Below are 54,513 nucleotides of genomic sequence, written 5' to 3'. Positions count from 1 at the left end.
GTATAGTTCATCTACTTGTAATTTAATAACTGAAAATATGATATATGGTTTTGCAAGTGCATTTTGCGATTATTATTTTGACTTAGCTAATTGAGGTTTAGTATGAAAAAAGTATTGGTAGTTGTCGGCATTATTATTTCTGCAGTAATTATTTCAGGCATTATTGTTGGTTTGGGTAAGAATGAAAAAACACTGTTTAATGAAAAAATTGAAACTGATAATAATGTTTTAATTTCAATCAAAGTTATTGAAAGCAATAAAGGTTGGCAACCTGATAAAACTATGATTATATCCGATGAAAATGAGCATTTGATTAGATATGCCATTGGATTTGAGGACTATACCAATTATCTGCCAAGTTATTATTTTTGCTATGATATAAATCCCAATGAATATTTGGTATGGGTTTATCAGCAAAATGGTAATGAATTTATTTACTATTTCAATACCAATACACAAGAAAAATATATGCTGGATTATAATAACATTGGCAACAGGACGGAAACTTTTTATGTTGCTGTCGATAAAGTTATAAAGTCAAATTTTTTATCTAAAATAGATTCTAAAATCAGTAATATGAATAAATGGAATAGCTATTTGTCAAACACTTAGGAGAAATCAGATAGCACAGCGATTGTTTTTCAGATGTTGAGGAAATGTCCGGATTACTTGTTGATTCAGGCTACAATCCCATTAAACCCAATTATATGAAAGCTGACACGGATGATGACGGCCTTGATGACAATGAAGAAGTCGATGTTGAGTTTACGAAGGTTGAAGTACCTGGAAAGCAGGGCAATCCTTCAACTTCAAATATGTGTTATGAAAAAATGATTTTTTGGTATAAAGGAGATCAATTAATTAATATGCGCTATGCATATTAACTAATGTGGGGGTGTTGATATGTTTGCACCAAGATGTCCATGGTGTGGAGAAATAATTCCAATAAACTTCAAAAGAAGAGAACTTCGTTTTATGACGGATTTTTGTTCAAAGTGCGGACACGAGATCAAACTAAAAAAAGACAGCAGGCAATTCTGGTTAAATGCCTTATGCAATGCATCTTTGGTCGCACTGCCAGCTATTAAATATGAAAATACAGTTTCTTCACATATAGGTATCCGTACTATAAGAAGTTTCGACCACCCATATGTTAAAGTCAGCAAGCATTATGTTCCCGAAAAAAGAGCAAAATATAAAATAGTATGGGATCAGAAGAATGTCAAACACCCTAATTTTTGGATCATAGAAGATACTGTCATAATACTGTGTTTTGTAGATAAAAATGATATCGCAATTTCGCCGATGATAGCCGCAGCTTTATACACTATCGAAAAGGTCGATAAATGCACCTCGAAAGGGATACTTTCTTTTGTAAAGTATGGACTGCTTGACAAGGACTATGCTGCGGGGACAAATTTTCTTGTATACTGTGAAAATAAAGTTGTCGGCAGAGGTGTTCTTGAAGATGATATACATTATCCGTCATTTTGATTCCCTCTGGAACTGAAATTGAAACAGGAATTGTAAATGCATTGTTTGGCGGTGATTCGGGAGCGCAACAGTATAACCTTTTGGGTCAAGAGAAAGCTGAATGGTTTTACAATAAAAGAAAAATATAAGGAGATGTTTTTTTGAAAGTATCCATTATGAATAACATTCTCACATATAACGATAAGTCGGTAACTATGAAAAGAAAAATAATAGATTATATCGTTATGTCAGAGTATCTGATTATACTTGAGGACTTCACAGGCGACGACTATAACTTAGTTTATTGCTTTGATAATGAACTTCACAAGTTGTGGAAAATCAAAAAGCCTGACAGCAAATTTATTGGTCAAAAACAGCTTCCGTATGTGGGCATCACAATAACCAAAGGGTTGACAGTCGTTGATACTTTAGGAAGATACTTGATAATAGATATGGATACAGGGGAAATCACAGATATGTTTTGCAATAGATTTTAAGCGTAAGTTGAGTTACTGTAATTTTATGAAAAAATATAATGTGCTCACTAAGATAAATACATTTTTACTGATTTTCATTCTGTTGTTGCTATTTGTAAACAGGTATTACGAGCTATTCAGCGACCATATCAGCGTATTGCTTTTATGCACTTATCTGTCGTACCTTGTGATAGCATTGACGATCGTAAAGCTAATAAAATACCAAAAAGGTGCCCTGTCAAAGATCGAAATATTCGGCTTATTGATAATTGCGGTAATAATCAGTTTTGTTGGTAGAGATATGTTTTCTGACTGGAAAAATCATATCATATATTCATCTGATGATATATCAGTAATTGCCCGTGTGAACAGAACAATGTTCGGAAACAGGTGTGATATATGTATTTGCAGGAACGGAGCAGTAATGAAAAAAGTTGATGAGCCATTGGCTTTGCAAAGTGACTATGATCCGATTGAAAAACACTATTATGAAGTCCTAGAAGATGAACAAGAGCTGACTATTAGAGTTAAATGTTCCGAAGATAGTAGTAGATATGAAGAAGTGACGATAAAGATTTAATAGAAGTTTGTTACTTATATTAAACATGGAAGATTATCTTTACACTCGTACAAATTGATGACAATATCTCAAACTTAATAATGTTCCTAAAGACAGCCGTACTCATAAAATGAAAGTCAAGGGCGGGGATTTTTTAGTCAAGCACACCAAATCTGGTGGGCTTCTCTCGCGGTGGATCGTCACGATGCTGTCACCTCCCTACCATAGTCCTATGCTGTCGAACAAATGCCGTTGTGAGGTGTTTTCGGCAACTCTTATCATTACTTTGTCATAGTCTGACATAAAGCTGTCCACATCTTCTATGGCGGTGAAGCCGCTGTTGTTCAGGGCTTCTGTGAGCTTTTGTTTATCCTTGGCATAGGCTATATAGGCAGTTTGCAAGGACCTGTTATTTTGCACCGTGATAAGCTGTGAATATGGTATCTTGCTGTTTTGCAACTGCTTTTCTACGGCTTCACTCTCGCCCGAAAAGACTTTGAGGGGCTTCCCTTTTGCGGCTGTGATAAGATAGCCTTGGCAGGTGAACTTTTTCTGAGCAGACTTTATGTGAGATATCACAAAGCTTGCGTCTGTGCGGTATGAGCGTTCAAATATCTGCACGGTTTTGTTGTACCATTCTTCGTTGTTCTTTTCAACTGATTTTGATGTTACCATGGTATCGCCCCTTTCACTGATATTATAATATCACAACCTATGTGTGCAATTTTGGACATAGGAAACGGTATTATCATATTGAGGTGAATAATATGATATACAAGGGAATATTCTGGCTTATCGAGGGTGAATTATATACAAAGAAGTTAGAGTGCGACAAATCGGGAAATGTTATTGGTGACGGCAGTGGACTTAACTCAAAGTCGGGGGATAATTTCAATCACAGGCTGACCTGGGAGGGACTGCCGAAAAACGTAACACATGGGAAAGAGTACAATTATTATCCTCGGGGCAGAGTGGAGATAAAGGGCGGCAAGGCTGTGATATATCTTAATCCTGCGCTGAACAGTGAGGAGATGTTGGCGGAGCTTACAAGGCTGTTCGGGCTTGATGAGCTTGATTTTGTGAGGGTCAAAAATGACGGAAGCAGGCACTACAGAGCGTATGCTCCATAGTGCCTGCGCTTTATTTTATCTCATAGATATCGTCATAGAGAAATCTCACGTTGCCCACAGTACGATCTAAATGGAAATGTCCGCAGAGCCACATTTCATAGACAAGCTTATTTCTTATTTTGGAAAGAAACTTTTCGTTATCATAATGCCGTTTGAAGCACTTGGCGGTGTTCAGGTCAGGGATATAGCGGTCTGTTGGTCTATACTCATATCTTTATCTGTTAAAGCCTATATGCTTTGGCTCTTCTTCGAGGGTATCGTCCTCGGTGAGGTCAAAGTCACGGGCTTTTAGGGTCACGATATCGTCCATTGTCATGGTACTGAAATTCTGTCTTGTGAGCCTGAGTGCCTGACCAAACAGTGCTCCCTCTATAAGATTTCTTGCAAATCTGCCGTTGCCGAAATTCGGCTTCTTGCAGACCCTTTCAAGAAAAGGCAGGAGCGTTTCATCAACGTCGTCGGCAAGCTTATGTTCATTGTTTTTAGCCATAAGATGGACGATACTAAGAAGCTCCTCGGCGGTATAGTCCTCAAAATTGACATGGAACGCTATCCTTGACCTCAGGCCAGGGTTGCGGTCGAGGAAGTCGTTCATTTCCTTTGGATAGCCTGCGAAAATGACTACCATATCGTCACGGTTGTTCTCCATTTCCTGCACGATAGTGTTTATGGCTTCGTCGCCATAAGAGCCAGAGCGATCATCGCAGAGGGAATATGCTTCGTCGATAAAAAGCACTGAGCCTTTAGCTTTCTTGAACATATTCTTCACCTGAACGGCTGTCCAGCCAACATATTTTCCAACAAGGTCGGAACGTCCGCACTCGATAAGGTCGCCTTTGGAAAGCACGCCATTTTCTTTTAGTATTTTTGCAAACAGCCTTGCAACTGTGGTCTTTGCTGTGCCGGGGTTGCCTGTGAACACCATATGCATGGCTGTTCGGCTTTCTTTCATGCCCTTATCGGCAAAAATTTTCTGCGCCTTTGAATATGTTATCGCCTTTTCGATAACGCTCTTGGCGGACTCAAGTCCGATAAGCTCCTGAAGTTCGCTGTAGGCAGAGCCTTTTATCTCCTTGGCTTCTTCCCTGTCATAAAGCTTTTTGAAGTTTGAATACTGGGGATAGATTTTTGTTTTCAGGACATTTGAATACCAAGTATCGTACATACCCATAAGCTCGCTTGCTCTATATGGTGTATCCTTTGCGCACAGGGAAAGGAGGTCTTTATCGCAGGAGGTATTCTCTTCTCTGCAAAGCTTTCTGAGATATTTATGTGCATCTTCGTTTTCTACAGTATCGTCCGCAAGTTTCACGAATGTGATAGCGCCGAGCTTTTCTTCCACAGCGTCAGGGAGAGAAGGTCCGTCATTTGAAAAGGTAAAAATAAACTGTATCTCGTTTTTGTAGGCATTGATGAGTTCAAAGAGGATATCGGGGATAGTTTCATCGGCTGTACAATTATCGCTGTTCGTACACTTTAAACCACAACAATTCATTATGATAGTAGAGCCGCTGCAGACACGGAACAGTTCACGGATATCTGAGCTCCGGGCTGATAATTGATAAAGGTCGAGGACGGTATATCTTGCACAGCCTAGTCTGTTATTTGAATACAGGGAGCTTACAAGGGTATCGGCAAGCCTATGGGCATTATCGCTTTGGACCAAATAATGTATCGGTATGCCTTTTGTCACACCGACGCTGTTCTTTCTGAATATTCTTTTAAGCTCAGGTTCAAAGGTTTCTGAGCAGAGATATTTTTTTGCTACGGCGAGAGCGTCTTTTTTATCAATGGACTTTGTGATATTTTCGCTTATGTACGATCTTCTATAGTTACTGAACAGGTCGTCCAGTTCATAATCATTCAGCAGGTCTTCATCGAACTTGAAATTATCATGATAGCCGTTTGGGATCATTCTTTTGAACGTTTCCACTGTTATTTCCTCGAAGCTTATATCCACGCACTCAAGCTTTATAAATGAAAAGAAGTTCTTTACATAGGCTTTCACGTCGGCTTCAATGTCTGTCATCATTACCCCTATGGTCGCCTGATCTTTTACGGCGCTTGATATAAAGGCACAGTTTCTGTTGGGCATGGTGCGTGCCATTTCATTGAACTCGTTTATAAGCTGGTTTTTCTCATCAAAGAATGCATTGTACTCTTCTTCATTATCTCTTGTTCTTCTGATAATAGACTCTTCAAGTATACATCTTGCTCTGTAACAACGCATAAAAATCCGCCTCCGTGGTCTTTTCTCATTCTTGTTTTTCGTCTGTATCTGCATTATAGCACCTGGAATGTTCAAAAATGTGGACATAGCGGAAGTTTTTAATATCCGAAATTTTACCCATGGTGGGTGGTATGATAAGAGCAACACAAAAAGAAAGGACTTGATACAATGGATAAGAGCAAGATATACACCGCAGAAATGGCGGCGAGGAAAATATGCTGACGGCGGATTTCGGGCACAGGCTGCCTGTTAGGGTGCTAAAGCAGGTGGTGTATCCTTTTATGATACAAAAACTTAGCGGCACACAATTGACAAAATAAAGCAAAAGTGATATATTGAAAGAAAGATATCACAGAACAGGAGGGCAAAAATGTCATATACAAAAACAGATATGCTTTCGCACAAGATCATTGAGATACTCAAAGAACACAGTGATGAAAAGCACCCCCTTACTCAGCAGCAGATCTGCGGTTATCTTGAGGAAAAGCTTGGCATAAAGCCTAACCGCAAGACGGTGGCTCAGCATTTAAAGAGCATAATAGGCGATGAAAGCTGCAATGTTTTCATCGCAGACAATGACAACGATGATGATGATAAAAGCGATAAAAAATACATCACAGATATTTACTACGCCTCTGACATCACCGCTGAGGAATATGAGTTTCTGGCAGACAGCATCATATACTCACCAATGCTCCCTGCGGACTATGTGAGGGATCTGATAAAAAAGATAAACATCTTATCTACGGGTAACACAAAGAGCAAGGAAGCCAATCTCAGAGAGACCTTTCACTATGGCAACAAGAGCATTTTCTTGGTGATAGAAAATATCAAAGAGGCTATGAACACCAACAGGAAGCTTGATGTTACCATAAGCGATTATGACAAGAACGGCAAGCTTCTCACTAAGAGCGACCCACAGAGCGGTATAAAGCTTCAACGTGTTATGCTCAGCCCTTATGGCATCGTTATGGTAGACGGCTTTTACTATCTCCTTGCAAGTGATGTTCGTTACAATGATCTTCGTCATTTCAGGATAGACAAGATCCTAAAGGCGAGTATCTGCGAAGAGGACGGCTCTATGAGAGATGTAAAGACGCTTAGCAATGTTCCGAGGGATCTGAAGCCTGTGCAATACAAAAATCTTAACAGGTATATGCTTGACGGAACTGTGGAGCGTGTACATATCAACATAAAAAAGAAAGACATAAGTCTTGTGCTTGATACATTCGGGAATGAGTTCACCTGCAATAAGGTCATAGGTAATGACGATATCTATGACGTGACGTTCAGGGCAAATATCCAGACGGCTGTACGCTGGGCGATAGCTAACAGAAAAGCTGTGAAGCTGACCTCGCCAAAGAGGGCTGTGGATATTGTAAAAGAAGAGATCTCGGCATTGTCTGAGATGTATGGAAATCAAGAGAGGTGACTAAAATGAATGTAAATACAGTTAATTTCGGAGATATCATAAAAGAGATAAGCCATGGACTTATGGCGGAGAGCTACATTTCGGACAATGAGTTTACTAAGCCATGCGAATATCTAAGGCTTGTGGACATTGACGACGGCGTTATTGCGGAAAACTGCATTGAGATAGTTTATGACAGCAAGCGTTTTGAGAAATATGCCATAAAGGACGGAGATGTGATACTTTCTACCACGGACAAGAATTTCAAGGTGGTATGTGCAGGCGATATGGGGGACAGAAAGCTTCTTGTTTCACCCACGCTGATAAGGATAGGACTTGACAAGGAGAAGGCTGACCCTTACTATATTGCGGCTTATCTTTCATCGGCAGAGGGAAAGGCTATGCTTGACGGCTGTCGCAGCGGAAAGGTAGTAAGGATATTGCACACAAAGGGGTTGAAAGAGTGTGAGATACCTTTGCCGACTTTGGAGGAGCAGAGAGAGATCGGCGAAAAATACCGACATCGTCTTCATGAGATAAGACGGCTTAAAGCTGATATAGAGGGGCTTTATGAGGATATAGAGATGATGAGATAGAAACATAAGCGCATAACGTTGCAGTGTGTACGTTATGCGCTTTTTCATGTCCAATTTTATACCCACTGATATTTGTATAATGTGATAAGAATAAAAGGAAAGGTCTGATCACATTGAAAAGCAGAGAGTGGGAATACATATTTACAAAGAATGGAACGATAAAGCTTATGAAATATCATGGTGCGGAGACTGACGTTTCACTGCCTGCGTTCATCAACGGCACGGCGGTGACGGATATAAGCGTAAACACATTCGGTGACAGAAAGCTGAGGAGCCTGTATATTTCGGAAAACATTCAGTTTATAGAAAAGGGCTTTTTCAAATACAACTATATTTCAAAAGAAATAACGGCTTCAGCGAAAAGTGACAGATATTATTCTGCTGACGGAGTTCTTTACAACAGAGAACGCACTGTTCTTATAAGCTGTCCTAAAGAACGGGAGCAGGTCGAGATACTACCCATAACGCTGAAGATAGCCGACTATGCTTTTTACAAATGCCGTAGGCTAGAAAATGTTGTTATGCCAAGATGCCTGTGCGAGATAGGAGAATACGCATTTTATGAGAATGTGTCATTAATATCAGTAACGCTCCCTTGGGGCTTGACTTTTATGGGAGAGGGGTGTTTTTGCGGCTGTGAGAAGCTTGAAAGTATCGTTCTGCCTGCAAATGTGGAAGTGATAAATGACTATACTTTTGAAAACTGCGAAAGCCTTGTAAACGTTCAATTACCTGAAAGACTAAAGATCATTGGAAGCCATGCTTTTCATCAGTGTAAATGTCTTACGGATATGATCTTGCCACCTAGTCTTAGAGAAATAAGGGACTGTGCTTTTTACGATTGTCACAAGCTGAAAGAGATAGCTGTTCCAAACGAATGTATAAAGATAAGCGCAAATGCGTTTTTCTTCTGTGCAGAGCTGACAGTGTATTATCCTGAGAAAAGCAATTATTACATCATTGAAGCTGCAAGAGTGAGCTGTTCAAAAGAAAAATGCAGAAAGCTTTATCCAAAAAGAAAGTTCACCAAAAAGGAAGAAAAAGAAGCTTTCGTAAACGTTGACCCTAACCCTAGCTTTCAGCTTGCATACGATGTCAGCGACCAATACATCTACATTACGGACGTTTATGATAGTGACAAAGAGGTAAAAAAGCACATCAGAAAAAAGCTGTTTGGCAAAAGTGTGTTTATCAGCACAGAAGATATGGAAGAATAGGACAGCAATAGTTTATCTCCACTTGAAAATTTCATAAATACGCTATATAATAAGGATATATCTAAAAAGGGGTGGGGATATGACCTTACAGCAGCTTAAATATGTGGTGACTACGGCGGAGAAAGGTACTGTCAGCGAGGCGGCACAGTCGCTTTTTATTTCTCAGCCTAGTCTTACTAACGCTATCCGTGAGCTTGAAAAGGAAATGAATATCACTATATTCATACGCACAAACAAGGGCATAACGGTATCAAAAGAGGGTGAAGTCTTTTTGGGCTATGCAAGACAGGTGCTTGAACAGGCGAGCCTTCTTGAAGAAAAATACTGCGGAAAACAACACGGCAAAAGGCAGTTTTGCATATCCACTCAGCATTACTCCTTTGCGGTGAACGCTTTTGTTGACCTTATAAAAGAGTTTGGCGGAGATGAATATGATTTCAGCATTCGTGAGACGCAGACCCACGAGATAATCGAGGACGTGGCGAGAATGAAAAGCGAGCTTGGCATACTCTATCTCAACGATTTCAACGAGCCTGTGCTTTCAAAGGAAATAAAGTCCAAAGAGCTTAAATTCACGGAGCTTTTTTCGGCAAAGCCACACGTTTTTGTAGGATCTGCAAATCCGCTGGCGAAGAAAAAGTCTGTGACCCTTGACGACCTGCTCCCCTACCCTTATTTATCCTTTGAGCAGGGGGAATACAACTCTTTCTACTACTCGGAGGAGATACTAAGCACCATAAAGCGACCAAAGAATATCCGTGTCCGTGACCGTGCGACCCTTTTTAATCTTCTTATCGGTCTTAACGGCTACACCATTTGCAGCGGTGTTATTGACGAAAAGCTCAACGGCAGTGATATTGTAGCTGTTCCCCTTGAAGCGGAGGGGTCGATGCGCATTGGCATAGTTACTCACAAAAAGGTACTTTCTAATCCACTGACGGAATTTTATATCAATGCACTGAAAAAATATATAGGCGAGGAAACAAGGTTGACAACATGAGAAATATGTGATATTATAAAAGCATACAAAGCCTATAGGAATTATGTACAAAGGAGAATTTTCATGACAGAGCTTATAAAGCTTGAACAGAATATAACCGATACTATAAAAGAGTCGCAGATAAAGCTTGGGTTTACCCCTAATGCGGTGACGCTTTTTTATCCTCTTGACTCCCTCAACGCCATAACAGGGGGCGAGCTTACGGCTGAGGAAATGATAAAAGCCATAGACGAATACAAAAGCGAGATACTTTCATGCAAGGCTTCGCTTGCTCAGGACGGCAGGATAGCTGTTACGGTATCAGAGGAGAGCGTGAGGGCTATCCACGAAAAGGTGGAGGCAAGCCCGTTTCTTGTGGAGTTTATCGGAGCGGTAAAAGAGGGGTGTTCTCTTGAAAGAGCGGCTGAGATATTCAGAAAGTACAATAAGAACGCTGTTATAACTGCTGCACCTGACGATGAATTTGACCTGCTTGCATACTTTCCAGACGGAGAGCCTGACGGCTGTAGATACTGTTTGCAGGACGACTTGGGCGGCATAACATATCACAGATTCACCAAGCTTGACTATGACGCACTTTATCCCGAAAAGTCAGGAGATAACACAGAAAAATGAAAAATTTCACCTGCATAAGCGTAAATCACAAGCTTTGCGGACAAGCCTTTCGCAGCCTTTTCACATTTGACAGCGCTCAGTGTGAAAAGCTGCTTTTTGACGTAAAGGACCTTTCACCTGTGCTTATTTGCACCTGCAACAGGACGGAGCTTTACTTTTGCGGAACACCTGAGGAGGGCATAAGGCTTCTTTGCGAACAAAGCGGAGTGGAGATTGCAAAGCTCAAACGCAAGGTCATGATATTCACAGACAAGACGGCGGTAAAAAGGCTTTACAGCGTATCATGCGGTATAGAATCGGTGGTCATAGGCGAGGACGAGATACTTGGACAGGTTCGCCGTGCATATGATCTTTCAAGGGAGCGCATTGGGCTTTCCTCTGAGGTGAACATGATCTTTCAGGGGGCTATCGCTTGTGCGAAGAAAATAAAGACGGAAACGGAGCTTTCAAAGACTTCCGTTTCCACGGCTACTCTTGCGGCTAAGGAAGCGGCACATTATAAGGATAATGTCAGGGTGATGCTTCTTGGAGCTAGCGGAGAGATAGGCTCGCTGGTGCTTAAAAATCTTCTTTCATACAAGAACGTAACTGTGCTTGCAACGGCACGTTCCCACAGAAATGCACTGGAATATATTTCAGACGATCCTAAGCTTGAGCTTATACCATACGAAAAGAGATATGAGCGCATTGGCGAATGTGACTGCATAATTTCGGCGACTTCAAGCCCCCACTACACTGTTACGGCGGATATGCTCAGTGATAATGAAAACAAGCTTTTTATAGACCTTGCAGTGCCGAGAGATATTGACCCTGCAGTGGAAAAGCTTGCAGGAGCTAGGCTTATAGACATGGACTTTTTCACGGAGCTTGCCAAAGAAAACAATCTCAAAAAGCTTGACAGTGTGGAGAGGTCGAAGCTTATCATTGACGAGGAAACTGACGAGCTTGAAAAGCAACTTATGTTCCATGATTTTCTTCCGCATTTTGAGGGGCTTGACAGAAGACTTTGCGAGGTTTCGGCGAAAGAGCTGTTTTTCAAGCTAAAATCGGAGCTTGATTCACAGACTTTCGGCAAGGTTATAGAAGTAATAAAAGAATACGGAGAATGACAATGCCATACTTTCCTTTTTTTGCGAATATTGAGAATATGCCATGCCTTGTGGTGGGCGGCGGACAGGTAGCTTTGAGAAAGATCGAAAAGCTTCTTGACTTTTCGCCTATAATAAAGGTGGTGGCATCAAAAGCTTGCGGTGAGATAAGAGAACTTGCAGACGGGGGCATGATAACACTTTTTGAGCGTGCTTTTAAGGACAGCGACATAGCCGGCAGTACATTTGTGATAACTGCCACAGGGGACAGCGGTGTAAACAGGCACATTTCACAGCTTTGCAGGCAAAGGCACATTCCATGCAACGCAGTTGATGACCCTGAGAGCTGTACGTTCTTCTTCCCTGCCATTGTTACAGAGGGGGACGTGTGCATTGGCATTTCAACAGGCGGAAAAAGCCCTACCCTTGCTTCTCACCTGAGGAAGTCTATACAGTCCCAAACTGAGGGCAGGCTTGGGGATATATGCAATGTCATGGGAAAAGCCCGTGACTATGCCCTTGAAAATATATCCACGGAGCAGGCTAGGAAAAAGGCTATGGCAGAGGCATTGAAAATATGCCTTGAAAGTGACGTGCTTCCAACAGAGGAACAGCTTATAGAGATGATAAAGGAGCGAAAATGAAACTGAGAGCAGGCACAAGAAAAAGTCCACTTGCAATGGCGCAGACTTATATGGTACTTGACATGATAAAGGCGGCTTTTCCTGAGTGTGATACCGAGATAGTCACCTTCACCACAAAGGGCGACAGACAGCTTGACAGACCTCTTGACAAGATAGGCGGCAAAGGTGTGTTCGTCACGGAGATAGAACAGGCTTTGCAAAGCGGTGAAATAGACTTTGCAGTACACAGTGCAAAGGACTTGCCTGTTACGCTGGGCGAGGGTCTGGAGATATCGGGAGTTTGCCCTCGTGGGAACTATCGTGATATGCTTGTGACCAAAAAAGGCGTTGCATTTAACGATTCTGATGTTTTCACTGTTGGCACAGGAAGTCAGCGCAGACGTGGGGGCTTTGCAAGGCTTTATCCTAACGCAAAGTTTGCTGATATAAGAGGCAATGTTGGTACACGCCTAAAAAAACTTTCTGATGGGCTTTATGACGGCATAATACTTTGTGCGGCAGGAACGGAGCGTTTGGGACTTTCCCTTTCGGAATACGAGGTAAAAGAGTTTGAACCTTGGGAGCTTTTGCCTGCACCTTGTCAGGCTATAATTGCAGTGGAATGTGCAAAGGAGAGCAAGGCGGCTGAGATAATTTCGCAGGTATCACACAAGGAAACTATGCTCAGGTTTGAAACCGAGCGTGAGGTGATAAGACTTCTGGGTGCGGACTGCACTGTGCCTGTGGGAGCATACAGCGAGATAAATGGGGAAAAGATATCTCTCACTGTTTCAGACGGCAAGGGGCATTTTGCTCAGGGCGAAAAAAAGATAGAAAAAAGATTTGAACTTGTTAAGGAGCTGACTGATAAGCTATGAGCGGCAGAGTTATAATAGCAGGGGCAGGCTGTGGAGATTATGACCTTATCACAATGAGAGGTTATGAGGCTCTGAAAAGCTGTGACGTGGTGATATATGACAGCCTTATAGACAGCCGTTTGCTTGACTTTTGCAAGGACGGTGCGGAGAAAATATGCGTTGGAAAGCGTGCAGGCAGACACAGCTCCACGCAGGAGGAGATAAACACGCTTCTTGTGGAAAAAGCCGCAGAGGGCGGTGTTGTTCTCAGGCTCAAGGGCGGCGACCCTTTTGTGTTCGGCAGAGGGGGCGAGGAGATAACTGCACTCAAAGCCGCAGGCATACCATACAGCCTTATACCGGGGGTGACTTCCTCGGTGGCAGTGCCTGAGCTTGCAGGTATACCGGTGAGCCACAGGGGACTTTCAAGGAGCTTTCATGTTATAACAGGTCACACTGCGAACGACCTGCTCCCTGAGCATTTTGAAAGCTATGCAAAATGCGGCGGAACGCTTATTTTTCTTATGGGGCTTAGAAATCTCCCTGAGATAGCAGGCAGGCTCATTGAAAACGGCATGGGCGAAAATACTCCTGCGGCGGTGATATCAAAGGGGGCTACCCCTGAGCAGAGGGCTGTAAAGGGCTGTCTTGGCGACATTGCTGAAAAGGTGAAGAGAGAGGATCTGCCTGCGCCTGCTGTGATAATAGTTGGAGAAACCGCCGGGCTTGATCTTTCGCCTACCTACCTGCCTCCATTGTATGGAGTTTCTGTAGCCGTCACTGCCACAAAGGGGCTTTCAAGGCGGCTTATAAAGTCGCTCAATGCCCTTGGGGCGTATGCTCACCGCTGTGGCGGATTTGAGCTTAGGGAGCTGAACGATGAGGTCACGGAAAAAGCTTTTTCACGGCTTTCAGAGGGCTTTTACAGCCACGTTGCTCTTACAAGTCCAAATGGTGCGGAGATATTTTTGAAAAGGCTTAGAGAAAGCCGTATTGACATAAGAAAGCTAAGCGGAGTGAAGATAGCTGTCATAGGCAAAGGCACCGGGGCGAAGCTTGAAAAGGCTGGGCTTTATGCAGACATAATGCCTGAAAAATTCAACAGCGTGGCTCTTGGAAATATGCTCTCGGACACTCTTACTTGTGAGGACAGGCTTCTTATAGTACGCTCTTCGGAGGGGTCAGCGGAGCTTGTTAAGCCATTGGCTGAAAAAGGGCTGAACTTTGATGATGTTCATATTTACGAGCCTGTTTACAGCACAGGCGAGAAGATAGATGATGACTACGCTGTGTTTGCCAGTGCAGGCGGAGTGAGGAGCTTTTTCCATGGTGGAGGAAGCTTATCAGAGAATACAAAGTGTATCTCCATAGGCGAAGTGACGGCGGCAGAGCTTAAAAAATACGGTATAAATGGCCCTCTGCTTCCAACGGAAAGCACGGCAGAGGGAATAATACAAAAGATACTTTCAGATAAGTGAGAGGAAGATAAAAATGCGAAGATTCAGAAGATTAAGGGCAAACCCAGCAATGAGAAGAATGGTTTGCGAAACAAGATTAAATGCGGCAGACTTTATCTACCCGATTTTTGTGGCAGAGGGCAATAACATCATGAAGCCTGTTGACTCTATGCCAACAGTTTATCAGTATTCTATCGACAATCTGGAGCAGATATTGCCGCAGATAGCAGACAGCGGTATATCGGGCTTGCTTATTTTCGGCATACCAGAGAAAAAGGACGAGCTTGCAACGGAGGCTTACAATGACAAGGGCGTTACACAGCAGGCAATAAGATACATCAAAGAGCATTATCCTGACCTACTTATTATTGCGGACGTTTGTCTTTGCGAATATACGAGCCATGGACACTGCGGAGTTGTAAAGGGCGACAAGATACTCAATGACAAGACGCTGCCGCTGCTTTGCAAAATGGCGGTGAGCCTTGCAAAGGCAGGTGCAGACATTATCGCACCTTCCGACATGATGGACGGCAGAGTTGCGGCGATAAGGGCTGCACTTGATGAAAACGCTCTCAGTGATATCCCAATAATGTCATACAGTGCGAAATTTGCGTCGGGATATTATTCGCCATTCCGTGACGCCGCAGAGTCTACGCCTTGTTTTGGTGACAGAAAGTCTTATCAGATGGACATTTGCAACGGACGTGAGGCTCTCCGTGAGATAGAGGACGATATCGAGGAGGGGGCTGACATGGTAATGGTGAAGCCTGCGCTTTGTTATCTTGATATCCTCAGAGCCGCCAGGGACAGATATGATCTGCCGATTGCGGCATACAATGTAAGCGGTGAGTTCTCTATGGTAAAAGCGGCGGCACAGCTTGGCTGGATAGACGAGAAGCGTATCGTTCTTGAAAATCTCACTGCTATAAAGCGTGCAGGTGCGGACATTATCATAACATACCATGCTCTTGACGCCGCAAAATGGATAAAGGAGGACAAGTAATGAATACTTCAAGGTCTGAACAGCTTTACAAAACTGCCTGCGGTTTTATGCCCGGTGGAGTGAACAGCCCTGTCAGAGCCTGCAAGGCGGTTGGCACTGTTCCGCTTTTTATCGACCATGCGAAAGGGTCAAGGATATGGGACGAGGACGGAAACGAGTTTATCGACTATGTATGCTCATGGGGGCCGAACGTTCTCGGTCACTGCTGTGAGCCTGTGATAAATGCTGTGAAAGCCGCCTGCGACAAGGGGCTTACGTTCGGTGCTTGCCACAAGGGCGAGATAACTTTGGCTGAGCTTATAAAAAAGCACTTTCCGTCTATGGAAATGCTCAGGCTCGTAAACTCAGGCACGGAAGCTGTCATGAGCGCAATAAGAGCCGCAAGAGGATATACTGGCAGGGACAAGATAATAAAATTCGAGGGCTGTTATCATGGTCACTCGGACGGATTGCTTGTAAAGGCAGGTTCTGGACTTATGACACAGGCTATCCCATCGGGTGCAGGAGTGACAGAGGGCTGCACAAAGGACACGCTTCTTGCGAAATACAATGACACTGCTTCTGTGGAAAAGCTTTTTGAGGAACACGGCAGGGAGATAGCCGCACTTATCGTTGAGCCATGCGCCGCAAACATGGGCGTTGTTCCGCCTGAAAAGGGCTTTCTTGAATTTCTCAGGGAGATAACGAAAAAGCACGGCACTGTGCTTATATTTGACGAAGTGATAACGGGATTCAGACTTTCAGAGGGGGGAGCTTCAAAATATTTCGGAGTTACCCCTGACATGACTACCCTTGGCAAGATAGTGGGCGGAGGAATGCCCCTTGCCTGCTATGGGGGAAAGCTTGAGATAATGCAGTGCGTTGCACCACTAGGCTCTGTTTATCAGGCAGGAACGCTGTCGGGAAACCCATGCGCAGTGGCGGCAGGAATAGAAACTATCAGGCAGATAGAAAGCATACCAAACTTCTATGAGGAGCTTGACAGAAAGTCGGCTATGATAGAGAATGCCATAAGAGAAAAGGGTCTGAACGTGAATCGCTGTGGCTCGCTTATGACGGTATTTTTCAATGACGAGAGAGTGAAAAGCTATGATGAGGCAAGGGCTTGCAACACGGAAAGCTACGGCAGATACTACCGTCATATGCTTCAAAGCGGCATTTACACTGCACCGTCGCAATTCGAGGCGATGTTCGTTTCCTATGCTCACAGTGACGAGGATATAGCAAAGACTATTGAGGCGATAGAGTCTTACAGATAACAAAACGGAACTGTTCAAATCAAGCTGAACAGTTCCGTTTTTTATATTCCATATATGTAGGGGCGAACAGTGTTCGCCCGTTTTGTTTGCCTGACAAACTCATGATATCCACGCAATTTTTGGCTCAATATTCCCAAATGCGGCTTTCAACATAAGTTTGCGAGAAAATCAGGCGGGCGAACGCTGTTCGCCCCTACGATGTAACAGTGCAAAAATTTATGGAAACCAGACGAACGCTAAACGGGACGTCGTATTTCTGCAAAGCAGAAATTGCGCTGCTCCCATACATTATTTGATATCAGCAAATTCTAGGGAGAAGCTCTCCGCCCGGCTGTGGAAGAAGGGTCTGTGAGCCTATCTCAGTTTTCATTACAACTCTGCCTGCGTTATCCTCTGTGACCTCGCCTATGACAGCGGCGTTCTCTGAGTTTTTGCACTTTCTCAGGGCAGAAACGATATCCTCCGCTTTATCCTTTGGTGCGAATATAACAAGTCTGCCCTCGCAGGCAAGATACAATGGCTCTAGTCCTAACATTCCGCACACGCCTTTCACCTCGTCTGCCACCGGTATTTTCTCAGCGTCAAGGGTTATTCCCACACCGCTTTGACCTGCTATCTCGTAAAGAACAGTGCCAACGCCGCCTCTTGTTGCATCACGGATAACGTGGATATCGTTTGTAACGTCGAACATTGCTTTTACGTTTGCCCAGAGGGGGGCACAATCGCTTGTTACGTCTGCCTCTATGCCGAACTCGTCACGAGCTAAAAGTATGGTACAGCCGTGTCTGCCGATATCCCCTGACACTATAACGGCGTCGCCTGCTTTGGCAAGCTTGCCTGAGGTGTTGGCGTTGTCCATTATTCTGCCTATGCCCGTAGTGGTAATGAAAACGCCGTCTACCTGACCTTTTCCTGCCACCTTTGTGTCACCTGCACATATCTCGACACCTGCTTCCTTGGCGGTCTTTGCCATGGCGGCGGCTATCTCCTCAAGCTTATCCATTGGAAAGCCCTCTTCGATAACGAAAGCACAGGAGAGATACAAAGGCTTTGCGCCCATGCAGGAAAGGTCGTTCACAGTGCCGCAAATACTTAGCTTGCCGATATTTCCTCCTGCGAATTCGTATGGGGAAACTATAAAGCCGTCTGTGGTGAATGCTATCTTGCCCTTTTCCATGGAAAGCACGGCGGCATCGTCGGCGGTCAGGTCAGGGTTAGCGAAATGCTCCTTGAAAACACGGTCGATAAGTTCGGAAGTCTGCTTTCCTCCTGCGCCGTGGGCAAGGGTAACAAATTTATCTGTCATAATTATTCCTCTTTTCGGATAGTTTATTTTACAAATTGCCATACTGATAATATGCCGAGCAAGCGCCCTCATTTGACACCATGCACGCACCTATAGGGTGCAGCGGTGTGCAGACCTTGCCGAAAACTTTACAGTCTGAGGGCTTGCACTTGCCCTGCAAAACATCTCCACAGCGGCAGGCTGGGTTTGGCTTGCCTGTTATTTTCGGCAGGGAGAATTTTTTTCGTGCGTCAAAGTCGGCATACTCGTCACGGAGTATCATGCCTGACATTGGGATAATACCAAGTCCACGCCACTCGCTGTCGCAGGGGGTCATGACCTTTTCCATAAGCTTTATGGCGGCTGGGTTGCCCTCGGGCTTTACTACTCTAGGATAGCAGTTTCTGAAAAACGGCTCGCCACGCTGAGAAAGTTCTATGGTAACAGCAAGAGCCGTAAGAAGTTCAGCCGCCGTGAAGCCCGTAACAACGCCTGAAACGCCCTTTTTCACAAGCTCCTCGCACACGGCTGTGCCTGTGATAGCGTTGACATGGCCGGGGTACAAAAATGCGTCTGCGCTTCCCTCCAAAGCCTTATAAGCATTTGGCATGGTCTTGTTTGCACCAAGAATAGAAAAGTTTTCAAGCCCCAGCTTTTTCGCTTTTTCTACTGCAAGGCAGGCTGATGGGGTGGTGGTCTCAAAGCCAACGGCGAGAAATACCACCTGCTCATCTCTATGGCTTTCGGCATATGAAACTGCGTCAAGGGGGGAATAAACTGTCTTTATGGTCGCACCCTTTGACCTTGCTCCTGCAAGACTCATTTCTGTACCTGGTACTCTTATAAGGTCGCCGAAAGTGCATATCACCGCACCTTTTTCAAGGGCGAGCATACAAGCCTCGTCGATAAAGCCAATGGGGGTAACGCACACAGGACAGCCAGGACCTGAGATAAGCTCAACGCTCTCAGGAAGGAGCTTTCTTATGCCAAGCCTGAAAATCTCGTGGGTGTGAGTGCCGCAGACCTCCATTATGCGAAGCTTTTTGCCGTCATCACGTTTGTAGGAGCTTATTATCTCCTTTGCATTTTCTATAGTGTTCATTGGATACTCTCCATTATCTCGTCAGTTTCTTCGCTATCGTCAGAGGTTATCTTTGCGATAGCCACCCCTGCGTGTACCATGACATAATCCCCTACCTCGAGATCGTCGATAAGGTCAGCAGATACCTCTCTTTTTGCACCGCTTGCGTCAATAACAGCAGTGCCCTCGTTTACACTTACTACCTTTGCAGATAAACCTACACACATATCAATACCTCCAAAAAAATTTAATCTATATCACAAAATCAGAAATGAGATACACAGGCGACCAAAGATCGCCCCAGCTTATTGAAAAAGTTCGACAAAAGCGGGACGTCGAGGGCGCCGTCCCCTACAATTGGCGTAAATACGCTATTTATATGTAGGGGCGAACAGCGTTCGCCTGTTATTTTTGTATTTTTCAACAGTCTCAGGCGACCAAAGGTCGCCCCTACAGAATAAGAAAATCATCGCCGCTAGGCGATACCTTAATTCCTCATTCCTCACTCCTCATTCCTCATTCAGATAAAACGCTTGTCCCAAAGCTATACCACCGTCATTGGCAGGCACAAGGCTGTGGATAAGCACTCTAAGTCCCATTTTTTCAAGGCGGCACTTCACCATTTTAAGCAGAAGCTTGTTCTGAAAAACTCCCCCGCTCAAGGCACAGACCTTTACGCCTGTTCTCTCGCTTATGGTCCTGCACGCCTGTGCGGTCATGTCCGCAAGAAGCGAGTGAAACTCATAGGCAAGGCGGTTTTTGTCCTCACCATTTTGCATACCCTGGCAAAGACGCTTGATAAGAGCCTGAGTGCAGAGCATTATCCTGTCCTCTTTTTCGGCAGTGAGCTTTTCCATAGGCTCGTAAATACTGAAAGGCTCACGGCTGAATTTTTCTGCCGCAAACTGCAGCGCCATGGAAGCTTCGCCCTCAAAGGTAGAAGAACGCCTTATGCCAAGCACTGCTGAGGCAGCGTCAAAAAGCCGTCCTGCGCTTGTGGAGCTTACTGCGTTTACTTTTTTCTCTGCCATTACGAACAGAAGCTTGTACTCTTTCGCTGTACAAATGCCAAGCTTTTCACAGATCTCTCCGCCCCTTTCCCCATAGGCTGAGCCTGCTATCATTGCGGCGATACGCCAGCCCTCTTTAGAGGAAAGATCGCCGCCCACCTGCATGAAGGGCTTTATGCTTCCCATGCGTTCAAAGCCTGTGCGGTCGCAGAGAAGTATCTCTCCTCCCCATATGGTGCCGTCTGTGCCAAAGCCTGTGCCGTCATATGATACACCTATGACCTTTTCGCTATAGTCGTTTTCTGCCATGCAGGATAGGATATGAGCATAGTGGTGCTGGATTTTTTTCAGAGGCAGGTCAATCCCCTCGGCAAATGCAACTGTATTGTATTTGGGGTGCATATCGCAGACTACGTTTTGCGGTGTTGCTTCCAGAAGTTCGCACATACGCTTCACTGACTCCTCAAGCGCCTTTACGGTGCGGATATCAGCCATATCGCCAACGTAGGAAGAGAGATAGTAAAGGCTTCCCTTTCTGATACAGAAAGTATTTTTAAGCTCACCGCCTATGGCAAGGGTCTGACCTTTATCACTGCACGATGTCATAACAGGCAATGGTGCATATCCTCTTGAACGCCTTATTATGTAAGGCTTGCCCTCAAATGTATCCATGACAGTATCGTCTGAGCGTATCAAGATACGTCTGTTGTGGGATAATATCAGGTCACAGAAGCCCGCTATTTCGCTGAGTGCGTCCTCGTCGCTTCGACATATAGGTGCGCCACGGACGTTTCCGCTGGTCATAACAAGGCGGTCGGTCATTTCCACGCCGTCATCGTAATCAAAAAGAAGCAGGTGCAAAGGGGCATAGGGGAGCATTACTCCCACTGTGGGATTATCGGGTGCAACGCTTTCGCAAAGGCTTCCGCTAGTTTTTTTATCAAGAAGCACGATAGGCTTTTGCCAGCCTGTGAGAAGCTTTTCCTGCACTTCGCCAAAATCGCACTCACGCCTTGCGGCAGAAATATCCTTCAGCATAACGGCAAATGGTTTTGCAGGGCGGTTTTTAAGCTCTCTGAGCCTTTTCACTGCGCTCTCGTTTTTTGCGTCACAGCAAAGGTGAAAACCGCCTATGCCTTTGACAGCGATTATCTTCCCTGCCATGACGGCTTCTCTTGCGGCTGTGATAGCCTCAGCGCCTTTCTTTTCACTGCCTATGATATAGACCTCCGGACCGCATTTGTTACAGCACACAGGCTGGGCGTCATAACGCCTTGTGGCAGGGTCGGTGTATTCCTCCTCGCAGTCTTTGCACATTGGAAAGTCAGCCATTGTTGTACGCTCTCTGTCATAGGGCATAGAGTCCATAATAGTGAGCCTTGGACCGCACTGAGTACAGTTTATAAAAGGGTGGTGGTATCTTCTGTTTGTTTTGTCGAAAAGCTCTTCCTTGCATTTTTCGCACACTGCAATGTCAGGGGATACGAAAATATCCCCTTTTTCCTTTTCGCTGTCGATTATCTCAAAGCTGTCAAAAGGCGGTTCGTCGGCATGGGCGGAAATTATCTCCATTATCACCGAACGCTCAGGGGGACGGCTTTCAAGGGCTTTTTTCAAGTCCTCCACAGCCTTTTCACTGCCCTGTGCGTGTATCTCAACATAAGAGCCTTTGTTTGCCACAGTGCCGCAAAGTCCAAGGTCTGACGCTTCACGGCTAACAAAAGGTCGGAAACCCACGCCCTGAACGATACCATAAACACGAATCATCTCAGTTTTCATCAGATAAGCTCCCTGACGGTGTCCTTTATCTCGTCCTCTGCTTCACTGCTGAGAACGTCTATAAGCACGTTCTCAAACTCCTCACCGTCCTGACCCTCATCTATGGCGGCATTTCTGAGCCTGCCTAACATTCTCACGGTATGCACTGTAGGTCTGCGACGAACGGAGTCCATGAGAATATTCTCATAACCTCTGCCGTAAAACTGCTCCATATATCTCACCACGGCACTTGTCATGCTTATATCAGCCATGGGGTGTCTTTCCAGAAATCTAAGCAAAGGCAAAACTGCGTTTATGCCCTCACCGCTTTCGTCAAGCTCCTCCATGCAGTTTTCGGCTTCATATTCAAACTCCTCTGAGCCGAGATATTCTTCAAGACGCTCTATAATTTCTTCTGTCATATCTTTTCACTCTCTCCCTGCAAAAGTCTGCCTGAAAGTCCGAAATGCGGAAAGTCTATAAACTCGCCGCTGAAATTTTTCATAACACGTCTGAGGGTCTTGTCTGCAATAACAACGTCATAGTTATCACCAACATTGTCGCAAAGGTCGCTTTCGTCTGCAAGGAAAAAATCACTCTGCTGTGAAAGCTCCTTTTTCTGCATAAAAAACGTTGCCGATGTGCAATGACACTTGCCGCTTTTTTCTGTGATAAGCTTTCTCACAGCGTCAGCCGCTGTTTGGTTATGTATCACAAGGACGTTTTTATCCGCAAAGTTATCAGCTTTTTGCACTATCTCCTCAGGCAGACAGCTTCGTGGATATTCTATCTCATAAGGCGTACCGAACTTTTCTTTGAGATACTCCGCCGCCTTTATTGCAGCTGATGAGCAGACTATATTTTTCTCCGCCGCAGCTGCATTTTTCACATCATCAAGGGTGCTTCCCATGCCGTAGCATATAACATTCTCCCAACCCTTTGCCTTATATTCCGCCACTATCTTCTCGGGGCTTATGATACTAAGCTCCAAAGGCGTTGCACCTATAATGCCAAGCCTGCCTTTCTGAACAGGCTTGCTCTCAGTGGCAAAGGTCTTGAAAAGCTCTATCCACACCGGCTCTGAGCCACTGTCATAATAATTCGTGCCTGTACACTCGGCTGTTATGCAAGGAAGTCCTGTTTTCTTCTCTGCCATACGTTTCAACGCTCTCATATCTGTTGCGATGACAGCAGGCACAGGTGTGCCTATTATGGCGGTGAAAGCAGGTGATATCTGCTCACAGGCTTTGGATAGCTTTTCGATGAGCCTGTCGTCACGTCCTAAAATTGCGTCCATATCACGAAGCCCCGCGCTGAAAACTGCGCTCTTTTTGGTAAACCACCTTGGCTCGTCAAAGCCACAGACGTTGCCTGCACAGCCGCCTGCGTCGCATATTACCATTAGTCCTCCAAGCTCATAGAGCACTGCCGCCGCACCTGATTGGTCAGGGGCAAAGGGTGACAAAAGCTTCAAAAAATTTTTCATTTATCCTCCGCTCCTTTCCAATCAAGCACCTTTTCAAGGTCGCAAAACAGCTTTTTTACACCTGCATAGCCGAAAGGCTGTATCTCGTCATTGAAGTCTGCTCCTGCTATGTCTGGGTGATAATAGGCACAGTCCTTGCCGATATAAACGTTCACCCTCTCGTCAGGCTCATAAAAGAGCATTGTTGGTGAGAGATTTGAATATATTTTTGTTTCAGGGGAGAGCTGTGCTATCTTTTTCACAAAGCCGAAATTTCGCTCCCCCACAGTGCCGAATATCTCCGCCACCTGAAAGCCGTATCTTATAAGAGCCAATGCCATTTCTATAGGGTCGCAGTTTGAAAACTCGCCCACTGCAAAGCACAGCCCTTTATGCTTTTCTCTGAAATCATCTATAAGAGCCATGATCTGCTCATAATACTCTTTATCGCAAAGCTCCGCTCCTATCGCCTGACCCAGCAGACGATACTGCGTAGATATCTTGTCAGCCTGAAAAACTCTCGCAAGCTCTATAAAAGGTATGTTAAGCTCCTGCTCCATTTGCTGGGCGGCATATCTTGCTTCCGCATTGAGTACAAGAGAAAAATTTGCCTGCGACATTTTTTCATATTCCTCGAAGGTATCGCACCTTGAAAGCTCCCTTATGGTCTTTACGCCTGCACTTTTCAGCAGGCTGTAAAGCTCGCAATCCTCCTGCAAGGGTGAGAAATAACCGAGGATATTCACCTCGTCAGACTTTCTCTTGCGTGGTTTCAGCAGTGAATACACCGATTTTCGCACTGAAGCCATAGGGGGCAGACGCTTTTCTCTTGTGAGGGCATACATATAGCATGGCACTACAGGCACGCCTGCTCGGTCGCTGCATTTTCTGCACACTCTGTCCATATCAGTACCTAAGAGAGCGTCAACGCAGGTTATACATATCATCACCGCTGAAGGAGTGTAATCAAGGCTTTGACATACATCCTCCACAGCTTTTGGTATCTTTGTAAGGTGCCTGCCTGTGACGATATCGGTATCGTCAAGAAGCAGGTAGAAAAATCTGTCGCCGTAGCCGCTTTCCGCACTGAGCATGGTGGTGTTTCGTCCACAGCAGGCAGGAGCCACAAGAAGCATAACCGAATTTGGCACTGCAAGTCCTGCTCTTTTTACACCAAAGCCCTGCGCTCCCGGTGAATTGAACGCCAATGTTGCAGGGGAGCTGTAGATAAGGTGCTTTGCCGAAAGAAGCTCGTCAGGGATATTATCTTTTCCCTTTTGGGCAAGCTCCGCCGCTGTTATGTAAAACGCTTTAGTCATTGTTGTCCTCCTGCATAAGGGTCTGTGCAAGCTTCAAAAAGCATTTTGCCGCCTGACAATCAGGCTCGGCCTCTATGACGGTCATGCCCTTATCCTCACAGCTGATGATATCATCGCTTCTTGGAATATCCGCAACGATATCAAGCCCTGCTCTTTCTGCAAAGGCTCTGACCTTTTCTTCCTCGCCCTCAACGTTTCGCCTGTTCATGACGATACCACGGACTTTTGCATAGCTTCTGTCGGCAAAGTTTTTCACCGCACTGTTTATATTATTTGCGGCATACAATGCCATTTTCTCGCCTGAGGTGACGATAAGCACCTTTGAAGCGTAGCCCTCCCTGATAGGTGCGGCGAAACCTCCGCACACAACGTCTCCGAGAACGTCATAGAGCACAACGTCAGGCTTATATTTTTCAAAAAGCTTTAAGTCTTCAAGCAGGCTGAACGTGGTGATTATACCTCTGCCTGCACAGCCAAGTCCGGGGGTAGGACCGCCTGTTTCTATACAAAGCACTCCACCATAGCCCTCTTTTGATATCTCCTCTATGCTCTCAGGCTCATCGTCATGCTCTCTGAGATAATTCATCACAGGCATAACAGGCTCGCCCCCAAGAAGATTTATGGTAGAGTCAGCCTTAGGGTCACAGCCTATTTGTATAACTCTTTTCCCAAGACTTGCAAATGCGGCGGCAAGGTTTCCCGTAACTGTGGATTTTCCTATTCCGCCCTTTCCGTAAACGGCTATTTTTATCATAAAAGTATCCGTGCGAAAGCACGTTCCTCCTTTTTATAGGTTAAGTATTTTGCTTACATCTTTATCTATCAGATCGGGGATATCTTTAAGAAAACATCTTCCCGAAAAAGCAACATGTGGCAGTGAAACAAATCTTGCCCCTTTGCATATAGGTCTGAAAAGCGGGTCTGCTATGACGGCCTTATGCTGTGAAAAAAGCTTTTCAAGCTCTGCTTCTTCCTCACAGAAAATGTCCGTCCCTGACAGCACCTCGCTGTTTCTTATGCCAACTGTCGCCACAGTTTTTGCGCCAAGTTCAGCCCCAAGGGAAGAAGCAAAAACGCTTTCCCCTGCAACTATCATATGAGCATTCTCTACAGCTTTTTCACCGCAGGAATTTATACAAACGCCCTCTGACACTGCTCTTTTCAGGTCAGCGGAAAGCTTTTTGGAAAAGCTTTTCCCCACAGGCACGCCCACAACATATGGCACTCCATAGGTATCAAAAAGATACTTTGCCGCAGATATCCCGTCTGAGGATATAACAAGGCTTACAGCCGCCTGTGGGGCGGTAGAGATCTCATCAAGACTGCTGTCCATAGCAAAACAGCTTTGCACTGAAAAGCCGTTATCCAAAAGCCACTTTTTTATAGAGCTTGCGCTGGTGTTCACTGAAAAGTCAAGAGGCGTTGCACCAATAATATTCACTGAATTTGCCTGCTTTTCTTTTCCCTCACGGCAGAAAAGCTTTGCAATATTAAGGAAAGCTCCCTCTGCTCCTTGAAGATAGGAATGAGTGCCGTTGGTATCAACGAAAAATGTGGTCAGACCTGTTTCACGCTCTATCTCCTCGGCGGCTGAACTGTAGTCAAAGCCTGTCATTGCAGGCATTGGCGAACCGCAAATGGCTATGAATTTAGGTGAAAGCTCACCTGCCGCTTTTGCCACATCACGAATGAACTTGCCGTCATTGCCCATAACGGAGTCCGCTTCTGTTAGTGCAGAAATATATATCATGCTTTTGCGGTCATACCAACGAGGTTCATCGTGTGTAGCATAGGTGGAGTTACAGCCCGAAGCGTCATGGACGACGGTCATTCCACCAAGCTCATAAAGCGCCGAGCATACTCCCGAAGTATCCGCCGCATATATGGATATCACTTTTGCATTCATAGACAGCTTTCACACCCCCAGCCCTTATGTTGTATCACCTTACGTCTGTCCTTTTTGTTTACTGCTCCCTCAGCCATAAGCTCTGCAAGCCTTTTTATGCCCTCGAAGCCGTATCCCCCGCCCCCTGCGACTATATCAACAAAGTTATCGGTCTGGCAGAAAAAAGCCGCTTTCTGACCTACTGCAAGATATTTTTCTTTGCACTGTGAAAACTCCATTTTCACATTCACAGTAGGGAGAATTTCAAGGTCGTGGCAATGGGCTTTCAGCCACTCAAAATCTGCCCTTTCCTCCTCTGAAAAGCTGTCGGCATAGCAACGCTTCACATTGAAGCCTTTCTCTGCAAGAAGTCTGCAAAAGCCAAGGGGCCTTGGCAGAGCGGTATAATCCACGGCTATAGGCAAATCCCCTACTACCTCAAGGGCATTTGCAAGAGCCTTGTCGGCGGCTTCTCTGTCAGCAGAAAAGTCAGGTGTTTTCACACCAAGCTGGGTGCAAAGCCTGCTGTAATTTTCCTCTATCTCATCATAGCCATAGCACAAGGGCAGATACAAATGCTTTGTGCCAAGTCGCTTTTCAAGTTCCTCTCCTGAGGGCTTTGCCGTGGGGATATAGGTGATATTCAAAGAGCTTTCCGCCATGGAGAGATACTCCTCATAGGTCTTGCACTTTGTTATGTCAAGAAGCTCAAAGCCTGCTGAGTTTATTATTTTTACAAGCTCGGAGGCTTCGTCCGTGGCTCTGTCACAGCCTATTATAGCCGCCGTTTTAGGCTTCTTTTCGCACTTTTCAAGTGGTTCGTAAAGCTGTTTTCTCATAAGGCTGTCGGGAGAGATAGACTTTCTCATGGTTGGCGTCATGTAGCAATCTATAAAATGCACCTGCGGAAACAATGTCGAAAGTCCGTCTATTATCATTTTGAAGTCACAGCCTGCAAAAAGGTGAACACAGCTTAGAAAAATCAAAACGCATTTTGGCTTTTCCTCAAGCCTGTTTATTATATCCCTCACTCCGTCTATAACGTCCTGCTCCATTGTGCCGTCATACAGATCCTGCTCAGAAACAGTCACCCATGACATTCTGTCCATGGCGTTCATCTCTGCCGCCGTCAGTATAACGCCCCTTAAACAGCCCTGTGCGCAGACAAATATCTGCCGTGACTCAGGGATAAGCATACCGGTATGAACGATATTCCACACGCCCCTTGTGGGTGGATTATATTCAAGACCGCTTTCAAAAGGCGCAGGAAAAGCCGCCTTCGTTATATTTATGCCGCTCTCTTTTATCATTTTTCTTCTCCCATACCGCAAAGCTCGGCTATCTTATCCGCCAATGCTTTATACTGCTCTGCCGCAGTGCTGTCAGGAAAAGCTTCCATGACAGTTTTGCGCATATCCTCAGCTTCGCTCACAAGGTCGCTTCGGTCTATCTCGGCTATCACAGAGCTGTGAAAATCAGCCGCAAGCTCTGCCGCTTTTTCCTCCTCGTTTTTTACGTTGCGTTTATTAAGGATAAAACCGCCAAGAGAAGCATATCCACGGCTTTTGAAATTTTCCACCGCCATTGCGATGTTTGCGGCGGCATATACAGACATACTCTCGCCTGATGTGATGATAAACACCTTATCGGCATAGCCCTTTCGCATTGGCATTGAAAAACCTCCGCACACCACGTCTCCGAGAACGTCATAGATAACAACGTCAGGCTGATATTTTTCATATGCGCCCTTTTTTTCAAGCTCCTCCAAAGCGGCGATTATACCTCTGCCTGCACAGCCAAGTCCCGGCACTGGACCGCCTGCTTCAACGCACACAACACCGTTATAGCCTACCCTTACCATATCTTCAAGGTCAAAGCTTTCGCCTTTTCGCACAAGGTCAAGAACGGTGGGTATCCTCTCTCCCCCATGGAGAAATATGGTGGAGTCAGCCTTTGGGTCACAGCCTATCTGCATGACTTTCAGCCCTTTTTGTGCAAGTGCAGCACTGACATTTGATGCCGCCGTTGACTTTCCTATTCCGCCTTTTCCGTAAAAAGCAAGCTTTATCATTATCTGTGATCTCCTCTTGATATCTTTATTTTATAGCCTATGGACTCCATTCGTCTTTCAAGGCAAGCCCTGCACTGTGCTGACTCGTCACCTGTGCATATCTTGTTGTCATAGAGCATATATTTTTTTCTCACTGCCACAGGGGACAGATTCGGCATTATAACGTTCGCACCTGACAGCACTCCTTGTTCTCTCCCTTTTGGGTTTATAGTACCAAGGGCTGTGGTGGCAGGCAAAAGAACGTCGGGGAGCATTATCCTGCAAATGCTCAGCAGAAAGAGAGTAAGCTCATATGAGCCTTGTGGACAGTTTCTGAAAGGCGTGTCTTTATGTGGGAGAAAAGGTCCAATGCCTATCATTTCGGGCTTGAAACCGCACATAAACTCCATATCCTCAGCAAGGCACTCCGCCGTCTGGAACGGTGAGCCTATCATCATTCCACAGCCTGTCTGATAGCCTATCTCTTTAAGATCTGAAAGACACTCCATTCGGTTTTTCCAAGACATTTCGGCCGGGTGGAGCTTTTTGTAATGCTCCTCGTCGGCGGTTTCGTGCCTGAGAAGATATCTGTCAGCACCTGCATTGAAAAGGGCTTCATAGTCCTCACGGCTTTTCTCACCTAGGGATAATGTTACCGCACAATCAGGGTGGCGTTTTTTTATCTCGCTGACGATACCACAGAGCATTTCTCTGTCATAGAAAGCGTCCTCCCCACTTTGAAGCACAAAGGTACGGAAGCCATAGCCGTAGCCCTCGTCACAGCACTGCAAGATCTCCTCGGCGGTGAGCCTGTATCTGCTCACGTTGCCGTTTGAGCGCCTTATTCCGCAGTAAAGGCAATCGTTTTTGCAGATGTTTGAAAACTCCACTATGCCCCTTATGTAAATATCCCTGCCGAACATTTCCTGCGAAATGCCCCTTGCAAGCTCTGCGGCATAGGCTCTGTCGCTCTCGTCATATTCTTTTATAAGCTTCACCCACTCTCCATGGGAAAGCTTTTTCTCGCAGTTTAGTTTATCAATAAGTTCTCTGACCGCCATTGTGATCTTCAAGCTCCTTTACAAGATGTGGGAACACACCTATGCTCCTTTTCAGTATGCCTTTCATGTAGGCAATTGCAATGCCGTAATTTGTGAACGGCACGCCTGCGTCACAAGCACATTTCATTCTGTAGGTAAGCTCTTTTGAGCCTAGCATACAGCCGCCACAGTGTATGCAAAGCGCAAAGTCTGAAAGCTCCTCTGGAAAGCCGTGACCTGATGACAGCACTATCTCAAGATTCTTGCCTGTGTATTCTTTCAGCCAGTTTGGAAGCTTCACAGAGCCTATATCACCGCACTGTCTGTGATGTGTACAGCCCTCTGAAATAAGCACCTTGTCACCGTCTTTAAGATCGTCGATAGCTTTAACGCCCTTTACTGCGGCGTCAAGAAAGCCCTTATATCTAGCCATAAGGATAGAAAACGAGGTGAGAGGGATATCCTCGGGAGTATCCTTTGAAACTCTTGCGAAAGCCTGACTATCCGTTATAACAAGTGCAGGCTTCTCTATCCTGCCAAGCACTCCTGAAAGCTCAGTTTCTCTTACCACCACTGCACAGGCGTTTGCTTCAAGAACATCTCTTATGGCCTGCTGTTGTGGCAGGATAAGCCTGCCCTTTGGTGCGGCGCTGTCGATAGGGGTGACAAGCACCACCATATCGTCAGGCTTTATAAGGTCGCCCACAAGCTTCATTGTCATGGTGTCTGTTTCAGTGAGCTTTGCAACGGCGTTTTTAAGCTCCTCTATGCCTGTTTTCTCTTTTGCGCTGACGTACACTGCGCCCTCCTCTTTTGGGATATCAGTGAGCAGGTCGGCTTTGTTTTTGGCTATAATAAAGGGTATGTTTTTCTCTTTGAATATTGAGATAAGCTGTTTTTCGCAGTCTCCAAGGGGCAAGGTGCAATCGGTAACAAGAACTGCGCAATCTGTTCTGTTTAAAATCTGCTTAGTTTTCTTCACACGAAGCTCTCCAAGCTCGCCCTCGTCGTCAAAGCCGGGGGTATCTATTATCACAACAGGGCCAAGGGGCAAAAGCTCCATTGCCTTTGTAACAGGGTCGGTGGTAGTGCCTTTCGTATCGGATACCACTGCAAGATCCTGATTTGTTACTGCATTCACAACGCTTGATTTTCCTGCGTTTCGTCTGCCGAAAAATCCTATATGTATACGTTCTCCGCTTGGTGCGTCATTAAGTCCCATTGCAAAAGCTCCTCTCAAAAAAAAATAAGCCATACCCCTATGGATACAGCTTTGATAACAAAAAAGGCTATGCTTGCTCATAAAAAACCTAATCCACGGGCGAACGCTGTTCGCCCCTACATGAGTAGAGATAGGGCTTTCTATCTGCTTTTTACTTTTTCTGCTTGATGTGTATTCTTTCGCCTTAAAGGAGAAAACTCGTTTTCGGCGTCAGGGTCACAAATATTTATTAGATTTTTACTGTGGCGAATAAAGGGTCTTGGCGGTCACTCCCTCAAGCCTGCCTATCTTGCCTGCAAGAGAATTTATAACGTCCTGAGGAGCGTCAACTGCCACGCTTATTATGTTCATGCCACGTTCTCGGTATGGCAGACCCATTCGTCCTATTATATACTCGGCATGCTCATGAAGAATTGCGTTTATCTCCTGCGCAGAGCCGTTATCGTGTGCGATTATTGCAAGTATTGCCACACGGGTATCCATAAAACACCCCCGTAATGTAAAAGTGTACTTTATCTTACTTTATGATAGCACGATTTGTTGGCGTTGTCAATTGGAAGTTATCTATTTGAATAAAATTTTTAGATAACATTTGACTAAAATATACGACATATACTATTGACAAGTAAAGTTAGCCATGGTAAACTTATTCTGTAGAGTTCTTTTAGATAAAACATAAGAATAAAATATAGCTATGGAGGAAAAGACAATGACTCTTGATAAGCTTAAAACGGGTGAGTCTGCCGTGATAAAAGCGGTAGGTGGCGAGGGTGCGCTTAGGCTGCGTTTTCTCGACATGGGACTTATACCCAAAACAAAGGTGAAAATGCTAAAGCGTGCGCCAATGGGCGACCCTCTTGATATAGTACTGAGAGGCTATGAGCTGACGCTCAGGATAGAGGACGCAAAAAACATAGAGATAGAAAAAACAGAGGAGAATGACCATATATGAGATTTGCCCTTGCAGGAAATCAGAACTGCGGAAAGACCACGCTTTTTAACGCCCTTACAGGGTCTAATCAGCACGTTGGAAACTTTCCCGGTGTAACAGTCGAGCAGAAGGTCGGTGACATAAAGGGGCAGAAAAACTGCACTGTGGTGGATCTGCCGGGAATATACTCACTGCGCCCTTACACGCAGGAAGAGATCGTCACCCGTGACTACATAATAAATGAAAAGCCTGACGGCATTATAAACATTGTTGACGCCACCAATATAGAGCGAAATCTGTATCTCACTTTACAGCTTCTTGAACTGCGTGTGCCAATGGTGCTTGCCTTAAACATGATGGACGAGGTAAGAGCCAACGGTGGAACGATAGACGTAAAAATGATGAGCGACGCACTTGGCATACCTGTTATACCGGTAAGTGCGGCAAAGGGCGAGGGTATCTCAGACCTTATCGACAAGGCTGTAGAAACTGCCCGAAACAAGACAAAGCCTGTTGTCACAGACTTTTGCTCAGACGATTCCGCTGTACACAGATGTATACACGCTGTTGTGCATCTTATCATGGATCACGCAAACCGTGCAGGCATACCGCCGAGATTTTGTGCTTCAAAGCTTATTGAGGGTGATAAGAATATCGAGGATCAGCTTGAGCTTAATCAAAATGAGCTGGAGCTTCTCGAACACTGCATAGTGGAAATGGAGGACGAATCAAAGCTTGACAGAAATGCGGCGCTTGCAGATATGCGATACGACTTTATCGAAAAAGTCGTTGCCATAAGCGTTGTGAAATGCCACGAGAGCCGAGAACACAAGCGGAGCGTAAAAATAGACCGCATTTTAACGGGAAAATACACTGCACTGCCTGTATTTTTCGGGATAATGTTTCTTGTATTTTTCCTCACATTCAATGTTATCGGCTCGACCCTTTCCGATTGGCTTTCCCTTGGAATAGACAAGCTCACCGACCTAGCAGACAAAGGGCTTACAGCCTACGGCATAAACCCTGTTGTACACAGCCTTATAATAGACGGAGTTTTTGCAGGCGTTGGAAGTGTTCTAAGCTTTCTGCCTATAATAGTGACGCTGTTCTTTTTCCTTTCCATACTGGAAGACACGGGCTACATGGCACGAGTGGCATTCGTAATGGACAAGCTTCTTAGAAAGATCGGTCTTTCGGGACGAAGCTTTGTGCCTATGCTCATAGGCTTCGGCTGTTCAGTGCCTGCCATAATGGCAACTAGGACGCTTGTATCAGACCGTGACAGAAAAATGACCATACTTCTTACCCCTTACATGAGCTGTTCGGCAAAGATACCTATTTACGCAGTTTTCTGTGCAGCATTTTTCAAGAAATATCAGGCGCTTGTGATGATAGGCTTATACATAACGGGCATAGTGCTTGGGATAATAGTTGCACTGATACTGAAAAATACAGCTTTCCGTGGCAAGCCTGTGCCGTTTGTAATGGAGCTTCCAAACTATCGTCTTCCTTCGGCAAAAAGCGTAGGACTTCTTCTTTGGGACAAGGCAAAGGACTTTATACAAAGAGCTTTCACAGTAATATTCTTTGCGACTATCATAATATGGTTTTTGGAAACCTTTGACGCAAAGCTCAACGTTGTAAAAGACTCCTCCGACAGCCTGCTCGCTCTTATCGGTCAGGCTATATCGCCAATATTCAAGCCTTTGGGCTTTGCAGATTGGAGAGTGACCACCTCGCTTATTTCAGGCTTCACTGCAAAAGAGGCGGTAGTAAGCACAATGGCGGTACTGATGAACACAAGCACTGCAAATCTTGGCACTGCTCTTTCGGGAGCATTCTCCACCCTTTCCGCACTGAGTTTTCTCGTATTCACCCTGCTTTACACCCCATGTGTTGCGGCGGTGGCGACCATAAAGAGAGAGCTTGATTCAAGGATACAGACAGTTGGCGTTGTGATAATGCAGTGCATGGTGGCATGGCTGTGCGGCTGTGCGGTATATCAGATAGGAGCATTATTATGAATACAGCCGACTGGGTAGTGGTGATACTTCTGCTTTTATGGGCAGTGGCGGCGGCAATAAGTATATCAAAGCAAAAGAAAAAAGGTAAATGCTGCGGCTGTTGCTCACACTGTCACAGCAGATGCGGCCAAAAATAAGGCATAAAAGTAGCGGAGAACTGCAAATAAAATGCGTTCTCCGCCATTTTATTAATATATAAGCAACACTAAGAAAATCAAAAATTTACAATACATCTGACTTTTTTCGTTAATATACCTGACAAATAAGCAAAAGTGTGATATAATATAGCTTAGGGCGAAGTAATCTACCCTGTTTTTTTTGAAATATGGTTAGTTTAATCTAACTTTATAAAGAAAACCAACTTAGAAAGGTCGGTATTATGAAGAAACAATTTTTTAGCAATGAGAAAGACGGTTTTTATGGTACATATTATGAAAACCCAAAGGGTGCAAACTACGCAATGATAGGTCTGTTCGGCGACGATCCTAATGACTTTATGGCAAAGTGCGGAGCAAAATGGCTTCACAAAAATGGCGTGAACGTTATGTGTATGTCACCTGACGTGAAGAACTACGGCCATGTGAACTTCCCGCTTGAAAGGATAGAGACCGCTATAAAGTGGCTCAAAAGCCATGGAAACAAGAAGATAGGCATAATGGGAATGAGTACGGCAGGAATGGATTCCCTTGTGGCAGCTTCATATTTCCCTGACATAACACTCACTTTCGGTCTTACGCCAAGCGACTTTGTATGGCAGGGCTTTGAGCAGGGCGAAAAAGACGGCTGCAAGGAATGGCCTATCCCTGACGCTTCCACACTTTCATGGCAGGGCAAGCCGCTTGCCTATATGCCGTTCGTTTATGCCCACCCTGAATACTATCACAAAATAGAAGAAGAAACCAAAGGCTCGGGAGATATAACACGAAGCACGCACCTTTTTATCGACTCTGAAAAGGCAAGAGAACATACAGAGGAAGAAATGATAAAGGTTGAGAACATCAAGGGCAAGCTTATAATGGTGGGTGCTGATGACGACAGCTTCTGGGAGGCAGGAAAATACGTCCGCCGCATGGATAAGCGCTTGAAAGAACGCCCTCACGAGTGCGATTACGAAGCCCTGACTTACGAGCATGGAACGCACTTTGTGCTTCCTGAGACAATGCTCAGAAAAGCACTTCCTGTGGGACTTAAATTCGTAATGAAATTTATTTTCAAGGCTGCAAAGGACTATCCTAAGGAGTGCGAGCAGACAAGAAAGGATATCGACAGACGACTTTCTGCGGCTTTAAAACAGTGGGTAGCTGAATAAAAAAAGCCCATAAAATACGCTATTTTGTGTAGGAGCGACCTCTGTTCGCCCCTTGCTCGATATGTTTTACGATAAACAAAGACCGACTTCCAGCGAAAAAAGCTGAAAGTCGGTCTGTTATTTTTTGCAGCAGCATAAATGCTTTCAAAAAGAAGATTTTTGTGAATTTTGTGAGTTTTCTATTGACATCAGAGTGTGGATATGGTAAAATTAACGGTATGTGAATATTTTCTAATAGCAGTCACATATCAAAGCAAAAAACAATTATTTTATATAGATAGTGGTGGGTCATCGGGACCCTGACGAAGGAGCAAGCCATGTTTACAAGCGATACAGCGAAATATAAAATAATAGGTATCTGCACTTCATGCGTACAATCTGACTATGTGAGAGATATAGTATCTTCCATAAGCCGAAAGGGTGTAAAAGAGGGCTACAAGGTGCTTCTTTTTAACACCTTTTGCGACCTTTATCACAACATTTCCTACAACCATGGTGAAGCAAGCATTTTTGATCTTATAAATTATGACATTCTTGACGTACTTATAATAATGCCCGAGGCAATAAAAAGAGACAGCATTTCCAACGAGATAAGCAAGCGTGCCCATGAACACGGTGTTCCTGTCATATGCGTTGACAGTACAATGGATAATTGCTGCAGTGTGACATTCAATTACTCTGACGTTTTTGAAAAGATAGTTCGCCATGTGATCGAATTTCACGGCTGCAGAAGAGTTAATTTCATTGCTGGCGTAAAGGGCAATGCTTTCTCAGAAGAGCGTATAGAAGCATACAAAAAGGTGCTTGCGGAAAACGGCATAGAATTTGAGCCTGAGCGTCTTGGCTATGGTGACTTCTGGGATATGCCAACAAAAGGAGTATTGGAGAAATTTTTGGAAAGCAGTTTGGAATTTCCGCAGGCGATAATATGTGCAAACGACGCTATGGCGATAGCAGCTTGCAGCATACTGAGAGAACGCGGCATAAAAGTGCCTGAAGACGTTATTGTAACGGGCTTTGACGGCATCGAGCTTGAACAGTATAACAGCCCTCGTCTTACAACGGCGGCCGTAGACAATGATGTGCTTGGCGAAAAGATAATAAACGCCATAGACCATATGATGAACGGAGTTCCTCTTCCTGAAAAAATAGAGGTCAACTACACCATGAGGATATCCCAGTCTTGCGGCTGTAAGAAAATAGACCCGAGAGAAGTAGGCGACAAGATCCTTGAGCTTTACCATAGAATGAACAATTCTGATGGTCACGAACAGCATATGTTCTCTTATCTTGCAAAATCAGTGGAATGTCACACCGTAGAAGAAATGGCAAAGGTAATGGCACGTTCGGGAGATTATTATAGCTGGGTATGCACAAACTCTGATTTTCTGTCAAACACGAGGCAGAGAGAACGCTTTAATAACAGCTTTACAAAGCAGATGAGAGTTTTCATGCAGACTTTTGACAACAAATACAAGACCGGTGAAGTTTTTGACACCAAGGATCTTTTGCCTGATATGGAGCAAGTCCTTGGACGCCATAACTGCTTAATGTTCTCGCCGCTTCATTTTCAGGATGAGGTCATAGGCTATGCGGCAAATTCATATAGTCCTATATATTTTCTTTTCCAGAACACAAGGCGTTTTATAAACAACACCAATCAGATAATGGAGAGCTTTAAAAACCGCCAGCGGCTTGAAAGGGCAAATGCAGAGCTTGCAAGGATACATATGCTTGACCCCATGACGGGGATATATAATCGCAGGGGCTTTTACAAGAACGTAAGAAAGCTTATTTCAAAGGCTGAGAAACAGGGCGTAGGCGTATGGGTATTCTCCATTGACATGGACAACCTTAAAAAGATAAATGACCTCTATGGTCACAACGAGGGTGACAAGGCGATAAAGGCAGTGGCGTCGCTGATGACAAAATGCACTGCAGAAGGTGGGATATGCTCACGCTTCGGCGGTGATGAATTTGTAGCTGTTATCGCTGAAACAGACGGTGCGGACAGCTTTTACGAAAAGGTATCCCGCAGCATTGCAGAGTACAATCGCAGAAGCAAGTCGCCATATGATGTGTCGATAAGCTGTGGCTACAAGGCGGGAAAGCCGAAAACGTTGAAAGAGATCGACGATCTTATGAAAGCGTCAGATCGTGAGATGTACACGCAAAAGCGTAAACATCATAGTCGGCGGGACTAACAGACATAACCAGAGGGCGGATAGTTTGAAAACTTCCGCCCTTGTTTTTATGCTATTTGAGTATGCCAACTCCCTCAAGAAAGATCTTCAGCCCGATCAAAACAAGTATAATACCGCCTGCTGTTTCTGCCTTGCTCTTATATCTTGAGCCGAACTTGTTGCTATGGCGAGTCAACTTTTTTGTCAAATAAACATTTGACAAAATTGCAAAACTGTGATATAATAACGATTGTAGTATGTTTCCGTAGCTCAGCTGGATAGAGCGACCGCCTCCTAAGCGGTAGGTCGGGTGTTCGAATCACCTCGGGAACGCCATAATGCGGAGACAAAAAAGATGTCTCCTGCGAAAAGCCCGAATATATCGGGCTTTTTTGCTACCCAAAGGTAAACAAAAACGAATGAAGGCGAAATGGGGTCTGTTTATGACCGAACAGAAAAAGAATACTATCATAACAAGCGGCATCGCTGTACTTGCCGTGATACTGGCATATTGCTTCCGAATTGTGGGCAGGGGCAGCTTCTACCCGATGCTGTTTTCCTATCTGCGCAGCTTTATCTATATCGGTCTGTTCGCCGCCTGGGGGCTCTCCGTCCGTCAGCGGATCGTGCAAAAGCAGGTGTGCAGGTTTATGACGGTCACCGCAGTACTGCTCATCATATGGATGGTAGTCCGTTCGGCAAAGTATTTTATATTCTGGCAGCCGGATGCCGTCCGTTACCTGTGGTATCTGTTCTATCTGCCCATGCTGTTTGTGCCTATGCTGGCGCTGCTGATCGCCATGTCATTGGGAAAGCCGGACGAATACAAATTCCCCAAGGGAATGTCGATTCTGTGGATCATCTCCGGCACATTGCTTCTGCTCGTACTCACAAATGACCTGCACCAATTCGTATTTACCTTTCCGAAGGACGCCGCCGTGTGGACAGACAAAAACAACGGCTACTCGATAGGCTACTTCATTATTGTTGGCTGGCAGGTGCTGTGTGCCTTTGCCGCACTCGTAATTATGTTTTTAAAATGCCGTGTGCAAAAAGGAAGGCTCCACTTTCTGCCCATTGTTCCTATGCTGCTGACGATCGTTTACAGCGTGCTTTACTATGCAGGTGCGGATTGGCTGCTCCACTTGTTCGGCGATATTGCCGCATTCCAAAGTGTGATGTATATTCTGACCTTTGAGTTTTGCATCGCCTGTGGATATATACATTCAAACAGCCGTTATGTGGACTTGTTTGCCTCCTCTGTCGGCACATCGGCAGAGATCACCGACAAGGACTTTACCGTTCGGTATGCAGCTGTAAACACTGCGCCTATCTCAAAGGAAACGATGAAAAAAGCCGAGCAAAGCCCGGTCACAATGGGCGGCTTGACCGTTCACACCATGCCCATTGATGGCGGCTATGCCGTATGGACAGAGGATGTGTCGGCTTTGCGTGACATCAAGGAGGACTCCGAGCTTCTTGCAGACGAGCTTGCCGACAGGAACGAAATGCTCCGTTATGAATACAAGCGTGAAGCCAAGCGCCGCAAGGTGGAGGAGCAAAACCGCCTGTATGATCTCCTGCGTTCCGCTACGCAGACGCAAATCGACCGCATTGCAGAGCTCACTAAGGAATACCGCCGAATCTCAAGCACCGATCCCGACAGTGCCAAAACGCTCCTTGCCGAGATTGCCGTGCTGTGCAGCTATATTAAACGCCGCAAGCATCTGACGCTCCTTACCGACCGAGATATTAAAATAGCGGAAACGGAACTCCACCGTGCCTTCAATGAGTCCCTCCAAACGCTGAAGCTGTTGGGCGTCCGCAGCTCGCTCTATGTGGACGAGTCTCTTTCCATGCTCTCCGGCAAAACGGCGACTGCTGTATTTGATTTTTATGAATCGGTTATTGAAGCCGACATTTTGAATTTAACAGGCATACAGGTAAGCCTCATAAAGGCAAACGGCTTGCGCTTGTCACTGAATGTGTGCTGCAAAGCCGATCTTTCCGCTTTGGTAAACGGAGACAGTATCCGCTGTGAAAAAGAGGATGACGAGGAATACCAGCACCTTGTATTTGAAGCGAAAGAAGGTGACAGGAAATGAGTACATTTTCTTCCCTTTCTGAATTTTGGCAGACCATGCTGCCGTTTATCATGCTTGTGGAGATCGTCCTTGAAATCGGGCTGTTTATGTATCAGCTTCTTCGCAGCAATAAGCCGGTGCGCAGCCTGCTGAGTCTGGCGGTCATGGCGGTGATGATCCCGCTGCTATTCTCCGTTTCTCAGGCAGATCCCGATAATATCGGGGACGCATTTCTGCTGGACGCACCGTGGCTGATATTTGCCGCTGCCATTTTCCTTGCGGCAGTTCACTTTGCCATTGCTCTGCCGCGGGAATACCGCCGTAAAAAGAACGAGCTCTCGCCGTTCTCCATTAAGGAAGCAACCGATAAGCTGCCTATGGGCATCTGCTTTGCCGACCCGAACGGCAGGATCATCCTGTGCAACAACCGTATGCGCAGGCTCTCATTTGCCCTTTGCGGCCACGAGCTGCAAATCAAAAGCGATATGGAAAATGCCCTGAGCGCGCCGGACAGATCTGTAACCGTCAAGGATGATTGCTACATCCTGCCTGACAAGACCATCTGGCAGTTTCGCACACAAAATATCACCGTGGACAGCGATGACCGCTGGCAGCAGATAACGGCGCACAATGTAACCGAGCTGTATAACGGCTATCAAAAGCAAGAGGAAATAAATGAAGAACTGGCAGAAGTCAATCGAAAGCTCAGGAAGATGTACGCTCGCATGGAGAACGATGTCAAAGAGAAGGAAAGCCTTGACCTAAAGGTCTATATTCACGATACCATCGGGCGAAGCCTCCTGACCATCCGTGACATCATAGACAGCGGAGAGGATACCGAGCGAAAGCTTGAGGCGCTGCAAAATGCCATCGGTATGCTGGCAAGCAACCGTGTCACCTCTGTCAGCACAATGGACGAGGTAAAAAGAACCGCACAGCAGCTTGGCGTGGCTGTAAAAATCGACGGCTACCTGCCCCGTGATACCGCAGCCGAGGAGCTGACCGTTGCTGCCGCCAAGGAGTGCGTGACCAACTGCATCAAGCACGCAGACGGGAATGAGGTATATATCCGCATTGCCCAGCGCGGCGAACGCTATGATGTTACAATAACCAACAACGGCAAAATACCCACAGAGCCGATAAAGGAAGGCAGCGGCCTGTCAACGCTTCGCCGCAGTATTGAAAGCTCCGGCGGTGAAATGCATATTTCGCACAATCCACGCTTTGCTCTTCTGATTACGATTCCCACAAAGGAGATCAGCATATGATAAACACCATACTTGTAGAAGATGATCTATACATCCAAAAGCACTTTGTCGATCGTCTTGCGGCAGACGATGAGTTTCATCTTGTCGGCGTTTTCCGTGACGCCTTTGAAGCGGAAAAGCACTGCGACGCCACCGTAAAGCTCGTCCTTATGGATGTGCAGACGCATCATAAGCATTCCGGTCTTGCCGCCGCAGAGCGCATCAAAAAGGCTTTTCCGCAAATCAAAATCGTTGTGGCTACCTCGCTTGTCGATCCCCAAGTTTTGCAAAGAGCCAAAATGGGTGCTGCCGACAGCCTGTGGTATAAGGACCACGGAACAGAGGAGCTGATAAGCGTGGTAAAGCGCACTCTGGCAGGCGAAAAGGTATTCCCCGATACCGCTCCGGCCATTGAAATGGAGGGTACGATGTCCGATGTCTTCTCGCCCCGGCAGTTAGACATCCTACGCCTTTATATAAAGGGCTTTACCTATCAGGAAATTGCCGATAAGCTGGGCATCTCCAAAAACGGCGTTCGCTGGAACCTGGACGATATGGTGGAAAAGAGCGGCTTTGAAAGCAGAGAAGCGCTGGTTGCAACCGCCATTGAAAACAAGCTCATGGTGATCACCTTAAAAGACGAATAAGCAAAACTGAACCCCTTGACTGTACGGTCAAGGGGTTTTTCGCGCCCAAAAGGCAAAAATCTTTGAAAAAATCGAGATTTATCTTCTGTTACTGGCACAAGTGCCAGTGACAAACGCCAAAAAATCAGTATAATAGATAATGTAAGATTAGGATTGTGCTTTTAGAAGGTGGTGATGAATGATGAAAAAAATCGTTCTGGACATTCAAAGCGATATCCATGCGCACACCATGGAGCGAATGCTGATGCAAAAATTGGACGATTGCCAAGTTGTGATTTCCGAGTCGCCGGACGCAACCGCCGAGTGGTGCAAAACGCATCGACCGGATGTGCTTTTAATGGAGGTCAAGGCGTATTCGCCATGGATGTTCAAAGAACGAATGGCGATCCGTGACAAGGTAAAACGGAACACGGAAAGCTGTCGTGTCATTCTCTTTGTGGATGATGATACAGATGAAGATTTGACCGAAAAGGTACGGCAGGCAAAGCGTGAGGGTCTGATAGACGCTTTTCTCTTCGGTTCGGTATCCGAAAACTACTTTGCTTCGGTCATCGACAGTGTTTAAATCAGGCAACACAAAAAGCATAAAAATCTTCAAAATAATTATGAGGGAGGAATAATAGTATGACAAAAACGAACAAACGAAGGCGCGTCGCCAGCGTCCTGTTGGCGCTTGTGATGCTGCTCTCACTGATGCCGAGTCTAGAGCTTCCCGCCCACGCCTTTTGGGATGACTACGACACCGGCGGAGATTGCCCCAACTGCGACCACTACCACTGGGGTGAGAATTTGTGCGACTGCCAGTTCTGCACCATTGACTGCAACTACGATTGCTGGGTTGAAACCCATTGCAACGACTGCGGTCTGTGCCTGGGCGACACGCCCTACTGGTGCGAGGAGTGCTATAAATGCGCGGACTGCATGGAGGACACGCACTGCTCCACCTGCGGCAAATGCTACATCGGCGAGGATGACCAGCTGTGCGGCGAATGCCATAAGGGTCCATGCTGCTCCATAACCATCTGCGACTCCTGCGGATTCTGCGATGACTGCGCAAACGATGACAGCGACCCGATGCACTGCTCGCTGTGTAACGCCTGCTTCGGTTCGGTGGACGAGTGCGTGGACGACGATGATACCGGTGTCATCCACTGCATCGATTGCCACACGGCCTGCGAACAGTGTGAGGAATGCCTGCTGAATCAGGAGTCCTGCGAGGACTGCGGCCTGTGCCTGGAGTGCTGCCGAGATAACTCCGAGGGCGGCGGCTGCCCAGACGGCGAGACCTGCGTGGAAAGCCCCGAGTGGGACGAACACATCTGCCAGGGCTGTGACGGCTGGGTCACGGATAAAGAGGACGAGGACGAGTTCTGCGAAACCTGCGAGATGTGCAAGGAGTGCTGCGAGGGCAACTCCGACTGCTCCGAGGGAATGTGTGCAATGGACACGGACTATGCGGATCACTTCTGTGAGGACTGCGGCCTGTGCTTCCACGACAGCGATCCCTGCGAGGACGGCTGCGATCAGCGCTGCAAGGACTGCTGCCGAGATGCCGTAAGCGCTATGGGCTGCGATCATGACGACTGGTGCTTCAGCGACTCTGATTTTGAGGATCATCTGAAGACGGAGCATGCCGGCGCCGGACATACCCACATAGCCTCCGCCAGCTGGGCGGCTGACGGAACGCAGCACTGGCACCCCTGCCGCTATTGTGACGATAAAAAGCTGAATGCCGCCAACCATGAATTTGACGCCAAGGGCGTGTGCAAGGTCTGTGGCTACATCAGTGGCAGTTCCATCGTCATCAACCGCCAGCCGAGGGGCGTCAAGTGTAAGACCTCTATCTACAGCAGCGGCGATTATGACGAAGAGCCGGAAAACGACCTGCTGTACAGCGAACATAACTGGGTCACCTTCTCTGTCTCGGCAAAGAGCCTGAAAGGCGACGAGCTGACCTATCAGTGGTATCAGAAGAATAATGCGAATCCCACGGCGGCGCCCTACAAACTGCCGGAGAAAGATTACTATGTGGACGTGAACACCCCAACGCTGAGGCTGTCGGTTTCCGCCGAGGCCTGCATGGATGACTACTCCTACTACTGCGTCATCGGCAGAAAGGGCGACCCTTCCGACACCATGAAAACGGCGGAGGCAAAACTGACTGCCACCCATGCCTACAGCCATAAGCAGGCGGGTGTGCGTGTGCCCACGGAAGACAGCGAGAGAACGCCGGAATACAAGGTCACTTGGGTCGATAAGCATGGGAATACCCATAACGGTGTCGTGGGCGGCGACCCGAAATGCGACGGCCACAAGCTCCCGTGCCTGTTCGAAGCAGGCTATTACGAAGCGCATTATATGACTACCGGCTCCAAGGAGCGCATCTTCCCGCATACCTTTGTGCTTGACAGAAGCCTTGACGCGGTAGGCGGCGGCAGAGTCGATGTGCTCAGATGTTCCGTCTGCGACTATACCGTTCCTGTGAAGAGCCATGTCCATGATTACGGCTGGAACTGGGACTGCACCGGCTTCGGCAGTATCTATGAGTATACCTTCAACATCGGCGGCTCGACCAAGACGGTGGAGCAGCTCATCCTTGAATCCGGCTATGCCCACCCCGAAAAGTGCAAGGTTCCCGGCTGCGAGGAGTTCATCATGGTTCCCCATAGCTGGGGCCGCTGGAATGTGGTCAAAGCCCCCGATACCGAGGGCGATAAAGGCGGCATGGAAGCTGAATGCAGCGTCTGCGAATACAAAGAGACGGAAGGAATTGACGGCGATTGGACAAAGGACACCGCCCTTGTGACGGTGAAAAATGGCCGGGCAACCCGTATGATCGTCAAGCCAGGCGACAAGATCAGGCTTTATCCCGAGGAGAGAACCGGTCAGAAAGCCATCGGCTGGAAGGTGGAGTATCGCCGCGAATACAATGAGTATGACATCATACCTGTTACTAGAAATTGGAATACCAATGAGGCGAAGACCCTGTTCAAGCTGGTGACCAACGGCTCCGCCCTTGAGTGGGGCTGCACGATCCCAGAGTTCAGCGCCATGGGTGCCCCCGGCGGCGGCAGTTTCTTCTTTGAGCCTGTCTATGCAGGCTGTGACCACAGCGGCGGCACCACGGTGCTCAATGCGAAGGAGCAGATCTGCGACCGTAAGGGCTACACCGGCGACACCGCCTGCGCAGACTGCGGCCATGTCATCAGTGCCGGTTCGGATATCTACCCACCTGCAAACGCCGGTCATACCGGTCCACTGCAGCCGCTGTACTACTACGGCACGGCCAACTCGGCAACCACAGACGCGAGCCATGGCGGCAAACGCTATAACGCCAAATCGGGAGACTGCCGACACCGCGCCTATGAGGGCGACTACCGCTGCACGGCTTGCGGCGGCACCGTAAAGGGCGAGACTGGCGACTTCAGGCATAGCGGTCCCCTTGAACTGCGGGATGTAAGAACGGCGACCTGTACAGAGAGGGGCTATTCCGGCAGCCAGTACTGCTCAGCGTGCGACAGGATCGCGAAGAAGGGCGTCTCAACCCCGTCCCTCCACGAAATTGCCGATAACTACAAGCTGATCAATGAGGTTAAGCCAGGATGCACCACCTCAGGCTATAGCGGTGACCAGCAGTGCACAGCCGGCTGCGGACAGATTATCCGCTACGGTCATGTCGTTAATAAGCTCAGCCACGACTGGGACGGCGGCAAACCTGCAAAACAGGGCAAGAGCGAAGGAATTCTCTACACCTGCCAGCGTGCCGACTGCGGCGAGACAAGGTTCGTCAGAAGCTCCGACGCGACCGAGTTCACGGTCACGGTCATCAAGGGCACGGCCTCCGTTGCCGCAGGGACACTCATCACGGACAAGATCGCGCAGAACACCGTTGTGACCGTTACGGCGGACGCACCGGAGGCAGGCAAGGTCTTTGACAAGTGGGTCGTGCTGGAGGGCAATGTCACTCTGGCAAACGCCACCAAGGCAACTACCACCTTCACCATGCCCGGCAATGATGTGAAGCTCGAGGCCACCTATAAGGATGCGCCTCCAAGCCATACCCACAGCTACGGAACCGAGTGGAAGTATGACGACACCGATCACTGGCATGAGTGCGAGTGCGGCGATAAGGCCAATATTGCGGCTCACAGCGCCAGCGAGTGGATCGTTGACACGGCAGCTACCGAAACCGCCGACGGCGCTAAGCATAAGGAATGCACCGTCTGCAAGAAGGTTCTTGAAACCGCACCGATCCCCGCAACAGGCAGCAATCATACCCACAGCTACGGTACAGAGTGGAAGTATGACGGCACCAACCACTGGCATGAGTGTGAGTGCGGCGACAAGGCCGACACGGCAGCACACAGCTTCCAGTGGGTGATCGACAAGGCCGCTACCAAGGAGGCCACAGGCATCAAGCACGAGGAATGCACCGTTTGCAGCGCCAAGCGCAGCGAGAATACGGTCATCGACAAGCTCCCCGACGGCGGCAAAACCGACAATACAGGCAGCAGTGATAACAACACCAATAAGCCAGAAAATGACGACTCCACCAAGTGTCCTCAGACCGGTGACAGCAACAACCACATCGGTTGGCTGGCTGCTCTGTACGTCAGCGGCGGCGTTCTGACTCTGCTGGGCGTAAGCGGCAAAAAGAGAAAGGAATCCAAGGTTAAATAAGCCGACGCTTCCGAAATCGAAATAGCCTAAACACAATAGGCGGTGACGGATCATTCCGCCACCGCCTATTTTCCTGAAAGTGGGCATGGCAGCAAGTCCCTTTCCGAAAGGCGGCAAGCGACACCCACATTCTGACCGTGTATCCCCAGCCGAACGGGGACGGCGATCTCCGACGCTCTTTCTTTATGCCTTCGACAAAAATCAGAGCAAAGCTCAAAAATCTTTTAGAAAATTAAAAAACTTGGTTGTAGCCCCCTCAACTTTTCAGCATGGAAAGTGAGGGGGCTTTCTCTATAGCCTCCGCCCGTTCTTTGAAAACCGAATAGTACAGCGCATCCTTTTGTAGGGCGGATTTTTTTGTGTCTAAAAGCAAATTTACTCACTGTCAAAAGCTTGAACTCACTACAAATAAAAAAAACGGTAACACCAACAGGAAGTTATTTTCCTGCTAATGTTACCTCATTTACAAGTATCACAAGATTTAAAGGGGAAATGATAAAGACTTTGTAATGCTTATCGTAATTCTTGTAGCTTTACGCTTAATTCTTGTAAATGTTTTTTGGCTCTTTAGCTTGATAGCCACCATACATTGATGCACATCCGCAGGCAGCTATACCCATTCTCTTAGTTGCTCTGGCAATAAGGCTGGCAAGCAATTTCTTAAATGATCTCATTCTTATCACACCTCTTTTCTTTGATCTTCGCTGATATTATTAAAACTGCAATTAATAGATTTGTTAACAGGATCATAGATCCAACCATCTGATATCTATTGATAATCGCCCCGCCAAACAGATCAAGCAACAGAAAAACTATCATTCCCATCGCTTTGAACTTTGGCTTTTTTTCTTTTTCTATAGGCTTATTTTTGTTCTCCACAGGGCAGAATACAAAAGCTATTATCTCTTCAAACACCACAAAGGCAGCGATCACCCATATATTTATATATCCGCATACCTTGTCATTAAGAAAAGCTGTAGCAATAAATGTCGAACACATCAACAGATTGCATCTGAAATATGTATCTGCATGATACCCTCCGGTAATAACCCTGACAGCAATAAACACTGCCAAATATATTACGCTTTCCAGCAAATGCCCTGTTAATGCTCCCATAAGCAATACAAGCACAATGTTCAACATTGATGAGATAGTTATTTCTATGCCATACCGATAAAAATCCTGTACCTCATCTGCTTTGCCGATAGCTTCCTGCTCGGTCAAAAAATTAAGTATACCCGATACAACAAGATCCATAAACTATCGCCTCGCTTTTGTCTTACCCTAATTTGAATTTTACTAGAATAACAGCAATATGTCAAGCTTTTTGGAATGAGTTGCAGGTTTTTGTCACGAAATGCAGCAACGGTCCGGAACAATTAGTTCAGGACCGTTGTATCTGCCATCAATGTTACCTGACAGCAAAACATTCCCTCCGACTCATAGAAATCGCATCTGCCATTATATTTTCTTGCTATCTCTCTGATTATTGAGGTCCCCAGACCATGCTGTTTTTTATCAGCCTTTGTGGTCGTAAGCCTTGGATTACTATCCATAACAGAATGATCTATTGAATTTTTTATCAAAAACGTATATGTATCCGTTTCTCGGTCGATCTTCAGATACAGAAATTTATTTGCGTCGTCGGCTATTTCCTTGCATGCCGTTATAGCATTCTCCAACGTGTTGCTCAACAGGTCGCAAAGGTCAGTTCCCTTTATTCCCTCAAAATCTGAAACTGTTATACATGATATTTTTATCCCCAAGGAAGAAGCCATCGTAAGCTTTGCGTTAACGATAGCATTTACAATATTATTTTTCGTTTTAACATAGGACTCCGACTTCCCGATAAGGTCAAAGCTTTCTGAGATAAATTTTCTCGTTTCATCTATTTTTTGTACTTTCAACAGTTCATTGACCGTTTCATATTTGTCTTTTATATCATGCCTTAGTTTTCTCATGGCGTCATATTGCGACTCGGCGTTTCCGACAAACTGCTCAAGATACTGCTCTCTTAGTTTGACTATCTCCATTTCCTTGAGCTTCTGATTCTTTTTTATCAAAGAATTTATTATCCAGAATATAAGTATATTAAGAACAAAGACAAGCATATATGACAGATTTATATACAGCCTATGGCCATCGTCTGCCGAAAGGGACAGTTCATGTATTACCATAACGAGAGAAAACGAAATAATAAGCACTGCAATTATCGTCACCCAATCTGAAGCCGTATAATCATCTGTATGTTTAAAGGCCATCAGTATTAATCTAAATACAATGAATATAGATATCTGGATCATTATAAGCGTTACAAATCTAAGCAAGCTTTGTTCGACCACAAGCTCCCTGAGGGATATTTTAAAAAATGACGATACAGCATTTAGTTCCAATGACGTTATCAACAAGATCGCAACCTGCGAGAGGGATATGGAAAGAAATTTCTTTACTGCATTGTCACTAAAAAAGCAAAACGCAAAAACAAGCAGACTTGCCCAGTACAAAGCACTTCCAAAGCCCTCAAATACAGTGAAATAATTAAAAGCAGTGACCAGACAGCCTTCACAAACGGCAAATATAACAGCCCATATCTTAGCCCTTTCATGAGATCTTGGCGTAAGAAATTTATATATAAACCATGTTTCCAGACCGCCCTGATAAAAGTTTATCAAGATCTCAAATATCGTCCACAATGTAATAGTCATCACTTTCTCCTCAGATATTCAGTCAAAGCGTCGTCAACTGCATTCTTATATCCTCGGCTCATGGGAAGCTCTGAACCGCTTTTGAAGATCACTGTTTCATTTGAACGGCTTATGTTAAAAACATATTTCAGATTGACGATATATTTTTTATGTACCCGTATAAAATCAAATTTACGATAAGCTTCTTCTATCTCGCCAATGCTATCTCTGACTGCAATGGTATCCTTATTATTTGCAAAATGATATATGATGCTGTGGCTATTGCTCTCTATATAAGTTACATCCCGAAGCTTTACAGAGATCCTTCCCTGCTCCCTATTCTCCAAAACCACTGTCTTTTCCTGCTTCAGTGCGTCCGTCAACTGTCCTGCTACCATATGGAGCCTATCCTTCATAACATCGGCGTCAGGATCTTTGCAGATAAAATTCAGCGGTCTGAAATTAAAGCTGTCATAAACCAGCTCCTGATGACTTGTCACAAAGATCACGAAGCAATTACCATTCTGACCTAGCTGCCGCGCGACTTCAAAACCGCTCATTTCAGGCATATCAAGGTCAAGAAATATAGCCGAAAAAGGCTTTTTCCCATGGCAGTAAAAAAAGCTCTCAGCTTTGGTAAACGTTTCTATTTCAGCCTTGACCGACCTTGATTCAAGTTCATTTGCCAGCATAGATTTAAAAAACTGAAGAAAAACAGCATTATCATCACAAACTGCGATCCGCATTTTTTCACGTCCTTTTATAACATAGTCTATGTACGATTTTATATTACCATAATTATACCGTAAGGTCAAGCCATAAGGCGTATCGCAGCTCCCTGCGTCAAGACCACACCTGGCGGCAAACAAAAAAGGGCTGTTCTCACAGCCCTTCAGTCTGCCGCAAAAGTGTAAGACCAACGTCCCACTTATTTAGGTCTTTTCCAACTTATTTCGTTTTGGATCCCTACACCTTAGGCTTTTTCATAGTAAGCGAAATACGCTTTTTCTTCAGGTCAACGTTAAGTATCCAAACCTTAACTACCTCACCGACCTTTACGACCTCAAGAGGATGCTTTATATATCTGTCGCACATCTGAGAAATATGTACAAGACCGTCCTCGTGAACACCGATATCAACGAACGCTCCGAAGTCTATAACGTTTCTCACTGTGCCCATAAGCTCCATGCCCGGTTTCAGGTCTTTAAGATCCATAATGTCGCCACTTCTCATAAGCGGTGGCGGCAGCTCGTCACGAGGGTCACGACCAGGCTTTTCAAGCTCCCCTACTATGTCCTTTAACGTGGGAGCACCAATGCCGATATCTGTGGCAAGCTTCTTCATGCCCATTGCATTGACTTTCTCAGCTATCTGCTTTACGTCACCCATGTCCGCAAGGCTCAGCCCGCACCTGTCAATAAGAGCCTGTGCGGCCTTGTATGACTCAGGGTGAACAGCCGTGTTATCCAGCGGATTTTTTCCACCACGCACTCTCAAAAAGCCTGCGCACTGCTCAAAAGCCTTTGCGCCAAGTTTCGGAACTTTCATAAGCTGCTTTCTTTCGGTGAAAGCTCCGTTTTCCTCACGGTAGGAAACAATATTCTTTGCAACTGTCATATTTATGCCCGATATGTATGACAACAATGAGTATGAAGCCGTATTAAGGTCAACGCCTACTGAGTTTACGCAGTCCTCAACAACGCCCTTTAAAGCCTCGTCCATTCTCGCCTTTGGCATATCATGCTGATACTGTCCAACACCTATTGCCTTTGGGTCTATCTTTACAAGCTCTGCAAGAGGGTCCTGCAAACGGCGTGCTATTGATACTGCTGAACGCAGTGAAACGTCATACTCAGGAAACTCCTCAGCCGCAAGCTTGGAAGCGGAGTAAACGGAAGCGCCTGCCTCAGACACCACCATGTAAGAAACTTTCTGCGGAATTTCTTTGATAAGCTCGGCTGTGAACTGCTCCGTTTCTCTTGAAGCAGTGCCATTGCCTATGGAGATAGTCGTAACACCATATTTCTTTATAAAGCCCGTCAGAATACGCTTAGCACGCTCTGTATCCTTCTTTGGCGGAGTAATATAGATTATTGCAGTGTCAAGCACCTTGCCCGTAGCGTCCACTACAGCGGTCTTACAACCGTGAGCATATCCCGGGTCAAGACCAAGGGTAACAGTGTCTTTAACAGGCGGCTGCATAAGAAGCTGTCTGAGATTTGAGGAGAACACCTTTATTGCCCCCTCCTGAGCGTTTGCCGAAAGCTCCGCCCTTATCTCACGCTCTATGGACGGATAAATAAGTCTTTTATAGCCGTCCTCACAAGCAGCCGTAACAAGCTGTCCGCACTCTGACTTATTTTTCACATATCTTGACACGCAGGCTCTCTCTCCTGCGCCCTCTGGGACATTCACTGATACTTTCAGAACGCCCTCTTTTTCGCCTCTGTCCAAAGCCAAAACTCTGTGACCTGCTATCTTTCCCACAGCCTCGGCATAGTCGTAATAGTTCTCGTACACTGACTCGGCATTCTCATCAGACGCTTTTGAGCTTATCACGCCTATCTGCGAAAACAGCGTTCTTATGTATTTTCTCAGGTCAGCGTCATCAGAGATATCCTCTGCGATTATGTCCATTGCACCCTGCAAAGCTTCGTCCGCAGACTTTACGCCCTTTTCCTCGTTGATAAATTTTGACCCCTCGACCTGCGGGTCGCATTTCTTATCTTGGGTCAGGATAAGTTCAGCCAGTGGTTCAAGCCCCTTTTCTCTTGCCACCGAAGCCCTTGTTTTACGCTTCGGCTTGAAAGGTCTGTAGATATCCTCCACCTCCACAAGGGTCTTTGCATTTTCGATAGCAGACATTATCTCGTCTGTCATTTTCTCCTGCTCAGTGATAGAAGAGATTATCTCGCCTTTACGTTTTTCGAGATTTCTCAGGTAAGTGAGCCTGTCAGCGATCTCTCTAAGCACCTGATCGTCCAACGAGCCTGTAAGCTCTTTTCTGTATCGTGCAATAAATGGTATAGTTTTATCGTCATCAAGGAGTGCAACAGTGTTGTCTATCTGCTCCTGTCTGAGCTTAAATTCTTCCGCAAGGGTCTTGTTAATGTCCATGTTTTTACCAATCCTTTTTATTACTTTTTGCGTATTATCACATATAATATTATAGCACATTTTCGATAAAAACGCAACGAAAATGCGGTCGAAAACTGTAACAAAGATATTATATAATACATATAGGTTTTATCAGAAAATTAATAAAAGCAGGCAAAAATGCACTTGAAAAAAGGGCTTGGATATGTTATCATAAAAGAATAAAACAGTATTCAGGAGTGTTTATATGCTAAATCAGTTTTCAAGAACCGAACTTTTATTCGGCAAAGAAGCAATGGAAAAGCTCAGCAACAGCAGGGTTGCGATTTTCGGCATAGGCGGTGTGGGCGGATATGCAGTTGAAGCCCTTGCACGAAGCGGTGTAGGCGAGCTTGACCTTATAGATGATGACAAAGTGTGTCTGACCAACATCAATCGTCAGATAATTGCCACAAGAAAAACAGTAGGAAAATACAAGGTAGACGTGGCGGAGGAGCGTGTTCACGACATCTGCCCTGACATAAAGGTGAACACATACAAGTGTTTTTATATGCCTGACACAGCGGATCAGTTTGATTTTACTCAGTATGATTACATTATCGACGCCATTGACACTGTTACAGGTAAGCTGGAGATAATAAAGCGAGCAGACGTCGCAGGAGTACCTGTTATATCCTCAATGGGTGCAGGCAACAAGCTTGACCCTACAGCATTCCGTGTGGCGGACATTTATCAGACAAAGGTCTGCCCTCTTGCGAAAGTCATGCGACGAGAGCTTAAAAAGGCAGGCATAAAGTCGCTTAAAGTTGTTTACTCAGAGGAACAGCCTATCAGACCGATAGAAGATATGGCTATTTCATGCCGTCAGGACTGCATTTGTCCTCCTGGTACGGCAAGAAAATGCACAGTGCGCCGTGATATTCCAGGCTCAACGGCATTTGTTCCGTCGGTGGTGGGACTTATCGTGGCAGGAGAAGTTATTAAAGATCTGGCTAAGAAATAATACAAACAAAGGACGAACCGCTGATTAGATGTGGTATAATGGTTTTGGAAATTGGTCGGAATAAACTGCCCGACAAATCAGCAGTTGATAAGGAGTACAGGAATGAAAAATAGAATAATATATTGCCTTAATTTCCTTTGGACAAGCATTATTGCATTTTCGTTTCCAATATGCTTTGGCTGGATTTTTCTTGATATAACAGGTCATTCAAAAGGATATAGTTATAATTTAGGCTCTGAAAAAGATGTTTCAATATTATTTGGCTGCATTGAGTTGTTGATATGGTTGGCATTATCTTTACCATCATATATTTATATTTTTCGGAAAACAATCACTAAAGGGAAACGAAACTTGTATGTAATAATCGCTTTATATATAGCTCTTGCTTTAATTTGTATCATTGTTTCAGGCGGAATATCTGCCTATTTAAAAGCAGTTTTCAATATATATTAATCAGATTTATCTCAACTATTACTTCCAATTTATCGAGCAGATCACTTATCGCAGCACTATTATTTGAATTTTTCAGAAAGGAAAAACTGTTATGCAAGAATGGCTCATGACTATAACGCTTGGAATAATCGGAGTATTTTTGATAGCTGCTACATATGCCGCATTATATCAAAGCAAAAAAAGCCAAAAACACATATCTGGATTTCCATTTTTCGGTGGGTTTATTCTTGCTGTTGCATTTCTCTTCTCTCCCATTAAATGGTTAGCTTTTCTGGGCTTCATTGATTATGGTTTGTGGCTCCTGCCATATGTATTGATTATGGATTATTATAACAACAAAAAATTCAAAAAGATATATATGCAGCAGAATTTTGAACAACGCATCAGTGATGAATCAAAAGAATTACGTATCAGAATTTCTGAAAGAAATGAAGAATGGGTACAGCCGTATATTACGAATTTAGTTTATGAACTCAAAGTGCCTAAGCTGTTATATGCTGTTTGTACAGACCAAAATGGAAAGAAATTTTTACTTATTGATAAATGCAAAAGAAAAGGCAACATTGAAATAGTTCCTTTTGATAATAATACTATTTTGCTTACAGACCTCAACTCAAAAGATGTTGATTATTCAGTAGAAATTGAAATCAAAGACAATCCATAAATAGTTTCCCATTTATCGAACAGCTCACTCATCACAGCACTCATGACGTGTGCTGTGATTTTTTTAGACAAACGACAAACAGTGCTTCCGTACACTTACATTAGCGTAAGCATACGGAAGCCCTGTTTCCATACATTACATTTACAAACTGCAATACTAAATCATATATACAAAAAAAGAGCCATAGCAAAAGCTACAGCTCTCTGGCTCCCCCTGTTGGACTCGAACCAACGACCCTTCGGTTAACAGCCGAATGCTCTACCGACTGAGCTAAGGAGGAATATGACTAAACAGAGAAGAATATTATCTTCTCTGTTTAGTAAGGTGTCGGCAGCACCCTATCTTACCGGGACGTTACCATCCAAGTATTTTCGGCGAAGAAGAGCTTAACTACTGTGT

General features: G+C 45.6%; 52 protein-coding genes and 2 tRNA genes. 32 read left to right on the top strand and 22 right to left on the bottom strand.

Translation table 11 applies throughout. The features are described from left to right. Positions 1–102: 102 nt before the first annotated feature. The 5 genes from AB5Z01_RS09740 (at position 103) to AB5Z01_RS09720 (ending at position 2,529) form a co-directional block, all read left to right on the top strand. Positions 103–612 (top strand): hypothetical protein, encoded by a 510-nt coding sequence (locus AB5Z01_RS09740; RefSeq protein WP_138339483.1) that lies wholly within the window; start codon positions 103–105, stop codon positions 610–612. 44 nt (positions 613–656) lie between these two features. After that, positions 657–884, top strand: coding sequence for a hypothetical protein (locus tag AB5Z01_RS09735; protein WP_138339484.1), 228 nt, complete (start codon positions 657–659; stop codon positions 882–884). A 19-nt stretch (positions 885–903) separates the two neighbouring features. Then, positions 904–1,494: a hypothetical protein gene (locus AB5Z01_RS09730; protein WP_148303547.1), complete on the top strand. Its 591-nt coding sequence runs from the start codon at positions 904–906 to the stop codon at positions 1,492–1,494. 140 nt (positions 1,495–1,634) lie between these two features. Beyond that, positions 1,635–1,970: a hypothetical protein gene (locus tag AB5Z01_RS09725; protein ID WP_038670390.1), complete on the top strand. Its 336-nt coding sequence runs from the start codon at positions 1,635–1,637 to the stop codon at positions 1,968–1,970. A gap of 175 nt (positions 1,971–2,145) precedes the next feature. Beyond that, entirely contained in the window at positions 2,146–2,529 is a 384-nt protein-coding gene (locus AB5Z01_RS09720) for a hypothetical protein (RefSeq protein WP_195221238.1), read from the top strand. A 198-nt stretch (positions 2,530–2,727) separates the two neighbouring features. Here AB5Z01_RS09720 and AB5Z01_RS09715 read toward each other — a convergent pair whose 3' ends face one another. Continuing rightward, on the bottom strand, positions 2,728–3,183 hold the full coding sequence (locus AB5Z01_RS09715; RefSeq protein ID WP_195221237.1) for a hypothetical protein: 456 nt from the start codon (positions 3,181–3,183) through the stop codon (positions 2,728–2,730). A gap of 92 nt (positions 3,184–3,275) precedes the next feature. Between AB5Z01_RS09715 and AB5Z01_RS09710 the strand changes: the two genes are divergently transcribed. Beyond that, a complete protein-coding gene (locus AB5Z01_RS09710) occupies positions 3,276–3,638 on the top strand; it encodes a hypothetical protein (protein WP_022287084.1) in 363 nt (120 codons plus the stop codon). 214 nt (positions 3,639–3,852) lie between these two features. Here AB5Z01_RS09710 and AB5Z01_RS09705 read toward each other — a convergent pair whose 3' ends face one another. After that, positions 3,853–5,868 carry an AAA family ATPase gene (locus tag AB5Z01_RS09705; protein WP_287214850.1) on the bottom strand — a complete coding sequence of 672 codons (2,016 nt, stop codon included), beginning with the start codon at positions 5,866–5,868 and terminating at the stop codon, positions 3,853–3,855. A gap of 370 nt (positions 5,869–6,238) precedes the next feature. On the opposite strand from AB5Z01_RS09705, the gene AB5Z01_RS09700 reads away from it, so the two are divergent. The 11 genes from AB5Z01_RS09700 (at position 6,239) to hemL (ending at position 16,994) form a co-directional block, all read left to right on the top strand. Next, positions 6,239–7,300, top strand: coding sequence for a YafY family protein (locus AB5Z01_RS09700; RefSeq protein ID WP_287214848.1), 1,062 nt, complete (start codon positions 6,239–6,241; stop codon positions 7,298–7,300). 5 nt (positions 7,301–7,305) lie between these two features. Next, positions 7,306–7,875 (top strand): restriction endonuclease subunit S, encoded by a 570-nt coding sequence (locus tag AB5Z01_RS09695; protein WP_022287089.1) that lies wholly within the window; start codon positions 7,306–7,308, stop codon positions 7,873–7,875. Positions 7,876–7,988: 113 nt separating this feature from the next. Next, positions 7,989–9,092: a leucine-rich repeat domain-containing protein gene (locus tag AB5Z01_RS09690; RefSeq protein ID WP_287214845.1), complete on the top strand. Its 1,104-nt coding sequence runs from the start codon at positions 7,989–7,991 to the stop codon at positions 9,090–9,092. Positions 9,093–9,171: 79 nt separating this feature from the next. After that, entirely contained in the window at positions 9,172–10,092 is a 921-nt protein-coding gene (locus AB5Z01_RS09685) for a LysR family transcriptional regulator (RefSeq protein ID WP_287214843.1), read from the top strand. A 63-nt stretch (positions 10,093–10,155) separates the two neighbouring features. After that, positions 10,156–10,707 (top strand): DUF3877 family protein, encoded by a 552-nt coding sequence (locus tag AB5Z01_RS09680; RefSeq protein ID WP_117927848.1) that lies wholly within the window; start codon positions 10,156–10,158, stop codon positions 10,705–10,707. Further along, on the top strand, positions 10,704–11,816 hold the full coding sequence (gene hemA, locus AB5Z01_RS09675; protein ID WP_287214841.1) for a glutamyl-tRNA reductase: 1,113 nt from the start codon (positions 10,704–10,706) through the stop codon (positions 11,814–11,816). Before AB5Z01_RS09680 ends, hemA begins: the two co-directional genes overlap by 4 nt. A gap of 2 nt (positions 11,817–11,818) precedes the next feature. Further along, complete coding sequence (locus tag AB5Z01_RS09670) at positions 11,819–12,439, top strand: bifunctional precorrin-2 dehydrogenase/sirohydrochlorin ferrochelatase (protein WP_287214839.1); 621 nt, start codon at positions 11,819–11,821, stop codon at positions 12,437–12,439. Then, positions 12,436–13,296, top strand: coding sequence for a hydroxymethylbilane synthase (hemC, locus tag AB5Z01_RS09665; RefSeq protein WP_287214837.1), 861 nt, complete (start codon positions 12,436–12,438; stop codon positions 13,294–13,296). The genes AB5Z01_RS09670 and hemC overlap by 4 nt, the downstream gene beginning before the upstream one ends. Then, positions 13,293–14,753: a uroporphyrinogen-III C-methyltransferase gene (gene cobA, locus AB5Z01_RS09660; RefSeq protein ID WP_287214836.1), complete on the top strand. Its 1,461-nt coding sequence runs from the start codon at positions 13,293–13,295 to the stop codon at positions 14,751–14,753. Before hemC ends, cobA begins: the two co-directional genes overlap by 4 nt. A 13-nt stretch (positions 14,754–14,766) precedes the next feature. After that, positions 14,767–15,735 (top strand): porphobilinogen synthase, encoded by a 969-nt coding sequence (gene hemB / locus AB5Z01_RS09655; RefSeq protein ID WP_287214834.1) that lies wholly within the window; start codon positions 14,767–14,769, stop codon positions 15,733–15,735. Then, positions 15,735–16,994 (top strand): glutamate-1-semialdehyde 2,1-aminomutase, encoded by a 1,260-nt coding sequence (gene hemL, locus AB5Z01_RS09650; protein ID WP_287214832.1) that lies wholly within the window; start codon positions 15,735–15,737, stop codon positions 16,992–16,994. The genes hemB and hemL overlap by 1 nt, the downstream gene beginning before the upstream one ends. Positions 16,995–17,292: 298 nt before the next feature. Here hemL and hypE read toward each other — a convergent pair whose 3' ends face one another. The 14 genes from hypE to AB5Z01_RS09580 form a co-directional block, all read right to left on the bottom strand. Further along, positions 17,293–18,300, bottom strand: coding sequence for a hydrogenase expression/formation protein HypE (hypE, locus tag AB5Z01_RS09645; RefSeq protein ID WP_038670360.1), 1,008 nt, complete (start codon positions 18,298–18,300; stop codon positions 17,293–17,295). A gap of 28 nt (positions 18,301–18,328) precedes the next feature. Then, positions 18,329–19,381 (bottom strand): hydrogenase formation protein HypD, encoded by a 1,053-nt coding sequence (hypD, locus tag AB5Z01_RS09640; protein WP_368365506.1) that lies wholly within the window; start codon positions 19,379–19,381, stop codon positions 18,329–18,331. Continuing rightward, on the bottom strand, positions 19,378–19,587 hold the full coding sequence (locus AB5Z01_RS09635) for a HypC/HybG/HupF family hydrogenase formation chaperone (protein WP_022287101.1): 210 nt from the start codon (positions 19,585–19,587) through the stop codon (positions 19,378–19,380). Before AB5Z01_RS09635 ends, hypD begins: the two co-directional genes overlap by 4 nt. A 282-nt stretch (positions 19,588–19,869) precedes the next feature. Continuing rightward, positions 19,870–22,149, bottom strand: coding sequence for a carbamoyltransferase HypF (hypF, locus tag AB5Z01_RS09630; protein ID WP_368365505.1), 2,280 nt, complete (start codon positions 22,147–22,149; stop codon positions 19,870–19,872). Beyond that, positions 22,149–22,550, bottom strand: coding sequence for a hypothetical protein (locus AB5Z01_RS09625; RefSeq protein WP_287214826.1), 402 nt, complete (start codon positions 22,548–22,550; stop codon positions 22,149–22,151). Before AB5Z01_RS09625 ends, hypF begins: the two co-directional genes overlap by 1 nt. Next, positions 22,547–23,614: a nitrogenase component 1 gene (locus tag AB5Z01_RS09620; protein ID WP_368365504.1), complete on the bottom strand. Its 1,068-nt coding sequence runs from the start codon at positions 23,612–23,614 to the stop codon at positions 22,547–22,549. Before AB5Z01_RS09620 ends, AB5Z01_RS09625 begins: the two co-directional genes overlap by 4 nt. Beyond that, positions 23,611–24,912: a nitrogenase component 1 gene (locus AB5Z01_RS09615; protein WP_368365503.1), complete on the bottom strand. Its 1,302-nt coding sequence runs from the start codon at positions 24,910–24,912 to the stop codon at positions 23,611–23,613. Before AB5Z01_RS09615 ends, AB5Z01_RS09620 begins: the two co-directional genes overlap by 4 nt. Beyond that, positions 24,905–25,666 (bottom strand): AAA family ATPase, encoded by a 762-nt coding sequence (locus AB5Z01_RS09610; protein WP_368365502.1) that lies wholly within the window; start codon positions 25,664–25,666, stop codon positions 24,905–24,907. The genes AB5Z01_RS09615 and AB5Z01_RS09610 overlap by 8 nt, the downstream gene beginning before the upstream one ends. Before the next feature lie 33 nt (positions 25,667–25,699). Next, positions 25,700–26,818, bottom strand: coding sequence for a nitrogenase component 1 (locus tag AB5Z01_RS09605; RefSeq protein WP_368365501.1), 1,119 nt, complete (start codon positions 26,816–26,818; stop codon positions 25,700–25,702). After that, positions 26,815–28,107, bottom strand: a complete 1,293-nt coding sequence (locus AB5Z01_RS09600; RefSeq protein WP_287214820.1) for a nitrogenase component 1 — start codon at positions 28,105–28,107, stop codon at positions 26,815–26,817. Before AB5Z01_RS09600 ends, AB5Z01_RS09605 begins: the two co-directional genes overlap by 4 nt. Then, the gene (locus tag AB5Z01_RS09595; protein ID WP_286961746.1) at positions 28,104–28,868 is read right to left on the bottom strand and encodes a nitrogenase iron protein NifH; all 765 of its coding nucleotides are present in this window, start codon (positions 28,866–28,868) and stop codon (positions 28,104–28,106) included. The genes AB5Z01_RS09600 and AB5Z01_RS09595 overlap by 4 nt, the downstream gene beginning before the upstream one ends. Then, complete coding sequence (gene hydE / locus AB5Z01_RS09590) at positions 28,868–29,908, bottom strand: [FeFe] hydrogenase H-cluster radical SAM maturase HydE (RefSeq protein ID WP_287214818.1); 1,041 nt, start codon at positions 29,906–29,908, stop codon at positions 28,868–28,870. The genes AB5Z01_RS09595 and hydE overlap by 1 nt, the downstream gene beginning before the upstream one ends. Further along, entirely contained in the window at positions 29,886–31,109 is a 1,224-nt protein-coding gene (gene hydF / locus AB5Z01_RS09585; RefSeq protein ID WP_287214817.1) for a [FeFe] hydrogenase H-cluster maturation GTPase HydF, read from the bottom strand. The genes hydE and hydF overlap by 23 nt, the downstream gene beginning before the upstream one ends. A 237-nt stretch (positions 31,110–31,346) precedes the next feature. Beyond that, positions 31,347–31,592 carry a TM1266 family iron-only hydrogenase system putative regulator gene (locus AB5Z01_RS09580; RefSeq protein ID WP_022287112.1) on the bottom strand — a complete coding sequence of 82 codons (246 nt, stop codon included), beginning with the start codon at positions 31,590–31,592 and terminating at the stop codon, positions 31,347–31,349. A 226-nt stretch (positions 31,593–31,818) separates the two neighbouring features. Between AB5Z01_RS09580 and AB5Z01_RS09575 the strand changes: the two genes are divergently transcribed. From AB5Z01_RS09575 to AB5Z01_RS09525, 11 genes are all read left to right on the top strand, one after another. Further along, on the top strand, positions 31,819–32,061 hold the full coding sequence (locus AB5Z01_RS09575) for a FeoA family protein (protein ID WP_022287113.1): 243 nt from the start codon (positions 31,819–31,821) through the stop codon (positions 32,059–32,061). Further along, positions 32,058–34,064 carry a ferrous iron transport protein B gene (gene feoB, locus AB5Z01_RS09570; RefSeq protein ID WP_117859321.1) on the top strand — a complete coding sequence of 669 codons (2,007 nt, stop codon included), beginning with the start codon at positions 32,058–32,060 and terminating at the stop codon, positions 34,062–34,064. Before AB5Z01_RS09575 ends, feoB begins: the two co-directional genes overlap by 4 nt. Continuing rightward, on the top strand, positions 34,061–34,201 hold the full coding sequence (locus AB5Z01_RS09565) for a FeoB-associated Cys-rich membrane protein (protein ID WP_287214815.1): 141 nt from the start codon (positions 34,061–34,063) through the stop codon (positions 34,199–34,201). The genes feoB and AB5Z01_RS09565 overlap by 4 nt, the downstream gene beginning before the upstream one ends. Before the next feature lie 242 nt (positions 34,202–34,443). Continuing rightward, positions 34,444–35,373 carry an acyl-CoA thioester hydrolase/BAAT C-terminal domain-containing protein gene (locus AB5Z01_RS09560; RefSeq protein WP_302837473.1) on the top strand — a complete coding sequence of 310 codons (930 nt, stop codon included), beginning with the start codon at positions 34,444–34,446 and terminating at the stop codon, positions 35,371–35,373. Positions 35,374–35,690: 317 nt separating this feature from the next. Next, positions 35,691–37,577, top strand: a complete 1,887-nt coding sequence (locus AB5Z01_RS09555; protein WP_302837940.1) for a GGDEF domain-containing protein — start codon at positions 35,691–35,693, stop codon at positions 37,575–37,577. Between the two features lie 238 nt (positions 37,578–37,815). Next, positions 37,816–37,892, top strand: a tRNA-Arg gene (locus AB5Z01_RS09550). A gap of 107 nt (positions 37,893–37,999) precedes the next feature. After that, a complete protein-coding gene (locus AB5Z01_RS09545; protein ID WP_368365500.1) occupies positions 38,000–39,661 on the top strand; it encodes a hypothetical protein in 1,662 nt (553 codons plus the stop codon). Next, the gene (locus AB5Z01_RS09540) at positions 39,658–40,908 is read left to right on the top strand and encodes an ATP-binding protein (RefSeq protein ID WP_287214812.1); all 1,251 of its coding nucleotides are present in this window, start codon (positions 39,658–39,660) and stop codon (positions 40,906–40,908) included. The genes AB5Z01_RS09545 and AB5Z01_RS09540 overlap by 4 nt, the downstream gene beginning before the upstream one ends. Next, positions 40,905–41,534, top strand: coding sequence for a LuxR C-terminal-related transcriptional regulator (locus tag AB5Z01_RS09535; protein WP_287214811.1), 630 nt, complete (start codon positions 40,905–40,907; stop codon positions 41,532–41,534). The genes AB5Z01_RS09540 and AB5Z01_RS09535 overlap by 4 nt, the downstream gene beginning before the upstream one ends. 244 nt (positions 41,535–41,778) lie before the next feature. Then, positions 41,779–42,099, top strand: a complete 321-nt coding sequence (locus AB5Z01_RS09530) for a hypothetical protein (protein ID WP_270763945.1) — start codon at positions 41,779–41,781, stop codon at positions 42,097–42,099. A gap of 59 nt (positions 42,100–42,158) precedes the next feature. Next, positions 42,159–46,214: a hypothetical protein gene (locus tag AB5Z01_RS09525; protein ID WP_368365499.1), complete on the top strand. Its 4,056-nt coding sequence runs from the start codon at positions 42,159–42,161 to the stop codon at positions 46,212–46,214. A 539-nt stretch (positions 46,215–46,753) separates the two neighbouring features. On the opposite strand, the gene AB5Z01_RS09520 is transcribed toward AB5Z01_RS09525, so the two are convergent. From AB5Z01_RS09520 to AB5Z01_RS09510, 3 genes are all read right to left on the bottom strand, one after another. After that, positions 46,754–46,888 (bottom strand): hypothetical protein, encoded by a 135-nt coding sequence (locus AB5Z01_RS09520; RefSeq protein ID WP_022287121.1) that lies wholly within the window; start codon positions 46,886–46,888, stop codon positions 46,754–46,756. After that, entirely contained in the window at positions 46,875–47,471 is a 597-nt protein-coding gene (locus AB5Z01_RS09515; protein ID WP_117894057.1) for an accessory gene regulator B family protein, read from the bottom strand. Before AB5Z01_RS09515 ends, AB5Z01_RS09520 begins: the two co-directional genes overlap by 14 nt. A 122-nt stretch (positions 47,472–47,593) precedes the next feature. Continuing rightward, positions 47,594–48,475, bottom strand: coding sequence for a sensor histidine kinase (locus AB5Z01_RS09510; protein WP_368365498.1), 882 nt, complete (start codon positions 48,473–48,475; stop codon positions 47,594–47,596). Positions 48,476–48,494: 19 nt separating this feature from the next. Here AB5Z01_RS09510 and AB5Z01_RS09505 point away from each other — a divergent pair, with 19 nt between their 5' ends. Beyond that, a complete protein-coding gene (locus AB5Z01_RS09505) occupies positions 48,495–48,752 on the top strand; it encodes a hypothetical protein (protein ID WP_333632594.1) in 258 nt (85 codons plus the stop codon). Positions 48,753–48,918: 166 nt separating this feature from the next. Here AB5Z01_RS09505 and AB5Z01_RS09500 read toward each other — a convergent pair whose 3' ends face one another. Continuing rightward, positions 48,919–49,644, bottom strand: coding sequence for a LytTR family DNA-binding domain-containing protein (locus AB5Z01_RS09500; RefSeq protein WP_332008180.1), 726 nt, complete (start codon positions 49,642–49,644; stop codon positions 48,919–48,921). A gap of 220 nt (positions 49,645–49,864) precedes the next feature. Then, positions 49,865–52,015 (bottom strand): Tex family protein, encoded by a 2,151-nt coding sequence (locus tag AB5Z01_RS09495; protein ID WP_287216397.1) that lies wholly within the window; start codon positions 52,013–52,015, stop codon positions 49,865–49,867. Positions 52,016–52,241: 226 nt separating this feature from the next. On the opposite strand from AB5Z01_RS09495, the gene AB5Z01_RS09490 reads away from it, so the two are divergent. The 3 genes from AB5Z01_RS09490 (at position 52,242) to AB5Z01_RS09480 (ending at position 54,114) form a co-directional block, all read left to right on the top strand. Then, a complete protein-coding gene (locus AB5Z01_RS09490) occupies positions 52,242–52,997 on the top strand; it encodes a ThiF family adenylyltransferase (protein WP_022287125.1) in 756 nt (251 codons plus the stop codon). Between the two features lie 102 nt (positions 52,998–53,099). Beyond that, a complete protein-coding gene (locus tag AB5Z01_RS09485; RefSeq protein ID WP_138339512.1) occupies positions 53,100–53,450 on the top strand; it encodes a hypothetical protein in 351 nt (116 codons plus the stop codon). A 91-nt stretch (positions 53,451–53,541) separates the two neighbouring features. Continuing rightward, entirely contained in the window at positions 53,542–54,114 is a 573-nt protein-coding gene (locus AB5Z01_RS09480) for a hypothetical protein (RefSeq protein ID WP_332008176.1), read from the top strand. A 204-nt stretch (positions 54,115–54,318) separates the two neighbouring features. Here the strand turns inward: AB5Z01_RS09480 and AB5Z01_RS09475 are convergent. After that, positions 54,319–54,394: transfer RNA gene (locus AB5Z01_RS09475), tRNA-Asn, on the bottom strand. Between the last annotated feature and the right edge of the window lie 119 nt (positions 54,395–54,513).

Source organism: Ruminococcus sp. RTP21359st1_H3_RTP21359_211015 (assembly GCF_040909065.1).
In the GTDB taxonomy this organism is placed as follows: domain Bacteria; phylum Bacillota; class Clostridia; order Oscillospirales; family Ruminococcaceae; genus Hominimerdicola; species Hominimerdicola aceti.
The sequence above is the reverse complement of the archived record's forward strand: the minus strand, read 5'-3'. Positions and strand labels throughout refer to the sequence as shown.

What these genes read in the sequence shown, in the direction of transcription:
- AB5Z01_RS09740 (WP_138339483.1), top strand. Translation starts at nt 103, where the DNA reads ATGAAAAAAGTATTGGTAGTTGTCGGCATTATTATTTCTGCAGTAATT.
- AB5Z01_RS09735 (WP_138339484.1), top strand. Translation starts at nt 657, where the DNA reads ATGTCCGGATTACTTGTTGATTCAGGCTACAATCCCATTAAACCCAAT.
- AB5Z01_RS09730 (WP_148303547.1), top strand. Translation starts at nt 904, where the DNA reads ATGTTTGCACCAAGATGTCCATGGTGTGGAGAAATAATTCCAATAAAC.
- AB5Z01_RS09715 (WP_195221237.1), bottom strand. Translation starts at nt 3,183, where the DNA reads ATGGTAACATCAAAATCAGTTGAAAAGAACAACGAAGAATGGTACAAC.
- AB5Z01_RS09710 (WP_022287084.1), top strand. Translation starts at nt 3,276, where the DNA reads ATGATATACAAGGGAATATTCTGGCTTATCGAGGGTGAATTATATACA.
- AB5Z01_RS09705 (WP_287214850.1), bottom strand. Translation starts at nt 5,868, where the DNA reads ATGCGTTGTTACAGAGCAAGATGTATACTTGAAGAGTCTATTATCAGA.
- AB5Z01_RS09700 (WP_287214848.1), top strand. Translation starts at nt 6,239, where the DNA reads ATGTCATATACAAAAACAGATATGCTTTCGCACAAGATCATTGAGATA.
- AB5Z01_RS09695 (WP_022287089.1), top strand. Translation starts at nt 7,306, where the DNA reads ATGAATGTAAATACAGTTAATTTCGGAGATATCATAAAAGAGATAAGC.
- AB5Z01_RS09685 (WP_287214843.1), top strand. Translation starts at nt 9,172, where the DNA reads ATGACCTTACAGCAGCTTAAATATGTGGTGACTACGGCGGAGAAAGGT.
- AB5Z01_RS09680 (WP_117927848.1), top strand. Translation starts at nt 10,156, where the DNA reads ATGACAGAGCTTATAAAGCTTGAACAGAATATAACCGATACTATAAAA.
- hemA (WP_287214841.1), top strand. Translation starts at nt 10,704, where the DNA reads ATGAAAAATTTCACCTGCATAAGCGTAAATCACAAGCTTTGCGGACAA.
- AB5Z01_RS09670 (WP_287214839.1), top strand. Translation starts at nt 11,819, where the DNA reads ATGCCATACTTTCCTTTTTTTGCGAATATTGAGAATATGCCATGCCTT.
- hemC (WP_287214837.1), top strand. Translation starts at nt 12,436, where the DNA reads ATGAAACTGAGAGCAGGCACAAGAAAAAGTCCACTTGCAATGGCGCAG.
- cobA (WP_287214836.1), top strand. Translation starts at nt 13,293, where the DNA reads ATGAGCGGCAGAGTTATAATAGCAGGGGCAGGCTGTGGAGATTATGAC.
- hemB (WP_287214834.1), top strand. Translation starts at nt 14,767, where the DNA reads ATGCGAAGATTCAGAAGATTAAGGGCAAACCCAGCAATGAGAAGAATG.
- hemL (WP_287214832.1), top strand. Translation starts at nt 15,735, where the DNA reads ATGAATACTTCAAGGTCTGAACAGCTTTACAAAACTGCCTGCGGTTTT.
- hypE (WP_038670360.1), bottom strand. Translation starts at nt 18,300, where the DNA reads ATGACAGATAAATTTGTTACCCTTGCCCACGGCGCAGGAGGAAAGCAG.
- hypD (WP_368365506.1), bottom strand. Translation starts at nt 19,381, where the DNA reads ATGAACACTATAGAAAATGCAAAGGAGATAATAAGCTCCTACAAACGT.
- AB5Z01_RS09635 (WP_022287101.1), bottom strand. Translation starts at nt 19,587, where the DNA reads ATGTGTGTAGGTTTATCTGCAAAGGTAGTAAGTGTAAACGAGGGCACT.
- hypF (WP_368365505.1), bottom strand. Translation starts at nt 22,149, where the DNA reads ATGAAAACTGAGATGATTCGTGTTTATGGTATCGTTCAGGGCGTGGGT.
- AB5Z01_RS09625 (WP_287214826.1), bottom strand. Translation starts at nt 22,550, where the DNA reads ATGACAGAAGAAATTATAGAGCGTCTTGAAGAATATCTCGGCTCAGAG.
- AB5Z01_RS09620 (WP_368365504.1), bottom strand. Translation starts at nt 23,614, where the DNA reads ATGAAAAATTTTTTGAAGCTTTTGTCACCCTTTGCCCCTGACCAATCA.
- AB5Z01_RS09615 (WP_368365503.1), bottom strand. Translation starts at nt 24,912, where the DNA reads ATGACTAAAGCGTTTTACATAACAGCGGCGGAGCTTGCCCAAAAGGGA.
- AB5Z01_RS09610 (WP_368365502.1), bottom strand. Translation starts at nt 25,666, where the DNA reads ATGATAAAAATAGCCGTTTACGGAAAGGGCGGAATAGGAAAATCCACA.
- AB5Z01_RS09605 (WP_368365501.1), bottom strand. Translation starts at nt 26,818, where the DNA reads ATGAATGCAAAAGTGATATCCATATATGCGGCGGATACTTCGGGAGTA.
- AB5Z01_RS09600 (WP_287214820.1), bottom strand. Translation starts at nt 28,107, where the DNA reads ATGATAAAAGAGAGCGGCATAAATATAACGAAGGCGGCTTTTCCTGCG.
- AB5Z01_RS09595 (WP_286961746.1), bottom strand. Translation starts at nt 28,868, where the DNA reads ATGATAAAGCTTGCTTTTTACGGAAAAGGCGGAATAGGAAAGTCAACG.
- hydE (WP_287214818.1), bottom strand. Translation starts at nt 29,908, where the DNA reads ATGGCGGTCAGAGAACTTATTGATAAACTAAACTGCGAGAAAAAGCTT.
- hydF (WP_287214817.1), bottom strand. Translation starts at nt 31,109, where the DNA reads ATGGGACTTAATGACGCACCAAGCGGAGAACGTATACATATAGGATTT.
- AB5Z01_RS09580 (WP_022287112.1), bottom strand. Translation starts at nt 31,592, where the DNA reads ATGGATACCCGTGTGGCAATACTTGCAATAATCGCACACGATAACGGC.
- AB5Z01_RS09575 (WP_022287113.1), top strand. Translation starts at nt 31,819, where the DNA reads ATGACTCTTGATAAGCTTAAAACGGGTGAGTCTGCCGTGATAAAAGCG.
- feoB (WP_117859321.1), top strand. Translation starts at nt 32,058, where the DNA reads ATGAGATTTGCCCTTGCAGGAAATCAGAACTGCGGAAAGACCACGCTT.
- AB5Z01_RS09565 (WP_287214815.1), top strand. Translation starts at nt 34,061, where the DNA reads ATGAATACAGCCGACTGGGTAGTGGTGATACTTCTGCTTTTATGGGCA.
- AB5Z01_RS09560 (WP_302837473.1), top strand. Translation starts at nt 34,444, where the DNA reads ATGAAGAAACAATTTTTTAGCAATGAGAAAGACGGTTTTTATGGTACA.
- AB5Z01_RS09555 (WP_302837940.1), top strand. Translation starts at nt 35,691, where the DNA reads ATGTTTACAAGCGATACAGCGAAATATAAAATAATAGGTATCTGCACT.
- AB5Z01_RS09545 (WP_368365500.1), top strand. Translation starts at nt 38,000, where the DNA reads ATGACCGAACAGAAAAAGAATACTATCATAACAAGCGGCATCGCTGTA.
- AB5Z01_RS09540 (WP_287214812.1), top strand. Translation starts at nt 39,658, where the DNA reads ATGAGTACATTTTCTTCCCTTTCTGAATTTTGGCAGACCATGCTGCCG.
- AB5Z01_RS09535 (WP_287214811.1), top strand. Translation starts at nt 40,905, where the DNA reads ATGATAAACACCATACTTGTAGAAGATGATCTATACATCCAAAAGCAC.
- AB5Z01_RS09530 (WP_270763945.1), top strand. Translation starts at nt 41,779, where the DNA reads ATGCAAAAATTGGACGATTGCCAAGTTGTGATTTCCGAGTCGCCGGAC.
- AB5Z01_RS09525 (WP_368365499.1), top strand. Translation starts at nt 42,159, where the DNA reads ATGACAAAAACGAACAAACGAAGGCGCGTCGCCAGCGTCCTGTTGGCG.
- AB5Z01_RS09520 (WP_022287121.1), bottom strand. Translation starts at nt 46,888, where the DNA reads ATGAGATCATTTAAGAAATTGCTTGCCAGCCTTATTGCCAGAGCAACT.
- AB5Z01_RS09515 (WP_117894057.1), bottom strand. Translation starts at nt 47,471, where the DNA reads ATGGATCTTGTTGTATCGGGTATACTTAATTTTTTGACCGAGCAGGAA.
- AB5Z01_RS09510 (WP_368365498.1), bottom strand. Translation starts at nt 48,475, where the DNA reads ATGGCCTTTAAACATACAGATGATTATACGGCTTCAGATTGGGTGACG.
- AB5Z01_RS09505 (WP_333632594.1), top strand. Translation starts at nt 48,495, where the DNA reads ATGAATATAGATATCTGGATCATTATAAGCGTTACAAATCTAAGCAAG.
- AB5Z01_RS09500 (WP_332008180.1), bottom strand. Translation starts at nt 49,644, where the DNA reads ATGCGGATCGCAGTTTGTGATGATAATGCTGTTTTTCTTCAGTTTTTT.
- AB5Z01_RS09495 (WP_287216397.1), bottom strand. Translation starts at nt 52,015, where the DNA reads ATGGACATTAACAAGACCCTTGCGGAAGAATTTAAGCTCAGACAGGAG.
- AB5Z01_RS09490 (WP_022287125.1), top strand. Translation starts at nt 52,242, where the DNA reads ATGCTAAATCAGTTTTCAAGAACCGAACTTTTATTCGGCAAAGAAGCA.
- AB5Z01_RS09485 (WP_138339512.1), top strand. Translation starts at nt 53,100, where the DNA reads ATGAAAAATAGAATAATATATTGCCTTAATTTCCTTTGGACAAGCATT.
- AB5Z01_RS09480 (WP_332008176.1), top strand. Translation starts at nt 53,542, where the DNA reads ATGCAAGAATGGCTCATGACTATAACGCTTGGAATAATCGGAGTATTT.